Source organism: Pectobacterium quasiaquaticum (genome assembly GCF_014946775.2).
GTDB classification, from domain to species: domain Bacteria; phylum Pseudomonadota; class Gammaproteobacteria; order Enterobacterales; family Enterobacteriaceae; genus Pectobacterium; species Pectobacterium aquaticum.
The window spans coordinates 747,492-805,162 of record NZ_CP065177.1; the positions used below are offsets into that span (position 1 = coordinate 747,492).

General features: G+C 53.3%; 41 protein-coding genes and 2 pseudogenes (2 of these 43 cut by a window edge). 20 read left to right on the forward strand and 23 right to left on the reverse strand.

Features of this window, described 5'->3' with window-relative positions; translation table 11 throughout:
- The 7 genes from IG609_RS03485 to IG609_RS03515 all read left to right on the forward strand — a co-directional run.
- Positions 1-145, forward strand: the end of a protein-coding gene (locus IG609_RS03485) for a Tad domain-containing protein (RefSeq protein WP_193397359.1). It extends 1,487 nt beyond the left edge of the window; 145 of the gene's 1,632 nt are visible here — the last part of the coding sequence; its start codon lies off the left edge, out of view; its stop codon occupies positions 143-145.
- 58 nt (positions 146-203) lie between these two features.
- Positions 204-9,758: a beta-propeller fold lactonase family protein gene (locus tag IG609_RS03490; protein WP_193400691.1), complete on the forward strand. Its 9,555-nt coding sequence runs from the start codon at positions 204-206 to the stop codon at positions 9,756-9,758.
- Between the two features lie 118 nt (positions 9,759-9,876).
- Positions 9,877-11,679: a TolC family protein gene (locus IG609_RS03495; protein WP_193397358.1), complete on the forward strand. Its 1,803-nt coding sequence runs from the start codon at positions 9,877-9,879 to the stop codon at positions 11,677-11,679.
- Positions 11,679-12,434 (forward strand): efflux RND transporter periplasmic adaptor subunit, encoded by a 756-nt coding sequence (locus IG609_RS03500; protein ID WP_193397357.1) that lies wholly within the window; start codon positions 11,679-11,681, stop codon positions 12,432-12,434. Before IG609_RS03495 ends, IG609_RS03500 begins: the two co-directional genes overlap by 1 nt.
- On the forward strand, positions 12,431-13,789 hold the full coding sequence (locus IG609_RS03505; protein ID WP_193397356.1) for an efflux RND transporter periplasmic adaptor subunit: 1,359 nt from the start codon (positions 12,431-12,433) through the stop codon (positions 13,787-13,789). Before IG609_RS03500 ends, IG609_RS03505 begins: the two co-directional genes overlap by 4 nt.
- A 2-nt stretch (positions 13,790-13,791) precedes the next feature.
- Entirely contained in the window at positions 13,792-15,921 is a 2,130-nt protein-coding gene (locus tag IG609_RS03510; protein WP_193397355.1) for an HlyD family efflux transporter periplasmic adaptor subunit, read from the forward strand.
- Positions 15,922-16,367: 446 nt separating this feature from the next.
- On the forward strand, positions 16,368-18,098 hold the full coding sequence (locus tag IG609_RS03515) for a polysaccharide lyase family protein (protein ID WP_193397354.1): 1,731 nt from the start codon (positions 16,368-16,370) through the stop codon (positions 18,096-18,098).
- 217 nt (positions 18,099-18,315) lie between these two features.
- Here IG609_RS03515 and IG609_RS20500 read toward each other — a convergent pair.
- From IG609_RS20500 to acs, 4 genes and pseudogenes are all read right to left on the reverse strand, one after another.
- A pseudogene (locus IG609_RS20500) lies at positions 18,316-18,687 on the reverse strand (RpnC/YadD family protein); the annotation flags it as partial.
- Positions 18,688-19,180: 493 nt separating this feature from the next.
- Positions 19,181-20,839 (reverse strand): cation/acetate symporter ActP, encoded by a 1,659-nt coding sequence (gene actP / locus IG609_RS03525; protein ID WP_193397352.1) that lies wholly within the window; start codon positions 20,837-20,839, stop codon positions 19,181-19,183.
- On the reverse strand, positions 20,836-21,147 hold the full coding sequence (locus IG609_RS03530) for a DUF485 domain-containing protein (RefSeq protein WP_095993717.1): 312 nt from the start codon (positions 21,145-21,147) through the stop codon (positions 20,836-20,838). The genes actP and IG609_RS03530 overlap by 4 nt, the downstream gene beginning before the upstream one ends.
- A gap of 125 nt (positions 21,148-21,272) precedes the next feature.
- Positions 21,273-23,234: an acetate--CoA ligase gene (gene acs, locus IG609_RS03535; protein ID WP_193397351.1), complete on the reverse strand. Its 1,962-nt coding sequence runs from the start codon at positions 23,232-23,234 to the stop codon at positions 21,273-21,275.
- 896 nt (positions 23,235-24,130) lie between these two features.
- Here acs and IG609_RS03540 point away from each other — a divergent pair.
- The 3 genes from IG609_RS03540 to IG609_RS03550 all read left to right on the forward strand — a co-directional run bounded on the left by IG609_RS03540 (position 24,131) and on the right by IG609_RS03550 (position 26,767).
- Entirely contained in the window at positions 24,131-24,523 is a 393-nt protein-coding gene (locus tag IG609_RS03540; RefSeq protein ID WP_040031067.1) for a hypothetical protein, read from the forward strand.
- 862 nt (positions 24,524-25,385) lie between these two features.
- A complete protein-coding gene (locus tag IG609_RS03545; RefSeq protein WP_226373415.1) occupies positions 25,386-25,586 on the forward strand; it encodes a FecR family protein in 201 nt (66 codons plus the stop codon).
- Between the two features lie 170 nt (positions 25,587-25,756).
- Positions 25,757-26,767 carry an AI-2E family transporter gene (locus tag IG609_RS03550; protein WP_193397350.1) on the forward strand — a complete coding sequence of 337 codons (1,011 nt, stop codon included), beginning with the start codon at positions 25,757-25,759 and terminating at the stop codon, positions 26,765-26,767.
- 94 nt (positions 26,768-26,861) lie between these two features.
- Here the strand turns inward: IG609_RS03550 and IG609_RS03555 are convergent, their stop codons facing one another.
- A complete protein-coding gene (locus tag IG609_RS03555; RefSeq protein WP_193397349.1) occupies positions 26,862-28,388 on the reverse strand; it encodes an MFS transporter in 1,527 nt (508 codons plus the stop codon).
- 382 nt (positions 28,389-28,770) lie between these two features.
- Here IG609_RS03555 and IG609_RS03560 point away from each other — a divergent pair, with 382 nt between their 5' ends.
- Complete coding sequence (locus tag IG609_RS03560; protein ID WP_193397348.1) at positions 28,771-29,145, forward strand: hypothetical protein; 375 nt, start codon at positions 28,771-28,773, stop codon at positions 29,143-29,145.
- Here the strand turns inward: IG609_RS03560 and IG609_RS03565 are convergent.
- Positions 29,138-30,625 carry a mannitol dehydrogenase family protein gene (locus tag IG609_RS03565; RefSeq protein ID WP_193397347.1) on the reverse strand — a complete coding sequence of 496 codons (1,488 nt, stop codon included), beginning with the start codon at positions 30,623-30,625 and terminating at the stop codon, positions 29,138-29,140. The genes IG609_RS03560 and IG609_RS03565 overlap by 8 nt on opposite strands.
- 322 nt (positions 30,626-30,947) lie before the next feature.
- On the opposite strand from IG609_RS03565, the gene IG609_RS03570 reads away from it, so the two are divergent.
- Positions 30,948-32,228, forward strand: coding sequence for an O-acetylhomoserine aminocarboxypropyltransferase/cysteine synthase family protein (locus IG609_RS03570; RefSeq protein WP_116186520.1), 1,281 nt, complete (start codon positions 30,948-30,950; stop codon positions 32,226-32,228).
- Between the two features lie 63 nt (positions 32,229-32,291).
- On the opposite strand, the gene IG609_RS03575 is transcribed toward IG609_RS03570, so the two are convergent.
- The 3 genes from IG609_RS03575 to cybB all read right to left on the reverse strand — a co-directional run bounded on the left by IG609_RS03575 (position 32,292) and on the right by cybB (position 34,848).
- Complete coding sequence (locus IG609_RS03575) at positions 32,292-33,308, reverse strand: L,D-transpeptidase family protein (RefSeq protein ID WP_193397346.1); 1,017 nt, start codon at positions 33,306-33,308, stop codon at positions 32,292-32,294.
- A 184-nt stretch (positions 33,309-33,492) separates the two neighbouring features.
- On the reverse strand, positions 33,493-34,290 hold the full coding sequence (locus IG609_RS03580; protein ID WP_193397345.1) for a deaminated glutathione amidase: 798 nt from the start codon (positions 34,288-34,290) through the stop codon (positions 33,493-33,495).
- Positions 34,291-34,311: 21 nt separating this feature from the next.
- Positions 34,312-34,848 (reverse strand): cytochrome b561, encoded by a 537-nt coding sequence (gene cybB, locus IG609_RS03585; protein ID WP_193397344.1) that lies wholly within the window; start codon positions 34,846-34,848, stop codon positions 34,312-34,314.
- 480 nt (positions 34,849-35,328) lie between these two features.
- Between cybB and IG609_RS03590 the strand changes: the two genes are divergently transcribed.
- A complete protein-coding gene (locus tag IG609_RS03590) occupies positions 35,329-35,754 on the forward strand; it encodes a hypothetical protein (RefSeq protein WP_193397343.1) in 426 nt (141 codons plus the stop codon).
- 94 nt (positions 35,755-35,848) lie between these two features.
- Here the strand turns inward: IG609_RS03590 and IG609_RS03595 are convergent, their stop codons facing one another.
- Both IG609_RS03595 and IG609_RS03600 read right to left on the reverse strand, forming a co-directional pair.
- Positions 35,849-37,417, reverse strand: a complete 1,569-nt coding sequence (locus tag IG609_RS03595) for a glycoside hydrolase family 43 protein (protein WP_193397342.1) — start codon at positions 37,415-37,417, stop codon at positions 35,849-35,851.
- A 53-nt stretch (positions 37,418-37,470) separates the two neighbouring features.
- Complete coding sequence (locus tag IG609_RS03600; protein WP_193397341.1) at positions 37,471-38,907, reverse strand: glycoside-pentoside-hexuronide (GPH):cation symporter; 1,437 nt, start codon at positions 38,905-38,907, stop codon at positions 37,471-37,473.
- 266 nt (positions 38,908-39,173) lie between these two features.
- Between IG609_RS03600 and IG609_RS03605 the strand changes: the two are divergent.
- Positions 39,174-39,290: pseudogene (locus IG609_RS03605) on the forward strand (GNAT family N-acetyltransferase); the annotation flags it as partial.
- Between the two features lie 75 nt (positions 39,291-39,365).
- Here the strand turns inward: IG609_RS03605 and hemW are convergent.
- The 6 genes from hemW to IG609_RS03635 all read right to left on the reverse strand — a co-directional run bounded on the left by hemW (position 39,366) and on the right by IG609_RS03635 (position 43,636).
- Entirely contained in the window at positions 39,366-40,505 is a 1,140-nt protein-coding gene (hemW, locus tag IG609_RS03610; RefSeq protein WP_193397340.1) for a radical SAM family heme chaperone HemW, read from the reverse strand.
- Positions 40,498-41,091: an XTP/dITP diphosphatase gene (locus tag IG609_RS03615; RefSeq protein ID WP_193397339.1), complete on the reverse strand. Its 594-nt coding sequence runs from the start codon at positions 41,089-41,091 to the stop codon at positions 40,498-40,500. The genes hemW and IG609_RS03615 overlap by 8 nt, the downstream gene beginning before the upstream one ends.
- Before the next feature lie 17 nt (positions 41,092-41,108).
- On the reverse strand, positions 41,109-41,399 hold the full coding sequence (gene yggU / locus IG609_RS03620; RefSeq protein ID WP_010279110.1) for a DUF167 family protein YggU: 291 nt from the start codon (positions 41,397-41,399) through the stop codon (positions 41,109-41,111).
- On the reverse strand, positions 41,396-41,950 hold the full coding sequence (locus tag IG609_RS03625; protein WP_010295003.1) for a YggT family protein: 555 nt from the start codon (positions 41,948-41,950) through the stop codon (positions 41,396-41,398). The genes yggU and IG609_RS03625 overlap by 4 nt, the downstream gene beginning before the upstream one ends.
- 49 nt (positions 41,951-41,999) lie before the next feature.
- Entirely contained in the window at positions 42,000-42,821 is an 822-nt protein-coding gene (gene proC, locus IG609_RS03630; RefSeq protein WP_193397469.1) for a pyrroline-5-carboxylate reductase, read from the reverse strand.
- A gap of 101 nt (positions 42,822-42,922) precedes the next feature.
- Entirely contained in the window at positions 42,923-43,636 is a 714-nt protein-coding gene (locus tag IG609_RS03635; RefSeq protein WP_193397338.1) for a YggS family pyridoxal phosphate-dependent enzyme, read from the reverse strand.
- Positions 43,637-43,656: 20 nt separating this feature from the next.
- On the opposite strand from IG609_RS03635, the gene IG609_RS03640 reads away from it, so the two are divergent.
- Positions 43,657-44,697, forward strand: a complete 1,041-nt coding sequence (locus tag IG609_RS03640) for a type IV pilus twitching motility protein PilT (RefSeq protein ID WP_193397337.1) — start codon at positions 43,657-43,659, stop codon at positions 44,695-44,697.
- A 1-nt stretch (position 44,698) separates the two neighbouring features.
- Here IG609_RS03640 and IG609_RS03645 read toward each other — a convergent pair whose 3' ends face one another.
- On the reverse strand, positions 44,699-46,270 hold the full coding sequence (locus tag IG609_RS03645) for a methyl-accepting chemotaxis protein (protein WP_193397336.1): 1,572 nt from the start codon (positions 46,268-46,270) through the stop codon (positions 44,699-44,701).
- A gap of 327 nt (positions 46,271-46,597) precedes the next feature.
- On the opposite strand from IG609_RS03645, the gene nsrR reads away from it, so the two are divergent.
- From nsrR to rlmB, 3 genes are all read left to right on the forward strand, one after another.
- A complete protein-coding gene (gene nsrR / locus IG609_RS03650; RefSeq protein ID WP_010279087.1) occupies positions 46,598-47,023 on the forward strand; it encodes a nitric oxide-sensing transcriptional repressor NsrR in 426 nt (141 codons plus the stop codon).
- 41 nt (positions 47,024-47,064) lie between these two features.
- Positions 47,065-49,521 (forward strand): ribonuclease R, encoded by a 2,457-nt coding sequence (rnr, locus tag IG609_RS03655; protein WP_193397335.1) that lies wholly within the window; start codon positions 47,065-47,067, stop codon positions 49,519-49,521.
- 102 nt (positions 49,522-49,623) lie between these two features.
- On the forward strand, positions 49,624-50,355 hold the full coding sequence (rlmB, locus tag IG609_RS03660) for a 23S rRNA (guanosine(2251)-2'-O)-methyltransferase RlmB (RefSeq protein WP_193397334.1): 732 nt from the start codon (positions 49,624-49,626) through the stop codon (positions 50,353-50,355).
- A gap of 76 nt (positions 50,356-50,431) precedes the next feature.
- On the opposite strand, the gene IG609_RS03665 is transcribed toward rlmB, so the two are convergent.
- On the reverse strand, positions 50,432-51,964 hold the full coding sequence (locus IG609_RS03665) for a methyl-accepting chemotaxis protein (protein ID WP_193397333.1): 1,533 nt from the start codon (positions 51,962-51,964) through the stop codon (positions 50,432-50,434).
- 315 nt (positions 51,965-52,279) lie between these two features.
- Here IG609_RS03665 and IG609_RS03670 point away from each other — a divergent pair, with 315 nt between their 5' ends.
- Positions 52,280-52,678 carry a DUF350 domain-containing protein gene (locus tag IG609_RS03670; protein WP_193397332.1) on the forward strand — a complete coding sequence of 133 codons (399 nt, stop codon included), beginning with the start codon at positions 52,280-52,282 and terminating at the stop codon, positions 52,676-52,678.
- Between the two features lie 102 nt (positions 52,679-52,780).
- On the opposite strand, the gene bsmA is transcribed toward IG609_RS03670, so the two are convergent.
- The 4 genes from bsmA to IG609_RS03690 all read right to left on the reverse strand — a co-directional run bounded on the left by bsmA (position 52,781) and on the right by IG609_RS03690 (position 57,115).
- On the reverse strand, positions 52,781-53,089 hold the full coding sequence (gene bsmA, locus IG609_RS03675) for a biofilm peroxide resistance protein BsmA (protein WP_193397331.1): 309 nt from the start codon (positions 53,087-53,089) through the stop codon (positions 52,781-52,783).
- 116 nt (positions 53,090-53,205) lie between these two features.
- Positions 53,206-53,829 carry a peptide chain release factor H gene (gene prfH / locus IG609_RS03680; protein WP_193397330.1) on the reverse strand — a complete coding sequence of 208 codons (624 nt, stop codon included), beginning with the start codon at positions 53,827-53,829 and terminating at the stop codon, positions 53,206-53,208.
- On the reverse strand, positions 53,826-54,947 hold the full coding sequence (locus IG609_RS03685) for an RNA ligase RtcB family protein (protein WP_193397329.1): 1,122 nt from the start codon (positions 54,945-54,947) through the stop codon (positions 53,826-53,828). Before IG609_RS03685 ends, prfH begins: the two co-directional genes overlap by 4 nt.
- Positions 54,948-55,174: 227 nt before the next feature.
- Positions 55,175-57,115, reverse strand: a complete 1,941-nt coding sequence (locus IG609_RS03690) for a methyl-accepting chemotaxis protein (RefSeq protein WP_193397328.1) — start codon at positions 57,113-57,115, stop codon at positions 55,175-55,177.
- A 292-nt stretch (positions 57,116-57,407) separates the two neighbouring features.
- Here IG609_RS03690 and yjfP point away from each other — a divergent pair, with 292 nt between their 5' ends.
- Positions 57,408-57,671, forward strand: partial view of an esterase gene (gene yjfP, locus IG609_RS03695; RefSeq protein ID WP_193397327.1) — the start only. 489 nt of this gene lie beyond the right edge of the window; only the first 264 of its 753 coding nucleotides appear in the window; its start codon is at positions 57,408-57,410; its stop codon lies off the right edge, out of view.

Here is a 57,671-nt window from a genome sequence, read left to right on the forward strand (position 1 = left end):
CTGCACCGAGGGTGAAAAACGAATGAGCTTTATCGATGGTGCAGGGTTCGGTGCTGAGGGCGTTGAGGATCAATTGATCCGACGTCTGGATCGTATTGCCGGCCAGATCGAAACCGAGGGCGGCTATGTTCGGCTGGTTGAATGACCGCTGAAGGTAGCCAGGAATGACGCGATTTGCCCCTTTCATTACAGGACATGACACGATGACTTTTTCCCGCTCAAAATCTGGTTCAGGCTTAACGCGCACGCCGCGTCAGGCGTGGGTATTGGAACCGCGCATGATGTTTGATGCCGCTGCTGTGGTCACGGCAGTGGATGTGGCGGCGACCGTCGCGGCAACGGACACGGCACCTGGCGTTGATGCCACACCGGTTAAGGCGACAGTCACCATCACCGATTCCAGCGACAGCTTCCAACCGGTCGATCTGTTCAGCGATGTTCACGTGTCAGCAGATAAAGACGGACAAACACTGAAAGATTTGGTGATTACCGTCAACCGTACGGGCGCGAATCAGGCATTAGTCATTGACGGTAAAAGCATCGCGCTGGAATCGGGAAGCGGAACGACACGGGCTGACAGTGATGGCTTCTCATACCGCGTGGCCGTGAGCGGCGACACCACGACGGTAACCGTGAATATCGACGGTTTTACCGACAATCTCGCGGATACCAGGGCATTGATTGACAGTATTGCCTACCAGCCGCTGGATAACACCGTGGCCGGCGGCGATGTCGTGGTGACGCTGAAAAGCCTGAGTGATGAAGGCGGTGATGATACCGATACTGCCGAGCTGAATATTCATTCCACCGTTACTATCGACAGTTCCGTCAACGTTGCGCCGGAATTGTTCGGGGGAACGTTACAGGAAGCGGAATCCTTTGCCGCCGGATCTCTGTCAGGCTCTACAACGATCGCTTACTCCGCGGATGGTAACTATGTTTATGCGGCAGGGTCGGCTAACACCCTTTCTGTCTTCTCGGTCGATACGTTGGGGCGATTGACACCACAGCAGAGTGTGGTGGTTGAGAATTTGGGAGCCGTCAATCATCTGGTCGTCAGCGGCGATGGCAAGTCGGTTTATACCCTTTCTGGCAACGGCAATCTGATGCAATGGAGTGTTAATAGTGATGGTGTGTTGACGCATACGGCAACGGTCTCGGTTGGCTCAGGTTCAACAGGGGGGCTGGCGATATCAGGTGACGGCGCTCAGGTCTACGTGGATGCCAGCAACGATGTTAGCCGGATCGTGTACGTCTATAGTCGCAGCGATGAAGGTGCGCTGACACGTGTGCAAACCCTGGATTCACTGCGTAACAGTGTGATCGCGACGTCTGGCGACTATGTTTACATCGCTCACGCGGGGGGGACATTCCTCGATTCACACGAACTGAAAATCTACCAGCGCAGCGATACTGGCGTATTAACGCTCCTCGACAGCGTTCAGCTCAGCCACACGGGGTTTACGTTCATTGAGTATGCCGTTGCTGCGTCGAAAGATGGACAATTCGTGTATCTGGGCGATCCAACGGCAAACACGATATCCATCTATAAGCTTGACGGTAATGGCAAGCCGTCGCTCATCAACACGATATCTAGCGGTAGCGTAGGCAGTATGGCGCTGGATACCGATAAAGCCCTGCTTTATGCGGTGACGACCGATGGCACGATCAACACCTATGCGGTTGCGACAAATGGCAACCTGACGCTGACGGGACGTGTTAGCGGCAGTACTAACGGCAGTGATATTGCCCTGTCTGCAGACGGCAATTCCATCGTGGTTTCCGGTAACGGCCTAAACCGTTATACGTCAATTCAGACGCAAATTCGTGGAACGGAAACCACGATCGCATCCGGACTGACCTTCTCTGACGCCAATTTCGACAGACTGGCCGATGGCAACGGTGATTACGGCTCGGCGCAACTGGTGTTGTCCCGAGACGGTGGTGCATCAAGCGAGGACGTATTCAGTTTCCGTGAAGGGAATAACCTGCGGCTGGATAATGGACAGATTCTTCAGGGCGATCATGCCATTGCTACCTTCAGCCAGACTGGTGGTGTGTTGACCGTTGCCTTTCTGCCCGGCGTGAGCCGGAGCGATGCCAATGCCGTTCTGCGTCAAATCACCTATCAGAATACGGGAACGGTGGCTAACGGCACCGTGGTGAGGCTGACGCTACATGCCAATGACGGAAAAGCAGACAGCCAGCGCGTGAGTCTGGATGTGTTGATCACTGCCAATACCGCGCCTCTACTGACGGCGACGGTCGCACCGCTTCCGGTCTATGACACCTCTGCTACGACGGTTAACGTGTTCACACAGTCACAGCTTGCGACCGGTGAAGCCGGACAAACCATTCTTGATATGACGCTGGATATCGGCGGGTTGGCGCAGGCAGCGAACGAATTCCTGATTGTCGATGGTACGCGTGTGGATTTGACCCAGGCAGGAAGTGGCGAGACGAGTAGCGGTTACACCTATACCTACACGCTAAATAACGGCAACGGTACGCTGACGGTGCACAGTAGCACGGGCATGAACGCGGGAGCGGTGCAGGCGCTGGTAAACGGCATCGCCTATGTTAACGATACGCCGCAGGCAACCGTGGGCACCCGTACCGTGACGCTGGCCAGTCTGCGTGACAATGGCGGGACGCAAGGCGAAGGACGCGATACGGGCCACCCTGACATTACGGCGACCATTCAGTTGGCAATTAACAACGCGCCCGTCATTCAGTCGGATAGTGACGTTGATCCTGCATTGTATTACGCGGATGGGCTGCTTACTGGCTATAACAGCTCCGTCAGCGGCATTGTGCTGTCTGACGACGGTCGCTCACTGCTGGTCATCGGGACAACGTCGACCAACTACAATGGTGATGCGCGGGTAAGCCTCTACCAGCGCGACCCGGATACAGGGAAACTGACATTGTCTCAGAATCTCGCATCGGGTCAGGATGATGGCGATGCAAGCAACGGCCTGGAAATCAGTGGGCTGGTGGGGCGTGCCGCAATTTTTTCCGCTGATGGTTCAACGGTGTATCTCAGCGCTGACTCGGCCGTGCTGGTCTTCACTAAGGATGCCACGAACAATACGCTGAGCCTGAGTGAACGTATTGAGGGACCGTCCGGCAACGTATTGAAAATGGCTCGCTCGGACGATGGCAAGAGCCTGTATGTCTTAACGGTCAGTGGGCTGCACCATTATGCGATTGGCGATGCTGGTGCTCTGAGCGAAGCCAACGTCTTCACGCAGGTTGATGGCACCACGCCGATTGGGATGGCGGTGAATGCTAGTGGCACGGTGTATGTGCTGGGTAATGCGGGTCGAATCACGATTTACACCACGGATGAAAATGGTGGACTGAACTACGCCGGCCAGTTAGTGCGTGATGGCGTTGCGCTGACTTATACCGATAGCGCGGGTGTTCAGAAAGCCGCAGGTACACTGGAGAGCAGCAACGAGCTTAACCACGCCAACTCCTCATTTACCGTCACCGATGAGGGCTATCTCTACATTGTGACCAGCAATGTGGGCAACCGCCTGACGGTACTGCATTACGATGTTACTGAAAACACGGTCAGCCGGGTTGAGGCCCTGACGTTTATCAATAACAGTCCGTGGGGGGTGACGGCCTCTTCGGACGGCAAAACGCTTTACGTCGGTAACAATCTCGGTGCAGTTGCCGTGTATGCGATTGGTGCCGATGGCACGCTAGCGCAAACGGGTACGCTGACGGTAGGGCGACCGATTACCACGCTGACATTCTCCGAAGATGGCAAATCGCTGTATACCGGCGCACGCTTTTTTAATACCGGTGTGATGATGTCCAGCGCGCTGGCTCATGCGCCTTATAGCCAGACGGCGGATGCCCGGTTTGCCACGAGCGTCACGTTGTCAGACCAGGATCTGGACGCCGCTGATGATTACAAGGGCGCGACGATTACCGTTGGTCGTAACGGCGATGCATCGGCAAATGACCACTTTGCTTTCCAGAACGGCGGCGATCTGACGTTATCTGGCAGCGAGATTCAGTATCAGGGCGCGACAATCGCCACTTTTAGTGTGAATGACGGCACGGCGAAGATTGTCTTTACCGGCAGTGTTACTAAAGCGGTCGCCAATCAGGTTCTGCATCAGGTGACTTACCGCAACGGCGGCGACACGGTAGGCGCAGCCATTCCGATGAAGGTCAACTTTAGCGATGGCGCTAAGGAGACCAGCCTGCTGTTGACACTGGTGCCGAACAAGCCGCCAGTGGTGGAGAATAACGCGTACGTTCCACCGTCGGCGACAGCGGGACAATCGTATACCGCAGAACTACCAGCAAACCTGTTCCGCGATCCTGAAAATGGTGCTTTGACGCTGCAGGTCAACGGTCTTCCTGCGGGATTAACCTTCGATCCCGAAACACGCACCATTTCCGGTACGCCAGCGCTCAATGGCTCTGGAACCTTTACGATCAGCGTGACGGCGAGTGATGAGTCGGGCGCACAGGTGGAGCAGACGCTCACGCTAACCATTGCGCCCAACCCTGAACAAGTCCCCACGATTGGCGGTGAGTCTTCCACGCTGAAAAACGATCAATCTCTGCAAGACTTGTATAATGAGGTCATCGAAAGGAATCTGATGGCGGGGGTAAAAGACACCGCGCTGTCTGCTGACGGTAAAACCCTCTACGTCGTGAGTTCACCGGATGGTGGCTCAGCGGTACTGAGCGTCTTTGTGCGCAATGCAGAAGGGAAGTTCACTCTATCAAAAGTATTCCCTCATTACCGAGAGGTATTTAATAACGATACGCTACAGAACGACAGGTTTATCGACAATCCCTCATTAGCAGGGGCGTCCGAGGTGACCCTGTCCTCTGATGGGCAGTACCTGTATGTGGTGGGCAGTGAAGGCAACACGGTCACTCTCTTCCGTGTGGGCAGCGACGGTGAACTGACGCAAACGGGTGTTCTGGATCAGGCTGCATTGGGCGGACGTTCGCTGGATGTGCGTTCCCACATCGTTTCTCAAGGCGATTATCTCTACCTCACTGCTGCCCAATCTGACAGTGATAATGACAGCCGGAGCGTGCTGGTGTTTAAGCGCGAAGCGGACGGCAAACTGACATCGGTTTCTCAGGCTAATAATCTGATTGGGGCGAGCCGTCTGGTGGTTGATCCGACTGGGCGCTACCTGTTTGTTTCCGGGTCAGGTAGCACAGTCGGCGTCACCGCTTTCAGCATTGATGCGCAAGGTACGCTGGCTCAGGTCGGTCAGATTAGCGGAGCGAGCGAGTATTACATTAACGGACTAGCGCTGTCGCCCGATGGCAAAACGCTGTATGCAATTCATGCCGATGTGGGGAATTACACGCTCAATACGATAGCGGTGAGCGCCAATGGGGTGCTCACGCTGGTATCGACAACGCCAATCACCGATGACGGTGGCGATACCGGCGAAGCGCTGGCGACCGATCTGGTGGTGTCCGCTGATGGTTCGGCGCTATTCGTGATCGGGAAGAACATCACCCTCTTCTCCCGCGCTGAAGATGGTAGCCTGGCGCTGAAACAGACCATTAAGAGTGGTGATAGCGCGCTTGGCACCGGTTTCTTTGGGCTGCAAAACGTGGAATTGAGCGCAGATGGTAAGCAACTCTATCTGGTCGGTGGCGATCAGGTCCTCATACTGAATATTGGTACGGCTGAGGCTGTTTACACCGAAGGCAATGATCCCGTTGTGTTGCTGCCGTCAGGCCGCCTGTCCGACCCGCAGTTTGATGCCTTGAATGAAGCGAAGGGCGACTATAATGGTGCCGTCATCACGGTGGGTCGAGAGAATGGCGGGCGGCCGGAAGATGTCTTTGGCTTGAAGGCGGATAACGGTTTAACGCGTGATGGTGACACTATCCTAAAAGATGGCGCGGTAATCGCGACCTTTACCCAGGTAGATGGCGCATTAACCGTGACATTCACGGCAGCAACAACTAAATCCGATGCGCAGAATGTTCTGCGTCAGATTACCTACCAGAATACCAGTCAGGATCCTGAATTGGCGGGTTCGTCACCAATTTTCACTTTCAGCATTCGTGACAATGACAATAACGTCGCTGACCTTGATATCACCGTCAATCTCGTCGGAGTGAACGATCCATCAACGTTGACGACGACGGTGCTGAATCCACAGATTCCGGGCAACGGCGAGTTCGTTAAGCTGTTTAACGATACGCATATCGACACCATTGAGAGCGGGCAAACTATCTGGCAGGTGGTGCTGACGTTTGATGTGTCAGGGCCTAATGAGACGATCAGCGTCGATGGCAGTACGATCGTGCTCGAAAAATCTAACGGTACACCGCGCACCGCCAGTGGGTTGCAATATTCTGTTGGGGTGAAAGACGGTAAAGCAACGGTTCTCCTGTACGTCGGGAAAGACGGTAGTGGCACTGCCGCGATCATTGACAGCATCGGCTACAACTATCTGGGTAGCGACGCTAGCGGGGAACGCCACGTTACCTTGATGATCAAGGAGAATAACTATAGCGGCAGCGCACCGGAAACCACGTTAGAGCAGGCAATTACCTTAACGCTGGTGCCTGCGGCAGAAACCAATACTGCGCCAGTCATTACGGTTCCGGGCATCACGCCGACGTATACCGAGCGTGCCGATCCTATCGTGCTGGCACCGGATGCGACGGTGTCCGATGCGCAGATGGATAAGCTTAACGATGGCAAGGGTAACTACGACGGCGCGACGCTCAAGATTACGCTGGGTGACGGCAAAACGGCGCTGGATAAGCTTGGTGTTAACGCGGGTAACGGCCTGACGCTATCCGGCGATACGCTGCAAAAAGACGGCGTTACCATCGGTCAGGTCAGCAATAAAGACGGTGTGTTGACGATCCGCTTTAACGCGAATGCCGGCACCATCCCCACCACGGAAGATGTGCAGAACACGCTACGTCAGGTTACCTACGCCAGCGACAGCCATACGCCTGCCGCGCAAGTGGCAGTGACCGTTACGTTGTCCGATCGCTATCTGGAGTCTCAGATTACGGCCTTATCGGTGGCGGTTACCGCGATCAACGACACGCCTGTCGTGGCGAACGATCCGGTGCTCTCCGCCGATGAACTGCGTCTGGTGAATACCTATACCGCGATTAGCGGTCTGAGTACGGTAACGGCGGCTGCTCGCACAACGGACGGGCTGGCGCTGTATGTCAGCGATGATAAAGGGGCGATTGCCTTATTCCAGCGTGATGCGAACAGCGGCGAATTAACCTATGTGCGGACCTTTGCCGCCGCTGAAGGCGTGACAGGAATAAGTCAGCTACAGGTTTCCGCCGAGGGCAATAGCGTGTATGCACTGCGTGCCGACGGTAACGCGATTGTCTGGTTTAGCCGCGATGCCGAGGGCAATCTGGAGCATAAAGAAACCATCATTGATAACTACGATATACATAAAAGCAACCTCTACGGCATCAAAGGCATCACCCTGTCTGATGATGGTAAGACGCTGTATGTCATCAACAACTACAACCTTCTCTGGTTTACCCGCGATACGGCCACAGGCAAGCTCGATTATGCTGGGCTTATCGAAGGAAATATGACCAGCCCGCCTTATCTGTGGGCCCCGACCAGTATTCTCAGCCGCGGCAACTTGCTCTTTGTCACCACCGATCCAAGCAATGGCGCGACGGTGATTGTTTATCAGCGCGACGATAGCGGCAAACTGACGCCGTTGGGACATGTCCGCGGCTTTACCGACGCTGCAGGCAATACCGTACAACTCTCAGGGCTGGAGCAGATAACGGTCAGTGCCGATGGTCGTAGCATCTTTGTTGCTAACGCAGAGCATATCGATGCCTTCACGCTGGATACCGCTACGGGCACCTTCACACATATTGCTCGCGTCGCGGCAGAAGGCACGGTGAGTGATATTGCCCTTTCTGCGGATGCGCGGGTGCTGTACGTCACGCAAAGCGACGGTGCGCTCACTCGCTATGTGTTGAACGACCAGACGCTGACAAAACTCGATACGCTGAAAAACGCGGGTACGAGCTTCGCTCATCTGCTGCCGGTTGACGGTGGTCTGATTGCGCTTGGCAACGGTGTGTCGGTGCTGGATGAAGTCTCTCGTCTACCGGTTTATCGCGTCGATGGCCCGGCAATTATCGTTGCACCGTCTATCGTCCTCAGCGATGCGGAACTGGATGCATTGAACGGCGGTGCGGGAAATTATCAGGATGCTTCAATCACGCTACAGCGTGGTGAAACGGCATCAGCCGGCGATCGCTTCGATTTTACTGCGGGCAACGGTTTCACCTTAGCGAATGGCGTCATTAGCAACGATGGACAAGCGGTAGCCACCTTCACGCAGGCAGACGGCAAGCTCACCGTGACCTTCACGGCTGCCCTTTCCCGTGCGGATGCGACAGCGATGGCTCGCCAAATTAGCTGGGCGACGAGCGCCCCGCTGACGGGGAATGCGACATCGCTGACGCTGGTGCTCAATGACGGCGTAGCTGATTCTGCTGCGCAGGTGCTCGGCGTTACGCTGTCGAGAGAGGTGGACTTGCCGCCGGTGGCTCATGCTGAGCAGTTCACGCCGCCAACGGCACAGGCTGGCACCAACTGGTCTTATACCTTATCGGGTACGTTATTTACCGATCCTGAAAATAATGCGCTGACGTTTACTGTTAATGATGCGCAACTGCCAGACGGCGTGCGTTTTGATAGTGCAACACGGACGTTCAGCGGCACGCCGTCAGCCGCCGGTGTGTTCAACCTGACAATTACCGCCACGGACAGCGCGGGTAACGCGACGCCGTTGAATGTGGCGCTGACGGTCAATGCCGCTTCAACGCCGGTTGATCCGGGAACGCCGGTTGACCCTGGCACACCAACAGAGCCAGTCAATCCCGACAACACCACCACAGCGGCACCGGTGATTCTGGTGCAGCAGGGTGTGAGCCTGCCTGTTGATTCGAGCGAAAGAGATCGCGACCAGCCGCTGGGGGCGATTGTCGCCGATTTGTCTCGCCCGGAAGCGCAGCCGCTACCGAACAACATCGTTACCGAACCTGTGCGTCAGCGCGATGCCGACACGGCACGTCAGTCGGATGCCCCTTGGGTGCTCGATCCGGTGATGTCATCGCTGATGCCAACACTGGATCAGGTCAACTTCTCTTCGCGCGCTGAAGCGTCTACACGTGATAACGCCGCGCTGCGTCCGGCTGATTCCAACCTGTTCCTTAGCGTGCGCGGTCAGACAACGGCGCTGGAGTCGGCTTTCAGCAGCGTGCAGGGGGCGTTACAGCCGGATGCCTCCGGCGCGCTCGTCTTTAGCCTGCCACAGCGCATGTTCAGCGTGCGTGAAGGCAATGCCACGCTGACGCTGCAATTGGCGAACGGGCGTCCGCTGCCTGCGTGGGTGCAGTTCGATGCCCGCAACGGCGTGGTGCGCATTACCGATGCCAGCGCGGTGCAGGTTAATCAGATCCAACTGGCGCTGAAAGCGCAGGCCGCAGACGGCACCAGCCGGATCGTACCGATTACGCTGCAAACCGGGCAGGGCGATGGCGCAGAGATGGCAACTGACCGTGGTGCGATGCAACTGCCTGTCCACTCTGATGCACTTCCCGCAGAAAACCGCGATGCAGAGCGGTTAGTGCCTGCGGGAAAAACCGCCTTTACCGAACAGCTGCGTCAGCATCAGTCTGAACAGGATGCGCTGCTGGCGGCACTCAGTGAACTGAGCAGCCTGCGTACATAGCACACGTAGGCTGAATATTAAGACGAGATTTTATTTACTTAACCACTAACCCTGACGCTGGCAGGCGGGAGTTTGCCAGATGAAGGGAACAGACAAATAGAAGATGGGGAGAACCCGGGTGAATCAGCACATAGCGCATTTCTGGGATAGCCAGCAACACGACAGTCAGCAGCACGTTCAACACGAGGCTACACCACGCACCGCGGGTTCCCGGGCGTTACGGATCGCGGTAGCCCTTGCCTGTCTGGGGCTGGCTGGCTGTGCCGTCAAACCTGAGCCGGTTACGATCGAACAGCAGGTTGCACAGGCGCTGAGCGACAGAACACAGATGTTCGCTAATCAGGAACCGGTGCGCGGCACGATCACGCTGGATGAAGCGATTGCTCGTGCGCTGAAATATAACCTGCAACAGCGGGTCGCGTTGCTGGAACAGGCGATGGAAGATGACCTGTTGGGCGTACAGAATCTGGACATGCTGTTACCGAAACTGACCGCGCGCGCTGGGTTACAAACCCGCGATAATGTGGCGGGCTCTAGCAGCCAGTCGGTGACCACGGGTCGGCAGTCGCTGGAAGCGTCCACCAGTCAGGATCAGACCCAGCGTACCGCCGATCTGACGATGAGCTGGAACGTGCTGGATTTCGGTATCAGCTATTTCAACGCCAAAGTACAGGCGAACAAATCGCTGGCGGCGGAAGAGCGCCGTCGTCGCGTGGTCGCGGATATTACCCGTCAGGTGCGGACGGCCTATTGGGAAGCCGCAACGGCACAGCGCTTGCAGCCGGAAGTGACCACTGCGCTGACGCAGGCGCGTCAGGCGCTGGAATATGCGCGTCAGACCGAACAGCAGCGTCTGCTGGCACCGGTTGAGGCGCTGCGTTTCCAGAAAAACATGCTGGAGATGGTGCGCCAGTTAGAGATTGTCGACAGCGATCTGGTGGTGGCGAAATCCCGTCTGGCCGCGCTGATGAACCTGCCGCCGTCGAGCAAATACGATGTCGTCGTGCCGAGCGAAAGCAGTCTGGTCGCACCGAAGATGGCCTACTCGCTCGACGACCTGGAAAACTTCTCGATGGTTAAGCGTCCGGAAGTGCGCGAAGAGAGCTATCTGGCACGCAATAGCGTACTGGAAACCCGTAAATCACTACTGCGTCTGCTGCCGGGTGTGTCGTTGTTTGCCGGTATCAACGGCGACAGCAACAGCTATCTGGTCAATCACCAGTGGGCGAACGCGGGCGTTCAGGTCAGCGGCAACCTGCTGAACGTGCTGTCATGGTCGTCGGTGAAACGTGCCGGACAGGCGAATGAAGATCTGGCGGAAGTTCGTCGTCAGGCGCTGCGCATGGCGGTGCTGACACAGGTGAACGTCGCCTGGCAGGAATATCAGCAGAGTACGCAGATGTTTGGTCGCTATCAGGAACTGGCGCGAATTCAGCGCGGTATCCTCAACCAGACCACTCTCAGCGTACAGCACCGTGCCGAAACGCAGATGGAACAGGTGCGCGTCAGCACGGAAACGATTTTGACCACCCGCGCGCGTGACCGTAGCTTTGCTGATGTGCAGAACGCGCTGGGCGCGATGTATCAGGCTGCCGGGCTGGATATGCTGCCGGATAACGTTAGCGATGTCAGTCTGACGGCGCTGAGCAGCTCGATTGCCCGCACCACGGGTAACCTTGAAAAAGGTGGCGTTGCGGTGCCGCGTCTGTCTCTGGCAACACCGGCTACGCCTGCCACCATGACGGCGTCGGCTAAAACCGCATCTACACCATCCGCTGCACCAGTCTCGAAGCCAATTGCCTCGTCGACGACGGCATCGTCTGCTGCGACATCATCGGCTAGCGCGGGTAAGCCTTATCGCGTGGTGAACACGGATATGTGGGATAACCTGCAATCCTTACAGGCGGGAGGTTCGCGTTAATGGCTTTTGGCATGATGCGTCCGCTATTGCTGGTCAGTGCGTTAGGTCTGCCCCTGTTGGGACAGGCTGCGACAACGGGAGACATTCGCGTACAGCTTAGCGCGCAGCGCTATACCGTGTTATCCAGCGAAATTGCCGGGAAGGTGACGGATATTGCGGTGAAAGAGGGCGAACACTTCAAGCAGGGCGATACGCTGGTGACGTTTGACTGCACCGTGCTGCGCGAGAAGCTGAATTATTCAAACGCCGCAGAGAATGCCGCGCGTAAGAAGCTGGCGATTGCCGATCGGCTGGATAAGCTCAATTCGATCAGTCTGTCGGATGTCGATCAGGCGCGATCGTCGGTGTCGATGGCGCAGGCCGAAAGCGGTGTTAATCGCGCCATGCTGCAACGCTGTGTGATTAAAGCGCCATTCTCCGGTCGCGTCACGGAAACCAAGGTGAAGCGTTGGGAATCCGTGCCGGAAGGCAAAGAGCTGTTAGCGATTTATGATGACAGCGCGTTCGAACTGGAAATGATCGTGCCGTCGCGTTGGCTGGTGTGGTTAAGGCAGGGCAGTGCCTTTCAGGTCGTGCTGGATGAAACCGGCCTGAGCTATCCGGCAGAAATCAGCCGACTCTCGTCGGCGATCGATCCGGTTAGTCAGTCGGTAAAAGTCTTTGGTCGCATTACCCAGTCTACCGCTGGATTGCTGCCGGGCATGAGCGGCGTGGCGCAAATCGTACCGCCTGATGTCGGTAGCGTGTCGCCATGACCGATCGAAACACCACGACAGCAGCGCAAACCGAACAGGATACCCGGCTGGCGCTGCTGGCCGAGCTGTTGCAACTGCAAAGCCGTGCCAGAGCGCGTGAAACGCTGGATGAGCTGGCGTTTTTCATCGTCAACGAGACGCATAATTTAGTGAAGTATCGGCAGGCGCTGCTGTGGGACTGCGATAAACAGCGCTTGCAGGCGGCTTCCGGGCTGGCCTCGCTCGATCACAACGCGCCGTTTTGTACCGAATTTAGCCACCTGTGCCGCCAGTGGCAGGAAGAAGGGCGTCAAACGCAGGTGCTGCAATGCCGCGAGCTGCCTGCCGATGACCAAATTTTGTGGCAGGAACATCTGCCGGAATTTTTACTTTGGCTGCCGCTGCGTTTACCGCAGGGCGATACGCCGCTGGTGCTGGTACTAGCGCGGGATAGCGCGTGGCTGCCTGCCGAGATCGTGCTGCTGGAGAAATTGGCAGATGCCTATGCGCACGCCTGGTCGAGTCTGTGCAAGGTGCGCCGCCGCCCGTCGAAAACGCCGCCTGCCAGACGCCGTTTGATCGTTGCTGCGATCGTAGCGCTGGTGCTGATCTTGTTGGTTCCCGTTCGCCAGTCGGTGCTGGCGCCGGCAGAGATCGTCGCGCATCGTCCGGTGATGGTGCGTGCGCCCGTGGCGGGCGTGGTGGATGACATTCTGGTTCGCCCTAATCAGACTGTCAGCGCTAATCAGCCGCTGGTGCGACTGGATGTGCGCGAACTGGAAAACCGCCTGGAATCGGCCCGACAGGCTTTTGCTACCGCCGATGCTCAGTATCGTCAGGCACAGCAGCAGGCGCTGTTCGATGCTAACAGCAAAGCCAGCCTGGCCGTGCTGCAAAGCCGCCGCGAGCAGGCGCAGAGCGAGATGGATTTTCTGCAACGTCAGCAGGAGCGCATGCAGCTCGCTTCCCCGCGTGACGGCGTGGCGATTTTTGACGATAGCAGCGACTGGATTGGGCGCTCGGTGGCTGTGGGAGAACGCATCATGATGATCGCCGATCCGCATGATGTTGAGCTGGAGATCCAACTGCCTGCGGCGGATGCGATTGCGCTGGAAAATGGTGCGGACGTGCGCCTGTTCCTCAATGTTGCACCGAATTCGGCACAGGACGCGCGGCTTGAACAAATTGGCTATCGCGCCGCACCGACGCCGGATAATGTGATGGCCTATCGGCTACGGGCGCGCTTTACGCAGGATGACCCGCAGCTGCGCGTGGGCCTGAAGGGGACCGCTAAGCTGTACGGGAAACGCACGGTGCTGTTTGTTTACCTGCTGCGTAAACCGCTGGCATCCCTGCGCGTCTGGCTGGGCGTCTAACGATGGCCGGAGGCGCGACGTCAGCCGCTGGGCTTAGCCCGCTGCGCGATGAACTGATCCTGCACGCTGGGCCGGCTAACCGTGACGGATCGCCCAGTTGGACGCTGGAAGATCCGCTACGTGGCCTCTACTTTCGTATCGGCTGGGCGGAAATGGCGATGTTATCGCGCTGGTCGATGGGGAACGCCGCGCAAATTGTTGCCGAGGTTAACCAGACTTCTACGCTGATGCTTGATGACAGCGATGTGCAGTACTTCAATCGCTTCTTGCAGGCTAACAGCCTGACGCGCGTTTCCGGCGATGAGGCGCTGGCGCAGTTTTCTCGTCAGGTGGAACAGTCACGCGTTTCGATTTGGCGCAAGCTACTGAAGAACTACCTGTTTTTTCGCATCCCCTTATGGCACCCCGATCGCTTTCTGGGCGCAACGCTGCCGTGGGTCGAACCGTTTTTCAGCCGGACTTTCCTCAAACTGACGCTGCTGGTGGCCGTGCTGGGGCTCTTCCTCGCCGGACGCCAGTGGGAAACGTTCAAGCATACGTTTCTGCATTTCTTCACGCTGGAAGGCGCAGCGCTGGCGGGGTTGACGCTGTTTTTTACCAAGATTCTGCATGAGTTCGGCCACGCTTACACCTGCAAGCGCTTTGGTGCGCGTGTTGCCACGATGGGCGTCGCGTTTCTGGTGATGATGCCGGTGCTGTACACCGATACGTCCGGTTCGTGGAAGCTCACCCGCCATCGGGAGCGGATGGCGATTGGCGCGGCGGGCATGATGACCGAGCTGGTGCTGGCGGCGTGGGCGACGCTGGCATGGAGCTTCTTGCCGGACGGCATGCTGCGCAGCGCCGCGTTTATGCTGGCGACGACAACCTGGATCATGACGCTGGCGATTAACCTCAGCCCGCTGATGCGCTTCGACGGCTATTTCCTGCTGTCCGATGGATTGCAGATGCCGAATCTGCAAAATCGGGGCTTCGCGATCGGCCGCTGGCAGATGAGGGAATGGCTGTTCGGCTTAGGGGATGCGCCACCGGAGCACTTTCCACGCTGGCTGCAACGCACGCTGGTGGGCTATGCCTTCGCGGTGTGGATATACCGTTTCTTCCTGTTTACCGGTATCGCGATTCTGGTTTACCACATGACGTTCAAACTGCTGGGGATGCTGCTTTTCGCGATTGAAATCGGCTACTTCGTGGTGATGCCCGTGGTAAATGAAGTGCGCGAATGGAGTAAACGCCGTAAGGATTACCGTATGAACCGTAATATGACGACAACGCTGACCGTGAGCGCTGTGGTGCTGCTCTTGCTGATGATTCCCTGGCAGCGCGGCGTGTACGCTCCAGCGCTGCTGCGGGCGGAACAGCAAAGCAGCCTGTATATGCCTGTGCCCGCGATGATTCAGCGCATTGACGTGAAGGTCGGCCAGCCCGTGCAAGCAGGACAAACGCTGTTTACGCTGTCGTCTGACGCGCTGACGCATGAACGGCAACAGCTAGAACGACAAATCGCCACGCTGAACTGGCAAAGCACCTTTCAGGTATTCAACAAGGAAGCGGCTGGCGATCACCAGCGGGTAAAGCAGGAGCACGAAGCCGCGCTGCAAAAGTTACAGGTCTTACAGCGTCAGTCTGAGCAACTGACGGTGCGTGCGCCGATAGACGGCGTGGTGGCAGACATGACAACGCCGCTGGAAACCGGCGAGTGGCTGGGGCAGGGCGAATGGCTTGCTGTTGTCACCAAGCCAACCGGCGGGCTGGTAGAAGCATTTGTATCGGAAAAAGACTGGCAGCGGCTTCGCACGGGTGCAAAGGGGATGTTTTATTTACAGGATGTGAGCCGTTCGTCGCTGCCGCTCACCATTGTGGAGATTGCCAGCACGGCAACCCGCGATCTGAACGCCGCACCGGAACTGGCATCGATTTATGGCGGCGATATTGCCACGCTGAGCGATTCACAGCGCAAGCTGCATCCTGAGCAGGCCGTTTATCGCGTGCTGCTCAGTCTGCCCGACGATTATCGTGCTCAGCCGCAGGTGCTGCGCGGCACGGTGGTGATGGACGGTGAGGCGCAAAGCCTGTTGATTCGCGGCTGGAAAGTGGTGTCCGCCGTACTGATTCGCGAGCTGTCATTCTGATCAGTTTTGATTTCTGCGATGTCGATCCTGACTTTCTTCCCGCTATTGCCAGATTCTTGTTTGTGCTGGCAGTAGCGTGAAGGAGGGCGCTTATCCCCTAGACTATGTTGTTCCCATCACGGCTATACCCGTCATACTTCAAGTTGCATGTGCGTTGGCTGCGTTCAGTCACCCGAATCACTTACCTGAGTAAGCTCATCGGGATGCCTTCGCTTGCCGCCTTCCTGAAACTCGAATTATTTAGGGTATATATTTCAAATAGCTGGCATTTTTTTGATATCTCAGGTGACACCCAATGTTGGATATTAGGGGAAACACGGTGATGAGGTTCCCGCAGGGATACCTCGCACCGTGGTAGCCCCGTGTATCTCGATATTGAAGCGGCAGTGGCCTGAACGGATGCGATAAAAATTCTGTCTAACCAATTGAACACAAGAGGGCTGACTGTGAAGCGATCTGTCTTGTTGTTGGTGGGGGCCATGCTGGCACCCTATAGCTATAGCGCGCAGGATAATGCGGTGTCGTTATCCGTTTCTGGTTTGAATACCGTGTTGGATAACGGCTTGCTGAAGATTGCATTCGGGGAGGATGGCAGCGCGGTGAGTATGGTGACGGGAGGCAAAAATATCGTCACCAATCTGTCCGGCGCGGCGCGTGACCCAAGCAAAACGCGTAGCGCTTACCTCGATTACTATATTAACGATGCTCATGCTAAAGGCGTCAAAGATTTTGTCCCCGAGCGGGTAGAGGTGCTGCGCAACGATCGTGAGATGGCGCATGTCGCCTATATCGACGATCGCGACGGGCTGTTACGGCTTGAATATCACCTGATTATGCGTCGCGGTGTTAGCGGGCTTTATAGCTATGTCGTTGCTGAAAATAGCGGAACTCAGGACGTTAAAGTCAGTGAACTACGTAACGTCTATCGCTTCGATCCCGCCCAGTTAGATCATCTCTACAATGGCGATCGTCAGGGTAAACCGCTGCTCTACAGCCAGCTTGAAGCGTCGCCGAAGGTGCAGGATGAAACCTGGCGATTGCCAGATGGCAGCATTTATTCCAAATATGATTTTGCCGGTTACATGCGTGCTGCGCCTTTCTGGGGCGTTTTCGGTAACGGCGTGGGCGCGTGGCTGATTCACGGTAATCGGGAGTATTTCTCCGGCGATGCGCTCAAGCAGGAGTTGTTGGTGCATCAGGATGCGATCATCCTGAACTACATGACGGGTTCACATTTCGGCACGCCGGATATGGTCGCTCCACCGAGCTGGAAAAAATTCTACGGTCCGTGGCTGCTGTATATCAATCAGGGCGATACCGGACACATGCTGGCGGATGCTCAGCGTCAGGCGCTGACGGAAGCCGTCAGTTGGCCGTACCAATGGGTTGACGATTCCCGCTATGCGCGCGAGCGCACGCAGGTAAGTGGACGCGTTGCCAGTCAGCATCCGGTGACCGTCGTGCTTTCGTCATCGCTGGATGAACCGTTTGATGTGCAAACTCGCGGCTATTCGTACCAGGCAATCACCGATGCTCAGGGGAATTTTGCGATTCCCCATGTCCGTCCGGGCAATTACCATCTGGCGGTATACGCCAATAGCGGTACACAGCCGGGAATATTGGCAGAACAAACGCTGTCCGTTTCCGGTGATAAGCAAGTGCTGCCTGTGATTGCCCTGCCTAAAGCCGAGCCGGTTGTGTGGGCTATTGGACAGGCCAATCGGCAGGCGAGCGAATTCCGCTTTGGCAATGAGGCACGCAACACCCGCTGGCAGCATGAGGTTCCGGCAAACCTGACGTTCGATATTGGCCGCAGCGACTATCAGCGTGACTGGTATTACGCACAGACCAAATCGGGAAAATGGGATATCCGTTTTGCCCTGCAACCGGAGAAGAAAGCCTATTTTCTGAACATTGCGTTGGCGGCCGCGAGCAACAGTGGCATGAGTGAGCCGACCATGCCACAGCTGGCGGTAGCGGTGAACGGTACCACGTTGGAAACGCTGACTTACGCAAATGACAAAACCATTTATCGCGGTGCGCTACAGAGTGGTCGTTATCACATTGCCCGCATCCCTGTGTCATCTCGCTTTTTGAAAAACGGCAACAACACGATCACGCTACAATTAAAAGGCGGCAGCGTGATGTATGACGTGGTGACCTTAAGCGAGGAATAAACCCCGTTTTAACAAGGTGAAGCGCTGGGTTCCGCAGAACCGTGGGCAGGGATAGCCCACGATAAAAAAGCGCAGGAGCGATTTTCAACAACGCGCAGCGTTGGCCCGAAGGGGCGTGGGCAGGGATAGCCCACGATAAAAAAGCGCAGGAGCGATTTTCAACAACGCGCAGCGTTGGCCCGAAGGGGCGTGGGCAGGGATAGCCCACGATAAAAAACTATTTCTGCTCGCTGCGGAGCAGTTGCGTCATCTCTTCATCGGACAGTTGGGTAACGCGCTGAACTAGCTCCTGCTCCATCTTGTTTTGCAACAACTGACGGGCGATGTTCAATGCGCTAGATTTCATCCCTTCTTTAATCCCCTGCTCAAATCCCCTTTGGTGTAATTGTTGTGCAATGGTCATTGTGTCCTCCTTATGCGTTGACAGGGGCTCAGCCACTGAATCAATGAACCTGTCTATGTCAGACGTGTTGCCCACTGTCGCGACGTACAGTAATAACGCGTGCCGCAGTGGCAAAGACAGATTCCAGTGTTCAAATAATAGCCCGATGTCGTGCGCTAATTCCAGCATATCCCGTGTTCGAATATGAAAGAAGTTAACGCTTCTTTAGTGGGTTTCAGACCTCTTACAAGCCTCTATATTTGGGATATGACTAGATTTTTCCTTCACCGTGGCAGCCTATTATTGGTTGTATTTTATGTCGCCTAAGAGACGGTTTCGTGCGCCATACCGTGATCATTCATATGTTAAATCGTATATGCGCCCGACGCATGGCGCTCAATCGCCGCCGCCCTGCGAACCCTGGCTTCCGGCTAAATTATGCCGCTGCGCGGTTCCATCGGTGTTCATGACCGCTAATCGAGCCGTCAGTGACGCGTTCCCTACGCGACACTGACTTTCGCGACGTCCTGTCGCTCACTCGGCGTTCATGAATACCGCTGCATAATTTTGTATGCCGGATAACGGCATAATCCCTTATCAGTCGTGGAGTCTATGTATAAAAATCTTGGTAGGGGAGAGTGAACCAGAAACATCAAAGAGTTAAATCCTCCCCTGTGAAGGGGAGGATGAGAGAGGAAGATTAGTGGGAACTGCTTTTTGATGCGCCGACGCCCGTTTGTGAGCGGACAAACTGTGCATGGAAGCGTGCGCGTTCCTGCTGTCCGGCTTCGGAACGATCGGTGATGGAGAAGAACCAGATACCGATAAACGCGACCAGCATGGAGAACAGCGCTGGATAGTCGTAAGGGTAAATAGGCGTAGCGTGACCGAGGATCTTCACCCAGATAGTCGGCCCTAATATCATCAAAATAACCGCGGTCAATAGCCCCGCCCAGCCACCAATCATGGCACCACGCGTGGTCAGCTTCGACCAGTACATCGAGATGATAATAATCGGGAAGTTACAGCTCGCAGCGATGGAGAATGCTAAGCCGACCATGAAGGCGATGTTCTGTTTCTCAAACAGGATACCGAGCGAAATCGCCACTACACCCAGCACCAACACGGTGATTTTTGAGACTTTCAACTCCTCACGCTCTGTCGCTTTCCCTTTCTTGATCACGTTAGAGTAGAGATCGTGGGACACGGCAGAGGCACCCGCCAGCGTCAGACCCGCGACGACGGCCAAAATGGTGGCAAAGGCCACGGCGGAGATAAAGCCGAGGAAGAAGTTACCGCCGACCGCATCGGCCAGATGCACGGCCGCCATGTTATTTCCACCGATAAGCGCACCCGTTGCGTCCTTAAATGCAGGATTCGCGCTGACCAGCAGGATGGCACCAAAGCCGATGATGAAGGTCAGGAAGTAGAAATAGCCCATGAAGCCCGTGGCATAGAACACGCTTTTTCGTGCTTCTTTCGCATCGCTGACGGTGAAGAAACGCATAAGAATGTGTGGAAGACCGGCCGTACCGAACATCAGTCCTAACCCGAGAGACAACGCTGATATCGGATCAGAGACCAGCCCGCCGGGACTCATGATAGCCGCCCCTTTCGAGTGAACCGCTATCGCCTGTTTGAACAGGGTGTCAAAGCTGAAGCCCACGGATTTCATGACCATCACAGCCATGAAGGTGGCACCGAATAGCAGCAGCACGGCTTTAATAATCTGTACCCATGTGGTGGCGAGCATGCCGCCAAACATTACGTACATCACCATCAAAATCCCAACCAGCACCACCGCTATATGGTAATTGAGGCCGAAAAGCAGCTCGATGAGTTTCCCTGCTCCCACCATTTGTGCGATGAGGTACAAGGCCACCACCACCAGCGAACCGCAGGCGGACAGGCTACGGATCGGGCGCTGCTGCAAACGGTAGGATGCGACGTCAGCAAAGGTGTAACGCCCGAGGTTACGTAGCCGTTCTGCGATCAGAAACAGAATAATCGGCCAGCCGACCAAAAAGCCGAGTGAGTAAATCAGGCCGTCATAGCCAGAGGTATAGACCAGCGCAGAAATACCGAGAAAGGATGCAGCGGACATGTAGTCGCCTGCAATCGCCAACCCGTTCTGGAAGCCGGTGATGTTGCCGCCAGCCGTATAATAATCGCTACGTGAACGCGTTTTCTTCGACGCCCAGTAGGTGATATACAGCGTGCCGCCGACGAACAGCAGAAACATCACGATTGCCTGAATATTCAACGGCTGGCGCTTGACATCCCCCGTGAGGGCATCTGCCGCCCATGCAAGTACAGGCAGCGCCAAAAGCCCGAACAGCATCATAAAGCGTATTTTCATTGCTTTACCTCATCCAGTAACTGCTTGGTCAGACGATCAAATTCACCGTTAGCGCGATACACATAGACGCCAGTTAGAATGAAAGAAATCGCAATCAATCCCACACCAATCGGAATACCTCGGGTAATGCTGGAGCCTGGAGCGATTGGCGTTCCCAGCCAGCCAGGCGCAAAGGCGATCAGCAGAATAAAGCCGACATAAAGCACCAGCATGATGAGTGAAAGAAATGCGGCAAAACGCTGTCGCTTGTTGACCAGTTCTCTGAATAAGGGGTGACTTTCAATCCGTTGATAAATGGCATCATTCATCGTAAGTCTCCAGTAATCTATAGGGTTGGGTGCTACCGCGACGTCACTATCTGATTTATCGCCACCCACATTCCCGCAATCCACATCATGGCTTACAGGAATGAAGAGAGTGGTGGGTCAGAAGGTTATTGAGAGGCGGTACTCATCGCCTGCTTTTCTTCGAGCAGTTTTTCGACGACGCCAGGATCGGCCAGCGTTGAGGTATCCCCCAGATTGCTGGTGTCACCGGCAGCGATCTTACGCAAAATACGACGCATGATTTTGCCGGAGCGCGTTTTTGGTAAAGAGTCAGTCCAGTGTAGGATGTCCGGTGTAGCAATCGGACCGATTTCCTTACGCACCCAGTTGCGGACTTCCGTATACAGCTCGCTGGACGGCTCTTCGCCGTGGTTCAGCGTGATGTAGGCGTAAATAGCCTGCCCTTTCATATGGTGCGGAATGCCGACCACGGCTGCTTCGGCAATCTTGGGGTGTGCAACGAGCGCTGATTCGATTTCCGCTGTCCCTAGACGATGCCCAGAAACGTTCAGCACGTCATCAACGCGGCCCGTGATCCAGTAATAGCCATCGTCGTCACGGCGCGCGCCGTCACCGCTGAAGTACATGCCTTTAAAGGTGGAGAAATAGGTTTGCTCGAAGCGATCGTGATCGCCAAACAGGGTTCGTGCCTGACCCGGCCAGGAGTCCACGATGACCAGATTACCTTCAGCGGTGCCTTCTTGCGGGTTGCCGAGGTTATCGACGAGCGCAGGCTGTACACCGAAGAAAGGGCGCGTCGCGGAACCCGCTTTCGGCTCAATCGCGCCGGGCAGCGGGGTGATCATGAAGCCGCCCGTTTCCGTTTGCCACCAGGTATCGACGATGGGGCATTTACTATTGCCGATTTTGTTGAAATACCACTCCCAAGCTTCTGGGTTGATCGGCTCACCGACGGAACCCATGATCCTGAGGGATTCACGTGATGTTCCTTCGATCGCTTTATCACCCTCAGCCATCAGCGCACGGATCGCAGTAGGGGCGGTATAGAGGATGTTGACCTTATGCTTATCGACCACTTGCGCCATGCGGCTGGCGTCCGGCCAAGTTGGCACACCCTCGAACATCAGCGTAATCGCACCGCATGCCAGCGGGCCATAAAGCAGGTAGCTGTGCCCCGTGACCCATCCAACGTCCGCTGTACACCAGTAAATTTCGCCGGGATGGTAGTCGAAGACATACTTGAAGGTTAGCGCGGCATAAACCAGATAGCCGCCAGTGGTGTGCAACACGCCTTTGGGCTTACCGGTCGAGCCTGACGTATAAAGGATGAACAACGGATCTTCCGCCTTCATCTCTTCTGGCGGGCAATGGTCGTCTGCTTTTTCAACCAGATCGTGCCACCACAGGTCGCGTCCGTCCTGCCATTCATTGATCTTACCCGTACGACGGAAAACGATAACGCTGGAAATGGTGGTGACGTTCGGGTTTTTTAACGCTTCATCAATATTCTTCTTCAGCGGAATCACGCGTCCAGCGCGTACGCCTTCATCGGCAGTAATGACCAGTTTAGCGCTGGAATCGATGATACGCCCAGAAATCGCTTCGGGAGAGAAGCCCCCGAAGATCACCGAGTGAATTGCCCCGATTCTGGCGCAGGCCAGCATTGCCACGGCCGCTTCTGGCACCATCGGCATATAAATGGCGACGACATCACCTTTCTTAATGCCCTGCGACTTCAGTACATTGGCGAAGCGGCACACGGACTGATGCAGTTCACGGTAGGTGACTTTTTTACTTTCTGTTGCGTCATCGCCTTCCCAGATGATGGCGGTTTCATCGCCATGCTCGGCCAGATGGCGATCCAAGCAGTTTGCTGCCACATTGAGTGTACCGTCTTCAAACCAGCGGATACTGATGTGGCCAGGGTCGAATGACGTGTTCTTGATCGTGTTATAGGGTTTAATCCAATCGACGATTTTTCCTTGCTCGCCCCAAAAGGCGTCGGGGTCGTCAACGGACAACTGATACATATTTTTGTATTGCTGGGCATTTATCAGTGCATTTTCCGCAATTGAAGCGGGAATAGCGTGTTTATTATGTTGTGTCATAGCGCTTCTCCTTAAACATGTTAATTTTATGTCAAATAATCGTTAATTGTAGTTGGCTTGTTATCTTTGTTTCTTTTTTGCGCGATTGATCACGCAATGCTGGAAAAGCAGTGGGGCGTTACTTAAAAGATAGCCTTTTGGCTCAGAAAGCAGGCAGTTTTTTCGTGGTAGTCAAAATGCAGTAAGTGATGTACGTCACAATATGACGGCTAGCAGAATTATCAGAGCTGTTACCATGCCATTAACGATCAATTCATTGTTTTCAATAGATTATATCTATTGTTATCAAATTTTTGATCGCCCTTTACGATCAAAAGGCATAAAGATCCCGCTTATTCAGCCGATAGTAAAAATCCTGTTGAGAGTATATTCCTACGTAGACCAGCTAGTTAGCACGTTAAACTATGGTTGATGTGTTGAAATTTTGTTCCGGTTGTTAATTATATGTAGACTATTAATGAAATAGATTTATCTGATTATCAACGGGGGAGGTAAACATTGATAATCTACCCTGAGTTCTACAGCACAGATATGGAGCTGCTTAAAAGCATAAAGATGACGTGTGCTAGCCGCTGACAAAAAGAAAAATAAAGTGTTATTTTTTGTGTCTGATTCAGAAATACTCGGTTTCCAAAAATAAATAACATAGATATACCCAATGCAACTGACGTTGAGTAAAGCGGCAGGTGTTTTAGCTCCAGTAGCCTGAGAACGTGTAAATGGTTCCGGTTAGCGAAATTCCCTATTCTTATTGGGTGATTTTCTGGGGTGGGGAAGAACATTATTAGTCCGGAAACCTTTTATATTCCGGTAGGTTGATTGCTTATCAATAGTGCGTCGTGGCGTCATGGCGCGCTGTCAGATATCTTTTTACATAGCATGATGCAGAGGAAACAATGAGTCTGATATTTGGCCGGAATGAGATTTTAGGCATGCTTTCTCAACCTGTTCATAACGATCGCCGTGCGGTGGCGGTGATTGACGAAAAATGTAAGGTTGTTTGCGCGAATTCTGCTTTCAAAGCCCATTTTGGATTGCGTGCTGAAATGAATACGCCTGTCTCAATTGATGATGTACTCCCTATCAACGTGAAGTTTGCTTATCACGATTTTATGACGAATTCCAACATGTTGAGTACGCGTGTGGTTTCGGATTTGTTGTCTGATGGCTTTACCAAAAAGCAGTTAAGTACGCTGTCTTTTTCGAAGTTGAACGTTGAAAACCGCGTGCTTTCTCTGCTGATCCTAAATCAGGATGCGGTTGAGCCTTCGACGAATTTAGCGTCATAATCTCGAGTAATCGGAGATTATCTTGCTGGAATGCTAGAAACGCGTATTTCTCAGTGGAAAATCACGACAAAAGAAAAATTGTTGCAATTAATAACGTTTTTGTGGTTGATTTAACGCCGTTTTTTCAACAGCAAGTGATGGCGTCGCGCCAGTTTTTCGTGAATGAAGAATGAAAGGCATTATTTATTAACTACGACAATGTTAAAATTAAGAAAAATAGAGAGTTATATACTTTATTGCATATACTATGCTTGTTTAAAATAAACAGCGAAACGTTTCGATATCATTCAGCCTTTCTTCTTACCTATTCATTCTTTCTTTTTCCTGTCCACAAATTATTCCCTTAGACATCATAGTTTATTAACTGCTGGTAATAAGCTCTGGAAGTTTTCTTTATTTTTAGTGTGTTGAATCCGAAAAGATGACAAATGAATAAGTAGACTATCGTCTAATTATTGATGTGGTTGAACCTATACCGTGTTTATCGCGATATAGCACGTTTTGATAAAGATGACGTCAGTTTTTTATTAGTCCCTGTATCGGTTTACCAATAGCGGCGCCGTATTTTTCCTAATATTTCTGATTGATAACCGGTTACTTTAATTACTTTTCGATTTTTGGTTCCCCTTTTTACTCTCTCAATTGGCATAGCTTCTGAAAAAGTGTTTCTTATGCGATAGGGGATCAGTAATGCTTAAATTCCGTACCCACCTGTTAGCGCGTACTTTACGTGCTGGGGTATTTCTGCGGCGTCTGTCCAAATGCGTCAGGCATGGCAACGATGTTGACATCAGCATGATATCCACCAGCTTGCCTGGCAGCAGGTTATCTTTACCCGTGACAGGCGCAGGTTGCGGATAACATGCCGCTAGGGCAGTTCATCAATAAAGTTTCCTGCTATCAAAATGGTTATTTTCATGTTGATTCTGCGGTAGTGTCGCTACGGATTTCCGGCGTTTTTCCGCTACATGAAACCGATCGCTTGCTTGATGCCGTTGCACGGACGCTGCCAGTGAAGGTGACTCGGCGTGTTGCCTGGTGGGTGGATATCCGTCCGAGCTAAAACACTGCTGGTATTTTGCAGGTAAAACACCAAAAATATCCCTCGTTTGTTATCACTGGCAGAATAGACGTCAATCTGACGCATATATATCAATCTGTTGGTACCGAAAAAGGCGTAGCATACTCCACAAAGCGTATCCTCGGCGTTGCCTCTTCATACGGGATGTCATCATGCAGTTACTGAATCTGAAACAAGCTCGCCTGTTGAGCTTTTTCTTTATTATGGGTGGCCTGCTTATATTGCTGCCTTTACGCCTGCTGACCTGCTTTATTGCCGGTTTTTTGGTGTATGAAATTGTGAATTTACTGACGCCCTATTTTCAACGGGTCATCAGCGGTAAGCGAGCTCGCTGGATTGTGGTCGCGGTGATCAGCACATCGGTCGTCAGCCTGTTGAGCCTATTGTTTGGCAGTCTGGTCGGGCTGTTGATGCAGGAAATGAAGGATACAGCTGCCTTCAATGTGCGCATTGGCTACATCCTCAATGATATCCAGCAGCAGATCGTCCACTACTTACCGGGGTATCTGCCGGTTAGTATTGAAGAGCTCCAGCACGAGCTGTTGCAATGGGTTCAGGCGCATATTGTGATGTTGCAGAACATGGGAAAAAGTTTTCTACATGGCTTTGTGACGATGCTGATTGGTATGGTGCTGGGCGCGATTGTCTCGCTTTATAACGTCGATAAAGATACGGAAAAACCGTTACTCAAAGCGGAGTTACTGCGTCGGGTTTCGCTGTTGTCGGCCTCGTTCCGCAACATCGTTTTCGCTCAGGTGAAAATCTCTGCAGTTAACACGGTGCTGTCTGCCATTTTCATTCTTGGCGCTCTACCGCTGTGTGGTATCCATCTACCGTTTGCCAAAACGCTGGTGGTGCTTACCTTTGTTTTCGGTCTACTGCCTGTGATTGGTAACCTGATCTCCAATTCGATCGTTTTCCTGTCTGGCTTATCGCTTTCATTGCCGATTGCGCTGGTTGCGCTGGTGTATTTGATGCTGATTCACAAGCTTGAATACTTCCTGAATGCACAAATCGTTGGGACGAGGATCAAAGCGCACGCGTGGGAAATCCTGCTGGCGATGCTGGTGTTTGAGGCGGCGTTTGGCTTGTCCGGTGTGATTGCTGCCCCGATATACTACGCTTACCTGAAAAGTGAATTGAAAGAAGCATCGTTGATTTAATCCTGCCCGATCGGTTAATCAAAACACGACGCGCTAAATGAATCAGCCCAATACGAGATTGGGCTGATTGTTTTTACCTGATACCTGTCTTCAATTAATGTTGGGCAGTGGCAACCTGCGGTTTAGCCTCTTCTGACTGAACGCCTAACGGGTTGTTACCCCAGCACTTCTCATATTCCCAGCCCGTCAGCTCTTCTGCGACAGCGCGAGCATGAGCCGGTACGTCTGCAATCGCGCCGCCCGCTTTGATACGTGCAATCTCTTCCAGCAGAATGGCGTGGTTTTTACGATCCAGCTTCATCTGCGTCGTGTAGTAAATCGCAACCAGCGCAAGACCGATAACACCCAGCGAGAACACGCCAACAATCGCCTGTACGGCAGATTCCGGTTGTACTGACTGTCCGGAGACAAAGCCGAATTGGCTCAGCGTCCAGCCCATCGCGAAGACAATCACAGAGCGAACCATTTTACCGGCAAACGTCATAGCACCGGCGTAAATCCCTTCACGACGACGTCCAGTGAGGACTTCATCCACATCGGCCAGGAAGGTATAAACCGTCCACGGAATGTAGTAGATACCGCCCGTACTCAGGCCAAACACTGCCGTAATGGCGAACAGAACAAAGATGGTCATGTCTTCTGACCAGTTAGCGAAATAGAGCGCGGCATAGGCCATCACGCTGACAATCACTACCATCAGTGCCAGGCGGAATGGTCGTGCAAAGCCCATTTTGACGCAGATACCAATGAAGGCTGCGGTAGAAATGAGCTGCATAATTGAGCTAAAGCTATTGAGGTGCGATACCAACGCCGTGTTCTGCTTCAGACCAAAGACGATGAAGTAGGTAAACGCGGAAGCGAAAAGCCATTCAGCGCCAAAGCCAAACAGGTACATCCCCAGATGCTTGCGGAAAATACGCAGACGGAAGGTGGAAACCATATCCACACTCAGCTTTTTCATCGCTTGCCACAGGCTAGATGTACTTTCACGGACGATTTCGTTGACCGGGCGCTCCCAGGATGTCATGTACAGCGCGATCATCGCCCCACACATAATGGCGCCGTAGACTAGGCCGGTGTAGAAGAATGGCGTTGCGGAATCTTTACCGTAGATGGCAATAAACTGCCCAGGAATGAACGCTGCCAGGAAGTTGGCGATTTTACCGAAAATGGCTTTAGAACCTGTCAGCTTAGAGCGCAGTTTAAAGTCAGAGGTCATTTCGGTAGCCAGCGTTTCATACGGCACCATGATCGAGGTGTAAATCAGCTCGAACAGCACGTACGTCGCCAGATAGTACCAGAAGCCAAAGCCTTCAACCCAGAGCATGGGGTAGACCAGAACCAGCGGGACACCCAGCAAAATAAAGAAGCGGCGGCGGCCAAATCGGCGACCAACCCGAGTGTTGTAGAAGTTATCGCTGATGTACCCCATGATGGGGTTACTGACAGCATCAATGATACTGGCAACGGAGAAGATAGCAGCAGCCTGGACCAATGTTAATCCACAGAATGTGGTGTAAAAGTACATCAGCCATGCGCCGCTGATAGCAAGGGCACCACTGCCAAGCAGGTTCGCACTGCCGTAGCAGAACGTATGTTTAAAAGAGATTGGTTTATTCATGATCAGCCTAGTTACAAAGATGAAACAATATTTCAGTTCTATTGAACTATCATTTCTTTATCATTTGCTCTATTGAAAAGAAAGTAAACTGACGATCACGCTTTAGCGCGATTTTAATGACGATCTGTCAGGCAGATCATGAAATAAGATATTTTAATTTGCTTTTTATAATTTTTTGATATTGTCTTTATGTTCTTAACTTACAAAGTCTGTAGGTTTCTTACGGGAAGTGTTGCGCGTGCAGATTGGCGACGAGGCAATAGTGGGCGCAGCCCCACAAATCGATGGCATGGTATGAAATAACGCATTGACCGCAGAGAGGAAATGTCGTCATCATCCCGCCCAGTTTACTTTATCGTATTCCCTCATCAGGAGCCGTAACGTGAGTCATTTGCTGGTCTATGCCATTATTTATGTGATTTTTATTGCTGTGGTTGGGTTGTTTGCTTTTCAGGCCTGGTTGCCGCCTTCCGCACCGCGTGGGCTGAGAGATCGTGCGGGTATTTTGGTCGGGGTGTTGCGCTGCGCTACGCTGTTTCTCGTCGTTTCTGCAATGCAAATTTTGTTTCCCAATTCTCTGCTGGATAAGCTTGTCTGGCTGGTTGCCGCAGCGATGCTGTTGATCGCGGTTATTGGTGCGGGAATGAGTTGGTCATCGCTGCCGTGGCTGGATGAAACAAAGGGGAAAGGCCGCACTCTGTCGCTGGGCGTCCAAAGTACGGTATATCTTGCGCTGCTTGGATTTATCGTTATTTAAAGTCTTGTACCAGTGCGGCCACGGTGTTCTTCGCGCCGTGATCGCGTAGCTTCAGATAAGCCTGTGCGATAGCGTTAAATACATCGTGGTTTGCTGACAGATCCTCGCCGAAAATAGAACGAATATTGAGAAACGCACTGACCCGCTCGGGGCTATCTGACGTTTCCGCAACGATCTGTCTGAGCTTGTCAGCCAGCGGGTCGCGGATTTCGATAGGGTTGCCTGCATCGTCTTTTCCGCTGACATAACGCATCCAACCAGCGACACCTAATGCCAGACAGCGATAGTCCCCACCATTACGCAGATGCCAGCGTAGCGATTCTAGCATACGCTGAGGCAGCTTTTGTGAACCATCCATCGCGATTTGCCAGGTTCGATGCTTGAGTGCGGGGTTGGAAAAACGGGTAAGTAGCTGAACGGCATAGTCTTTCAGGTCGATATCCACCACACTGAGTGTCGGTGCTTGCTCCAGCAGCATGAGATGAGACACCGCACGGCGATAGTTCTCGTCATTCATACAGTCGCTGACGTGATCATAGCCAGCGAGATAGCCTAGATAAGCTAAAAACGAGTGACTGCCGTTCAGCATGCGCAGTTTCATTTCTTCAAACGGCAGTACGTCATGCACCATCTGCACGCCCGCTTTTTCCCACTCAGGGCGTCCGGCAGTGAAATGATCTTCGATCACCCATTGAATAAAGGGCTCGCAGGCTATCGCACAGGGATCGGCGACGCCAAGATGATCGGCAATTTCCTGCAACGCTTCTGGCGTCGCGGCAGGGACAATGCGATCCACCATCGTATTCGGGAAAGAAACCTTAGCCTCGATCCAATCGATCAGGCTCTGATCGTTGAGTCCCGCCGATTCCAGCACGGCGGCTTTGGCCGTTTTGCCATTTTCCGGCACGTTATCGCATGAGAGGATAGTGAACGGTGCGATCCCGCGTTCGTGGCGCAGGCGCAGCGCTTCCGCCAGCAATCCCGGCACTGAGGCAGGATGACGAGGATCGCTGAGATCCTGTTGAATTAGCTTATTGGCCCGATCCAGCTTGCCGCTCGTCCCATCCATGCAATAACCTTTCTCGGTAATCGTCAGGGAAACGATGGCAGTTTCTGGCGCGGCGAGTTTCTCAATAATGGCGCCAATGCCTTCTATTTTGGCATGTAACGATTCACACACGGCACCGACCACAATTGGCTGATTTTCCGTCGCTGCTTTTTCCAACACGGTAAACAGATGATCCTGCTGGCGCAGCGCATTGATCATGGTGCCGTCGCTGAACAGCACGACTTCACAAATTCCCCAGTCTCCTCCCACTATATTCAGCACGCGATCGGTGAGCAGTGCCTGATGAGCACGATGAAAAGCACCAAAACCGATATGTACGATGCGCGGCTTCAGCGCCTTACGATCGTAGTGGGGGAATTTGACGCTGGCTGGCAATTCGCAGGTGGCGATATTTTTTATTGTATCAGTCATTTATTGCGCTTTCGGGTGGGATGATCCATGACGTTAAAAGTAGCTGTGATTTGCAGGCGGTGCAATACGTGACGCGCAGATAGGTTACGGTGCGCACGTTTTTTTCTCTGCGCAAATTTTATCGTTTTTTTAGATTCGGTTCCGCGGTGGAGCACGATTTTGTGAGGGGGCTTCAGCGTAATAATGTAACGCTGAAATTTAGTCTTGTTTTTAATAACTTATCTCCATTTCTTCTACATCATCAAGTGCTTTTCCCGATCGCTGTCTGCTATTTTGTCTGGATATTTTCCTCACTCCAACGATCAACAAAAAGGCCCGTAAGATGAAACTTGAATCCCTTGCGCTACATCATGGTTATGAATCTGAAGCGACAACGAAGTCCGCCGCCGTGCCGATTTACCAGACGACTTCTTACACATTTGACGACACGCAGCACGGTGCCGATCTGTTTGATCTGAAGGTGGCGGGCAATATCTATAGCCGTATCATGAACCCGACGAATGCGGTGCTGGAACAGCGGCTGGCAGCTATTGAGGGCGGTATTGGCGCGCTGGTGCTTTCATCCGGTATGGCGGCGATTACTTATTCGCTTCAGGCGCTCACGCAGGTTGGGGACAATATCGTCAGCACTAGCCAACTGTATGGCGGCACCTACAATCTGTTTGCCCACACTCTGCCACGTCAGGGGGTCGACGTGCGGATGGCCTCTTTCGATGATTTTACGACGCTGGAATCGCTGATTGACGAACGCACTCGCGCCGTTTTTTGTGAATCGATCGGGAATCCGGCGGGAAATATCGTCGATATTGCCAAAATCGCGGAGATTGCACATCGCCACGGCGTTCCGGTGATTGTTGATAACACGGTTGCGACGCCCGTACTGTGCCGGCCTTTTGAGCACGGCGCAGATATCGTCGTCCATTCACTGACCAAATACATCGGCGGTCATGGCACCACGATCGGCGGTGCGATTATCGATTCCGGTAAGTTTGACTGGGTCGCGAATAAAGCGCGTTTCCCGTTACTGAATGAGCCCGATCCTTCTTACCACGGCGTGGTGTATACCGACGCTTTCGGCCCAGCTGCCTATATTGGGCGCTGCCGTGTGGTGCCGCTGCGCAATACGGGCGCGGCGCTTTCTCCGCATAGCACCTTCTTGCTGTTGCAAGGTCTGGAAACCCTCAGCCTGCGCATCGAACGCCATTGCAGCAATGCGGAAGCGCTGGCTGGCTACCTGAATCAGCACCCGTTGGTTACTTGGGTGAACTATGGTGCGTTGCCGGATAGCCCCTATAAAGCAAACTGCGACAAAATTACCTCGGGTAAGGCGTCTGGGATTATCAGCTTTGGCATTAAAGGCGGGAAAGCATCAGGCGGTCATTTTATTGATGCGCTGAAGATGATTTTACGACTGGTGAATATTGGCGATGCTAAATCGCTTGCGTGCCACCCGGCAAGTACCACACATCGGCAGTTGAATGCAGAAGAGCTGGCGAAAGCGGGAGTGAGTGAGGATCTGGTCAGAATTTCGGTCGGTATTGAGCACATTGACGACATCATCGCTGATGTGGCGCAGGCGCTGGAAGCCTCACAGAAAAAATAAACGATAGGGATGTTAGAGACACGCGTTGGAAATCTGAATCGGTTTCCAACGCGTCATAGACGATTACGAACGGTTAGCGTCGGCTGCGGTCGTCGTCTGTGCTTCTGGTGCAATCGGTGCCGCAACAGATTCAACCGGAATGGCTGGCGTGGCTTGTTCGATCAGACCATTGATTTTGGTCGGCATACCAGAACGTCTCTGGATTGCCTGATCGACTTCGCTGGTGTTCACGCTGGCGTCGGCCAGAACCTTGCTCACTTTTGGCGTCATACTGATCGGTGCCGGAGTATCAGAATGGAATTCTTCTACTGTGCGAGACAGCGGATTGTGAATTTCAACATAGCGTGAACCATCTGGCTCAACGGTGGCTTTCACTGGTTCATTGATGAACTGAACGCGAGTACCGACCGGAACGTTGTTGAACAGATACTTGATATCATCGGCGCGCAGACGGACGCAGCCGTGGCTTACGCGTAGACCAATACCGAAGTTGGCGTTGGTGCCGTGGATCGCGTACAGGTTACCGATGTACAGCGCATACAGCCCCATTGGGTTATCTGGGCCCGCTGGGAAAACTTTTTGCAGGGTTTCACCGCGTGCCGCATATTCTGCATGCATCTTCGCAGTAGGTGTCCAGGTTGGGCCCGCTTTCTTGCGCTGAACAGACGTTGTCCAGTTAATCGGCGTGTCTTTACCTAACTCACCAATGCCAATTGGCAGCACGACTACGGTCTTGGAGCCTTTCGGGTAGTAGTACAGACGCATTTCTGCGCTGTTGATGACAATACCTTCACGTGGTGCATCAGGCAGAATCAACTGATGAGGAATCACCATTTTGCTGCCGGGAATGGGCAGGTAAACGTCCGCATCTGGGTTGGCTTCCATCAGGTTGCTCAGACCCATTTGGAACTGTGCTGCAAAATGTTCCAACGGCTGTGTGCTGTCTTCCGGTACGGTGATGTCGATATTCTCGCCTATCAGCCGGCTGTTAGCCGCAGGCAGAGGATAAACAACGGCAAAAGCGGCTTGGCTGAATGCGGCTGCTGCAAGAACTAAAGTAAAGATCGCGCGAATACTCATTTTCATTTCTTTATTTGAGTGGTGAATGCACCCCCCGAATCAGGAGGCTGGTCTGCTAGGGTCGCCATGACGACCGGATGCGCATTATATGTGCAGAACGGCCTCAGAGGGAAACAACATGTGTAACTAATCACACTTTTTGGTGCTCTAATGAGAAAGAAAACCTCTTAGGGTGAACCGCGACTCAGTTTTCCTCTTCCAGCGTGGGTGTGCTAAAGCGGCGATTCTCGAGAACCGGGAGAATCTGACGGGCATACGCCAGTCTTTCAGGATCAATGTTGGCATAGATGAGTGCGGGTGTTTCCGGTGCCTGAGCGACAACAACGCCTAAAGGATCGACCACCATGCTGTTACCGATATTCTTGACGCCGCATTCGCCAACGGCGACGAGATAAGTGGTATTTTCCAGTGCCCTAGCGCGCACCAGCAACTCCCAATGCGCTTCTTTCAGCGGCCCCTTAATCCAGGCTGAGGGGAGAACGAGTACGTCAGCGCCGTCCAGCACCAGACGGCGTGCAAGCTCAGGGAAGCGGATGTCATAGCAAGTCATCAGCCCGACGTTCAACCCAGCTATAGTCAACAGCGGCGGAACTACTTCGCCTGCCAGTACGTTTTCCGATTCCTGTACGGAAAACGCATCGTACAGATGCAGCTTCCGGTATTGCGCGACGATCTCGCCGTTGCGCAGCGCCAGCAGCGTGTTCCAGACTTTCCCTTCGCCATTCGGGATATGCACACACAACATGGTTGTCAGGTCGCTGCCTTTGCTGGCTTCCAGCAGATGCGAGATAAACGGGCCATCAAGCGGCTGGGCAGCGGTGAGCACCATATTGGGATTGGTAATATCGCGAGCCAGCACGCCTTCGGGCAGCACCAGCAGGTCGGTACCGTTTTGCTGTGCTGACAACATAAACTCAGTAATGGTCGTGGCGTTTTGCTGCCACTCGCGGTCAACAGCGAATTGTCCCAGTGCGACTTTCATACTTGCTCCCTCGTTGCCCAGTTAATCGCGCTTGGCTGGCATCATGCGCAGCAGCGTGTTGTCTTTCATCACATAGTGGTGGAACAGGGCCGCGGCGGTATGCAGGGCAATGAGCCAGTAGCCTAGCGGTGCCAGCGTTTCATGCCAGCCAATCAGCGTTTCAGCGATATCGAAATTTGGTGTCGTGGCGGTTGGCATGCCGATCCCAAAAAGCATCCAGTCCCTACCGCTGTAATAGCGTGAGGCAATGCCCAGCATCGGTAGTGTGATAAATAGCAGGTAAATGATGGCGTGAGTGAGTGAACCCAGCGCACTTTGCCAGCGGGACGGCGGTGGCGTAATCGCGGGTGAGGTATGCCGATGGCGCAAGAACAGGCGAGCCAGCATGAGAACCAATATGGCTACGCCGCAGCTAAAGTGCGTCACCATCATCACGGTGCGCAGCAGCGAACCGCGTTCAGCAAATCCGCGTAGTTCGATGGTGGCATAAGTCACAACGAGCAACAGAAAAACTAGCCAGTGCAATGCAATTTGCGATGGTGCGAACTTTCCTTTCATGTTTTGTCCTCTGCGACGTTGAGCGCGGTTTGACACCGTAACGAGCGAATAATCTCATAAAGTATAAGGCAACTTGTCTCTTGTCAGCCCTTCTTTACCCTGCCTGACAAACTGGGTTATCGACGTTGGATTCTTCAGTACTCAGCTTTGTTTGGATAGGGGAAAACTCAAATAAAAAATTTCTGGGAGAAATTTTTAACGTTGTGCCAGCAACGGCACGTAAGAGGGGCGCTCAGGGATGGCATGCCATAAAAACCGGACGAAGCCGGTTTGGAGAGGAACGATTATTCCTGCGGGTTTTTCTCTGCCTTGCCTGCCATCATCGCGTGGATTTGTCGATTTCCGGCAATATAGCGGATTGATATCTTTTTGTACCGATGGAAGGAGATTGCCGCATGATTTTATTTGCTCATTACTGCCACGACAGGTAGCGTTTATACTAAAATAACATCTGTAATCAATGTATGAAGGAACCGGGCGATGGCAAATGATGAAATAAAAAATAAATTGGTTTCCGTACTGGCTTCACAACAGGCGAAGGGAAAAACGCCAGAACAGGCTGTCGAGCACATCCTTCAGGCATTGGGGGGGCGAGCTGGTGATGTGTCCCGTATTTCGATTTTGACGTCGACATTAATCGCCGATGTGCTTTATACCGTGTATCAGGAGACGATCGCACATCAGCAAATTGCGGTGATTTTACGCAAATTGGGTTACGCCGCTCGCGACATTGCCACTGCATTACACGCCATTTATCCCCCACTCACCGTCCATGAAATAGGCCAGCTTTTGCAGAGTCCGGAAATCTATCCGACGATCGATCGCACTGCGTTACTTGATGCGCTTACTTACGCAAAATTCTCCAAAGCGGAAAGCGAGCTGGTTGCTGATGCTCTCGGTGTTTAATACCATAACATTTTGATATCAGAGATATTTGATATCAGAACAGTACTGAAGCATAGGCAGCCAGACTCGTGATTTTCCTATAGCCGTTATCGGACTACTGATCGATAGCGGTGATTTTCACGTCTTTAACCTGAGCGTGACTCTCGCCATTTCCTGATGCTGTTGTCAGCGCGTACAACCCCACTTTAGCGCCGACCCACTTGCCAGGGCCTGCTGCGAAGCTATCGTTAAGCGTACAATATTCTCCGTCATCGCCCAGCCAGGCGAACTGGCAAATGGCATTCTGCCGCACGGTGACGCGTAGGATGAGACTCTGCTGTCTGGGCAACACCATCAGAGGTTCCTGATATTGATCCAACTGCTGTGCATCACTCATCCAGCCGAATCCGGTTACTAATTCAAGACCTTTCGCGCTTTTCTCAACGCCGAGGAAAGCGAAGCGCTCGCCATAAATAATCAGGCCGCAGCGATCGCCTATCTGCTCAAAAACCGGCGTCAGGTGTACGGTCACCTCGAATTCCTCTGCCGGAAATTTTTGCATCAGCAAATTAGGTACGTCATACCATGACGGTTCGCCCGCGCGAGTAGGCATGGGCTGGCAGAATAGCTGGAGCCCCGGCTGAGTGAGCGTTAGCCAGCGTGAGTCTGGGTTAGCTTGCCACTGCCATTGCCGCCCCAGCGTGGCCGATGAGAAATCGTCGGAGGTTGAGGGGGACTGTATGACAACAGGAGTATTAACACGAGGTTTAGACGCTTCCTGCACCGGTTGCCCCTGTCCCTGCGAATTATGCTGTTCGCCGATCAGCGGCCAGTCATCCTGCCAGCACATTGGCTGTAGATGGACGACGCGGCCATAAGCATGACGATCCTGAAAATGTACGAACCAGCTTTCACCGTTATCTAACTCGACCCACCCGCCCTGATGTGGCCCATTAACCGATGTTGTCCCCTGATGCAGGACGATTCTGCTTTGCCATGGCTCATTCAGTGAACGCGTGCGTAGTACTGTTTGCCAGCCGGTAGGAACGCCACCCGCTGGTGCAAAAATGTAATACCAGCCATGGCGCTTATACATCTTCGGCCCTTCGATGGTTGGCTGCGTCGCTCGACCATCGACAACAATTCTGCCTTCATCAAGTAAGGATCGGCCATCTTCTGCCATTCTGCACAGTTGCAGCAGGTGTTTCTTACCACTGCGGCTGAAGGCAAAAGCGTGTATTAGCCAGGCTGTGCCATCGTCATCCCAGAACGGGCAGGGGTCGATCCAGCCTTTAGCCTGCTTCAGGCAATGCGGCGCACTCCATTCGCCTCTGGGATCGTCAGTCTGTGACATAAAGATCCCTTCATCAGGCGTACTGAAGAACACCCAGAATTTTCCCGAATGATAGCGAATACTGGGTGCCCAGATGCCTTTGCCCGGCTGAAATTGTTCATATCCTGGCAGATCGAATCGGCTCAATACGTGGTTGATTAGCGCCCAGTTCACTAGATCCTGAGAATGCAGGATTGGTAACGCTGGCATGTGGTTAAAGCTGGACGACACCATGTAAAAGTCGTCGCCGACTCGCACGATGTCAGGATCGGAATAATCGGCGCATAAAATCGGATTTTTATAACGTCCGTTACCCAAATCTGGGTTCCAGGGAGAATGTTCTGTGCTCATGTTATTATCCTGATAATAAAGAACGGGCAACGTATTGCCCGCCGGTATCGCGATCAGGCTGCGCCTTTTGGCGTCAGACCTTGACCGACAGGAAGTTCACTTTCTGCTGTGCGGTCAGCCGTGCTGTGACGTTTCGCCAGATCGGCCTGAATGGTTGCCATCGTCTTATCGTCCAGTTTGTAAAAACGTACCAGCCAATAAAGTACTAGGTAGGAAAGTGAGGGGCCGATGCTCAGCAGGCCGATAATACCAGCGGTGGCAAGTGGCGTTTGTGTCGGTGAACCCGCGACATAGCCGAACCAGCCGAGTGAAAAGCCGACGATAGCTCCCGCAATTGCCATACCCAGCTTCAGCGCAAACAGGTTGCCAGAGAATGACAGGCCGGTAATCCGGCGGCCTGTTTTCCACTCACCGTAATCGGCGGCATTTGCCATCATGTTCCATTTGAAAGGTTGGTACATCTGGTGGAAAAAACCGATCAAAAAATAGAGCGGGAAAACAACAGCCAGCCACTGTGGCGGCACCATAAACAGGATGGTGCCGACAAACACCAGCAGCAGGTTGATGTTTTTAAAAAGACTTATGCTGCTGAATCTCTTGCCAAAGTAACCCGCCATCATTGCACCAATAATGGTGCCGACAACGCTGGTAGTAATAAACGCGGATTTCATTGCCGTTCCGGCGGCACTGTCTTGCTCCGGCCCCACCATCAGGTAGGTTGCATAATAAAGCGTCGCCGCACCGCGCATGACGCCAGCCATGCTGGAAAAGAAAGTAATGATGGCTACGATGCGCCACTGATCGTTGCTTAGCAGATTTCTGACATCGTCCCAGACGTTCTGATTTTTATCTACCGCAGGATTGATGCGTTCGTTTGTAGTGAAAAAACAGAAAAACAGCATCACGACAGCTAGGCTGCCCATGATCATCATCGTGCCCTGATAGCCCAATTGCTTGTTCGTGCCGCCAATCCAGTCAACCAGCCACAGCGTGCCGACCGACACCAATAACCCGGCCATTGAGGAGATGGTAAAACGGTAGGACTGCGCGGAAATTCTGTCCTTTTCATCACTGGTGATCACTCCGCCGAGTGAGCAGTAGGGAATGTTGATAAAGGTATAGAACAGCATCAGCAACGTGTAAGTGATGTAGGCATAAACCAGTTTTCCGGTGCCATTAAGCTCTGGTGTGGTGTAGGCCAACACGGCAATCACGGCGTAGGGAACGGCAAACCAGACCAGCCACGGGCGAAAATGTCCCCAGCGGGTTTTGGTCCGGTCTGCAATCAGGCCAATCAGTGGGTCGACGATGGCATCCAGCACGCGAGTAACCAGAAACATCACCCCCACTGCGGCTGCGGAGATGCCATAGATATCCGTATAAAAGTAGGTAAGAAACATGGTTACGGAAGAATAGACGATGCCACAGGCGGCATCGCCCATGCCAAAGCCGATTTTCTCCGCAACGCTCAGCTTATTATTGTTGGTCATTGGAAACTCCAGATGATGATTGAGGAACTTCTTGCCAGGCTCGCGGCTATTGTTATCCCCTTGTTGGGGATTAACTATTGCGGATTTTATTAAGAAGGTTACGTTTCTTGGTATGTGTTAGACAGGTCACAAAAAAATGATAATAAAAGTGGCGTGAATCAGAAACTATGTGGAGTTATTTCCATTTTATATCAATTAATTAACGTGGTCTTTTTTCTTTTTTATTTGTATGACAAGTTATCTTTCGGGACTATTTATGGAATGGCAAGCCTGTTGGCTATGCGATTTTCTTCATGAGCTACCCAACCTGGCTGGGGAAATATGGCATCTATCTGGAAGGTCTCTACATCGCACAGGCGTATCGTCAAGCCGGAGCGGCAAAGCGCTGCTGAAAAGGAGAGGTCGGGTGGGAAATGGTGGGCAGGCTTATAAAAGAAAACGTGCCCACTGAATTATCATTATTCTTCCGCCAGAAACAGTTCCAGCAGGGAATTCAGAAACAGTTTGCCGTGTTCGGTGATTTGCCAGTGTGTGGCGGTTTCCGTCAGGTAACCTTGTGCCAGCGCTTGATCCAACTGCGGGCGGATGCTGTGCTCTTCCAGACCGGTGTACGCCGTGAAATCTGTGCGCGGAGCGGCTTCCAGCAGGCGAAAGCGGTTCATGAAAAACTCAAAAGGCCGATCGTCGTTAGCAACATCGTGTTGTTTATCCAGATACGTGCCCTGCATATAGCCACGAGGATGGCGGACTTTTACCGTGCGCAGAATGCGGCCGTCGCTGAAAGTCAGCTTGCCGTGTGCCCCACAGCCAATCCCCAAATAGTCGCCGAAGCGCCAGTAATTCAGGTTGTGCTGACACTGGTAGCTCGGCTTGGCGTAGGCGGACGTTTCATATTGCTGGTAACCCGCTGCACTCAGTAGCGCGTGGCCCTGCTCGTAGATGTCCCACAGCGCGTCGTCGTCCGGCAGTGTCGGCGGGCGCGAACTAAACAGCGTATTGGGCTCGATAGTCAACTGATACCACGATAAATGCGGTGGATTGAGCGCGATGGCCTGACGCAGGTCGTCCAGCGCTTCGTCTAGCGATTGATCCGGTAAACCGTGCATCAGGTCCAGATTAAAGCTGCGCAATCCCAGACCGGTCGCTAGGTGCGCAGCGCGTCTGGCCTCGTCCGGGCCGTGAATACGCCCGAGGCGTGTCAGCTTTTGCGGATCGAAACTCTGAACGCCGATGGAGATACGGTTAATGCCCGCGCGCTGATAGCCGCTGAAACGGTCGGCTTCAACCGTACCGGGATTGGCTTCCATCGTAATTTCGGCATCCGGCGTTAACGGAATTCTCGCCCGCACGCCGTCGAGCAGCGCCTGCATCGCTTCCGCGCTCAGCAGGCTGGGCGTGCCGCCGCCGATAAAGATCGAGTGCAGTTCACGACCGCTCGCTAGCGGCAAATCGGCATCCAGATCTGCCAGCAGGTGATCGACATATTCCTGATGCGGCACGTCGCCTTTCAGCGCGTGAGAGTTGAAGTCGCAATACGGGCATTTCTGTACGCACCACGGAATATGGATGTACAGGCTGAGCGGGGGAAGCTTAAGCATTGCGTAGCGCATCCAGCAACAGGCGCAGCGCCTGACCGCGGTGAGACTGCGCGTTCTTATCTTCACGCGTCAGTTCCGCTGCTGTTTTACCCAGCTCCGGCACGAAGAAGATCGGATCATAGCCGAAGCCGCCGCTGCCCGCCGCTTCATGCGTCAGCACACCCTGCCAGTTACCGTGGCAGACAATCGGCGTCGGGTCTTCCGTGTGGCGCATATACACCAACACGCAGTGGAAGCTGGCGCGGCGCTGTTCGTCCGGTACGTCTTTTAGTGTCAGCAGTAGCTTATCCAGATTTTGCTGGTCGCTGGCATCCACGCCCGCGTAGCGTGCCGAGTAAATACCCGGTGCGCCGCCCAGTGCATCTACAGCCAGACCGGAATCATCGGCAATCGCTGGCAGTCCCGTGATGTGTGCTGCATGACGTGCTTTCAGGATGGCGTTTTCGATGAAGGTCAGGCCGGTTTCTTCGGCAGAATCCACGCCCAGTTCGGTCTGCGCCACGATATCCAGACCGAAATCGGCCAGCAAGCTGGCGAGCTCGCGCACTTTACCGGGGTTTCCGGTAGCCAAAACCACTTTTTGCATCGTCTTGTCCTGCGTATTTATTCAATGAAGTCCGCGACGTCAGCCGGGATGTGTTGCGGATGGGTAATTCTAATCTGTTTATGCCGTCCGAGTTCGCCTTTTTCAATCACGACCAGACTCTTGGCGACTCGAAACTGTTTGGCGAGAAATTTGGTTAGATGGGCGTTGGCCTGCCCGTCAACCGGTGGTGCGGTGATGGCGACTTTCAGTTCGTCGCCATGCAAACCCACGATCTGATCCCGGCTTGCTTTCGGCTGAATATACAGCCGAATCACCAGCGCATCGCCGTGGCGGGTAATGGCACTCACAGCAGGAACCACAGCCCCGGAAACAGGTCCATGCCCAGATAGTTGAGCATATACAGAATCAGAATCACCGCCATCGCGGAGAAATCGATACCGCCCATAACTGGAATAATGCGGCGGAGTGGCGCCATCAACGGTTCGGTCAACTGATGCAGTAAATACTCGATGGGGCTACGTCCCTGACTGACCCAGCTCATAATCGAACGGATGATGATGACCCAGAAAACCAGATAGCCCGCGGATTTAATCAGCGAAATCAGCCCGACCAGCAGGTTCATTGGGCTAAGGGAAATCGCGCCAACCTGAATCAACAGCAGTAACGGGTATTTGATTGTCGTGAGAATGAAGGCCAGCAGCAGCGAGGCGCTGTCAATCGGCCCTAACGACGGCAGAATGCGGCGCAGTGGCCCGACAATCGGCTGGGTGATTTTGACGACAAACTGCGACAGCGGGTTATAGAAATCGCTGCGTGACCACTGCATCCAGATGCGTAGCAGCAGGACCATTACATAGAGGTCGACCAGCGTTTTGACCAAAAAAGTCAGGGTGAGCATAAGTACGTCTTTTCCTTAATAAGATAAAGAATCGGGGAACCCGCTGTGGTTAAAAAAGCGTTTCCATTTCCTGTGCGCGAGCAATTGCCGCCTGCATGGCTTCAGCCACGGTTTGCGTCAACTGCTGTTCGTTAAATACCCGCAAGGCTTCTGCCGTGGTACCGCCCTTGGACGTCACATTTTCCCGCAGGGTCGATAGCGGCGTATCGGGATTGGCTTCAACCAATGCGGCAGCGCCCGACGCGGCCTGTTGCACCAACAGGCGAGCCGTGGCCTGATCGAATCCCTGACGGATGGCTTCCTGCTGCATCGCTTCCATAAATAGGAAGAAATAGGCCGGTGCGCTGCCCGCGGCGGCGATCACGCCGTTAATACCTTGCTCACTATCCACCCAGCAAATTTTACCGACGCTCTGCATCAACTGTGCGGTGAAGTCTTTATCAGCCTGACTGACGGAGGCGGGGGCATACATCCCGCTCATGCCTTTGCCGACCAGAGACGGCGTGTTTGGCATAATCCGCACGATATTCAGTGGCTCCCCCAGCAGCGCCTGAAAACGGGCAATGTTGATGCCTGCGGCAATCGACAGCACCAGCTTACCGCTGAAGTTGACTTGTTCACGCAGCGGTTCGCAAACCGTTGCCATCATCTGCGGTTTGACGGCCAGCACAATAACGTCTGCTTCCTGAGCGCAGCGGACATTGTCCGCGCTGCTGATCACGCCATAGTGTGCAGCCAGCGCATCGCGATTCTTACCCGAAGGCGCGCAGACGCTGATGTGTTGAGCGGGATAACCGCCGTTGACCAATCCGGCGATAATGGCCTGCGCCATGTTTCCGGCACCAATAAACGCTATTTTACGTTGTTGCATTTGCATTATCGCTAATCACCTGTTCCGTTTGTATTCTGTCAAAGATGACGTGCCGTTCAGGGCGTGCCCTGCTGTTGATTCGTTTTTGACTGACTGTTTATTTATAGGCTTTTTGCCGAATAGTCACGTGCGCCAAAGATTGCCGTACCAATGCGCACCATCGTGCTGCCGGCGGTAATCGCCGCACGCATGTCGTCCGTCATCCCCATAGAAAGTGTATCAATATGCAGATGATTTGCAGACAACGTTTGCAACAGCACGGCCATTTGCTTGAAAACAGCAAGCTGCTGCTCATAATCGGTTTCTGGTGCCGGAATCGCCATCAAGCCACGCAGGCGCAGATTAGGCAGCGTGGCGACGCTGGCGGCGAGTTCCGCGAGTTCATCCACCATAATGCCTGATTTGCTCGGTTCGCTGCTGATATTAATCTGCAACAGAACGTTTAACGGCGGCAAGGAAGTCGGGCGCTGTTCGCTCAGACGCTGCGCGATGCGCAGGCGATCCACGGTGTGAAACCAGTCAAAATTCTCGGCCACCAGTCGACTTTTATTTGACTGTAGCGGGCCGATAAAGTGCCACTCCAACGGCGTGTCCGGTTGGTTTTTCTGGAAATAATGGATCTTCTCCACGCCTTCCTGGACATAGTTCTCGCCAAACGCCCGTTGCCCTGCCGCAATAGCTTCTTCGATCGCGCTCACAGGTTTGGTTTTACTGACTGCAAGTAACGTAATTTCTTCTGGTGCCCGTGCGCAATGCGCCGCGGCGGTGGCGATTTGCTGCCGGATGTCCTGTAGATTCTGCTGGATTGTCGTCATGGTTATTCAGGAGGTTATCTATGGAGTTGGATGAGTGGATGGCGCGTAGTGTAAAACATAATGCCTCGGATCTGCACCTTTGTAGCGGTCACCCGCCGATGCTGCGTGTGGACGGGCGGCTACAGCCTGAAAATACCTTACCACGTTTAACCTCGGATCAGGTGGCACAATGGTGCGATGCCTGGCTCGAACCGGCTCAGCGCGAGCAACTTCGGCAGGCTGGTCAGGTGGACGGCGCGTTAATGCTGCCTGATGGGCAACGCTTGCGGGTGAACGTGTTTCGCCAGCGGGAAGGGCTGTCTGCGGCGCTGCGTGTTATCCCGTCCGTTCAGCCTTCATTGGAAGCGCTACACGCGCCACCCGTTTTCTCGACGCTGCTGGAGAAGCCGAACGGGCTGATCCTGATTACCGGTGCGACGGGGAGCGGTAAATCTACGACGCTGGCGGCCATGCTTGGGGCGTTAAACGACAGCCGCGATCGCCATGTGATTACGCTGGAGGATCCGATCGAGTTTATCCATGCCAGCCGACGTTGCCTGATTCAACAGCGGGAGATCGGTACGCACAGCGCATCGTTTGCGCAGGCGCTACGTGCTGCATTGCGGGAGGATCCTGATGTCATTCTGCTAGGAGAATTGCGCGATACAGAGACGATTCGGCTGGCTCTGACGGCGGCGGAAACCGGCCATCTGGTGTTGTCGACGCTGCATACCCGTAGTGCATCGCAGGCGGTCGATCGTCTGATTGACGTCTTTCCCGGTGAAGAGAAAGCCTATGTTCGTAGCCAGTTAGCTACCTGTTTGCAGGCCGTGGTGACGCAAAGGCTGCTGCCCGCTGCGCAAGGTGGCCGAATTGCGCTTTATGAAGTGCTGACGGCGAGTGCGGCAGCCAGCAACTTGATTCGGGAAGGGAAAACGCACCAGCTTCCCGGCCTGATTCAGACAGGAGCCGCTGCGGGAATGCAAACGTTCGAGCAAAGCTACCAGCAGCGCTGTCGGGATGGGCTTATTTCACACCGTTTTAGCGCTGGGCCGACCACAGGCGGTGCAATCCATCCGTAGATTAGGAAAGCCGAGGCTCTACCTGAAACAGTGCCATGGAACGCATCAACTGCTGAGACTGCTGCTCCAGCGACTGCGTCGTCGCCGATGAGGCTTTGACGAGCTGTGCGTTGTGTTGAGCGACTTTGTCGATCTGTGTGAAAGCGACGTTAACCTGCTCAATACCGCGATGCTGTTCTTGCGTGGCGGTGGAAATGTCTCGCATCAGCTGTGTAATACGGATGATTTCGTCGGTCACTTCGTCCATGGTTTCACCGGCTTTAGTGGCTAATTCAAGCCCTTCGGACACGCGCGTTTGGGAATCTAAAATCAAGGCGCGGATTTCTTTCGCCGCCTGTGCGCTATGCTGCGCCAGATTACGCACTTCTCCGGCGACGACGGCAAAGCCTCTGCCTTGTTCGCCTGCGCGAGCGGACTCAACGGAGGCGTTCAGCGCCAGAATGTTGGTCTGGAATGCGATGCCGTCAATGACGCTGAGAATGTCATTGATGCGCTTGGCGCTGGTGGCGATCTCCTGCATTTTTTCAATGACGTAGCAGACAGACTTGTTGCTGCGGCTGCTGGTGTTCGAGACATTATTGGCCAACTGATGCGCGAGTTCCGCGTGATCGGCATTGAGTTTTACCGTCGCGCTCAATTGCTCCATGCTCGCTGCCGTCTGTTCCAGTGCGGCAACGGATTCCTCGGTGCGTTGGGAAAGCTGAGCGTTTTCTTCAAACAGTTCGCGGCTACCGAGATCGATTTGCGTGCTGGCATCGCGTACCTGACTGACCGACTCCAGCAGCGCGCTCTGCATGCGGCCGATGGCATCATTGAGCCGACCCAACTCGTTGTCTCCGCCTTGAATCAGGCGGCGGGTCAAGTTACCGCCAGCAACCAGCTCCAACTGCTCAATGGCATAATCCAGCGGTTTGAGCAGCATATGCCGCAGTGCGATCCAAGCTAATGCCACCAGCGTGATAGACAATAGGCTGGCAATAGCAATGAGCAGCAGCATGATGCGTTCATTGCGCTCGGACTGTGCCAGACCCTGTTCGGAAAGCTGTTGGGCATACTGACGGAAATTCTGGATCGACAAATCAAAGGCTTCGCTCAGTGGGCCGAGCTGTTTTTCCAGAACGTCATAATATTCGTCGGTATACTGTTTTTGCAGTGCGCTCAGCATCGGAGTCATGCCCTGCTGAAAATAGGCCTGATAGGTTTTCAACACGTCCTGTGCCAGCGTCTGCTGCTTCGGATCGGCATTGGCCGATTTGATCACACGGTCAATGTCTTCCTGCGATTGGCGAAGATGCTTCTCTACGACTCCGGTTTCCTTGGTACCGTCGTCCAGCAGACCGATTTCGATTTTCCTGACGGCGAGCGTTGCCGAGGCTCGCGCGCTGAGCGTCTGGTTATAGCCGCTCATCAGGTTGCCCAGCTCAATGCCCTGAATTTGGTTTTGTGCTGTCAGCGTTTCCCTGTCTTTCTTAATCGCGACTACGCCCATGCTGCTGACGATAAGCAGCAGCAGGGTGGTTAATAGCAATAACGTTAATAAGCCGGTACGAATAGAAATATTTTTCAACCTCATGGTGTCCTTTTCCTTACGCCGCCTTCGTCGGTGATAAACCAGTCATCACTGAGTGTAGTATGTGTCATTAAAGAGGATACGTTATCTGTGTTGCGGTGAGATAAAATTAAAAAGCTATGGCAGACGTGAAAAGGATTGGGCAAGAAGGGCGTAGCCAAGAGGCCTCCCGCAACACAGGCTTCTCTCACACTGGTTTATCTCAACGCAAAGGGTATAAATAATTAGCCGTAGCGTTTACGCCTAGTTTATTATCTGTTAATAGCGTTGGTTTTTCAGGGGCGTATTCAATACGCCAGTCAATGATACCCAGAGGTATCCGAGGTTTATGTGCAGTTAACAAGTTTTACGGATTATGGTTTGCGGGCGCTGATTTACATGGCATCGCTGCCGGGCGGGAAAATGACCAGCATTTCGGAAGTCACGGAAGTGTATGGCGTGTCCCGTAATCATATGGTCAAAATTATCAATCAACTTAGTCGTGCTGGGTTGGTGATGGCCGTGCGCGGCAAGAATGGCGGTATCCGTCTTGGAAAACCGGCAGAAACCATCCGAATTGGCGATGTCGTGCGCGAATTGGAGCCACTTACGCTGGTTAACTGTAGCCACGAATTTTGCCACATTACGCCGGCCTGTCGCTTAAAGCAGGTGCTTCAACAGGCGGTACAAAATTTTCTGCATGAGCTGGATCAATACACGCTGGCTGATATGGTCAAAGAAAACCCACCGCTTTATAAATTATTGTTGGTTGAATGAGTTTTGTTCAGCCTCCTGCTGATGACAACGGAGGAACCGCAATGTCACAAGATCCATTCCAGGAACGAGAAGCAGAAAAATACGAATCTCCCATCCCCAGTCGTGAATATATTTTGGCTCACATCGCCAAACGCGATACCCCGATTAGCCGAGAAGAATTAGCCACCGACCTGCAATTAACCGGAGAAGAAGCGCTCGAAGCGCTGCGCCGCCGCCTGCGTGCGATGGAGCGTGATGGCCAGCTTATCTTTACCCGCCGCCAGTGCTACGCGTTGCCTGAAAAGCTCGATCTGCTGCGCGGTACGGTTATTGGTCACCGTGATGGTTTTGGCTTCCTGCGGGTGGAAGGCCGTAAAGACGATCTTTATCTGTCGGCTGAAGAGATGAAACGGACGATTCACGGCGATGTTGCGTTGGCACAGCCGCTGGGTGCGGATCGTAAAGGGCGTCGTGAAGGGCGCATTGTACGCGTGCTGGAACCGCGTACCGGACAAATTGTCGGTCGCTATTTTGTCGATGCGGGTGTTGGATTCGTCGTACCAGATGACAGCCGCCTGAGCTTCGATATTTTGATCCCGAAAGAAGAAATTAACGGCGCCCGTATGGGTTTCGTTGTGGTGGTTGAGCTGACGCAACGCGCCACACGCCGCACCAAAGCGGTGGGTAAGATCGTCGAGATCCTCGGTGACAACATGGGCACCGGGCTGGCGGTGGATATCGCCCTGCGTACCCATGATATTCCGCACACCTGGCCGCCGAAAGTGGAAGAGCAGGTAAAGGATCTCTCCGAAGAGGTGCCGGAAGCCGCGAAAAAAGGCCGTGTGGATCTGCGTAAGCTGCCGCTGGTGACGATTGATGGCGAAGATGCTCGCGATTTCGACGATGCGGTGCACTGTGAACCGAAACGTGGCGGTGGCTGGCGCTTATGGGTTGCGATTGCGGACGTGAGCTATTACGTTCGGCCGAATACGCCACTTGACCATGAAGCACGGGCGCGTGGCACGTCGGTGTACTTCCCGTCGCAGGTGGTGCCGATGCTGCCGGAAGTGCTGTCGAACGGGCTATGTTCGCTTAACCCGCAGGTCGATCGCCTGTGTATGGTCTGTGAAATGACCGTTTCGGCGCAGGGTAAGCTGTCGTCCTATAAGTTCTATGAAGCAGTGATGAGCTCACATGCGCGCCTGACCTACACCAAAGTGTGGAATATTCTGCAAGGCGACGCTGAACTGCGCGAGCACTACAAACCGCTGGTGGGTGGGTTGGAAGAGCTGCACCGCATGTACAAAGCCCTTGAACATGCGCGTGAAGTGCGTGGCGGTATCGCGTTTGAAACGGAAGAAGCGAAGTTCATTTTCAATGCTGAACGCCGTATCGACCGAGTGGAAGCGGTGGTGCGTAACGATGCTCACAAATTGATCGAAGAATGCATGATTCTGGCGAATATCTCCGCCGCGAAATTTGTGGAGAAAAACGAAGAGCCTGCGCTGTTCCGCGTGCACGATCAGCCGAGTGAAGACCATGTCTTAGCCCTGCGTAGCGTGTTGGGCGAGCTGGGGCTGACGCTGAAAGGCGGAATGAAGCCACAGCCGAAAGATTATGCGGAATTGATGAATGAGTTGGCTGACCGTCCCGATCGGGAAATGCTGCAAACTATGCTGCTGCGTTCAATGAAGCAGGCGATTTATGACCCAGAGAACCGAGGCCACTTCGGTCTGGCATTAACGTCTTACGGCCATTTCACGTCACCGATTCGTCGTTATCCAGACCTGTCGCTGCACCGCGCGATTAAGTATCTGCTGAGCGATCGTCATGAGCGCTGGACGTCAACGGGCGGCTGGCATAGCGACATTAATGAGATGCTACAGTTGGGTATGCATTGCTCGATGACGGAGCGCCGTGCGGATGAAGCGACGCGTGACGTTGCGGACTGGCTGAAATGCGATTTTATGCAGGATCACGTGGGTGAGGTCTTTACGGGGATTATCGCCAGTGTGACCGGTTTTGGCTTCTTTGTGCGCCTGAAAGATCTGTTTATCGACGGGCTGGTGCACGTTTCCACGCTGGATAATGACTACTACCGCTACGATAATATTGGCCAGCGGCTGATCGGCGAATCGCGCGGGCAGGTTTATCGTCTGGGTGATGAAGTCGAAATTCGTGTTGAAGCCGTTCATATGGATGAGCGCAACATTGATTTCGCGTTGATCTCCAGCACGCGCAAGGTGCGTGGCGAAGGGAAAACGGCTCGCGATCGTGTGAAGAAACCTGAATCACGTGAGGCTAAGCCAGCTCGGCGTCGTCGCAGCGCGAGCAAAGCGCCGGCAAACTTTGAGCCGGATGCCGCATTCCGTAAAGAAGGCGATAGCAACACGAAGTCGGATAAGTCAAAAGCCAAGCCGAAAAAGAACCGCGATAAAGCGAAAAAGAACGCGGAAAAAACGCGTAAAATCGCCGCCGCGACCAAAGCGAAACGCGCGAAGAAAAAATCTACTGAGTAAGGTTAGTGAGCCCGCGCCCTCCACTGAGAAGGGGGGCGCGGGGAAAACCTCTATCTCTACATTAACGGGCACCGCCTGTTATGATTAATTTGAAGAGTATCAATGAGCGAAATTATTTACGGTATCCACGCGGTTAAGGCACTGCTTGAGCGCGATCCACAGCGTTTTCTGGAAGTTTTTGTTCTGAAAGGGCGCGACGATCGTCGCCTTCAGCCTGTGATTGCGGATCTGGAAGCGCAAGGCATCGTCATTCAAGTGGCGAATCGCCAATGGCTGGATAAGCAGGCTGAAGACGCGGTGCATCAAGGGATCGTAGCGAAAGTCAAAGAAGGGCGGAAATATCAGGAAAACGATCTGCCCGCGATGTTAGATAATCTGGAAACGCCTTTCCTGCTGATATTGGATGGCGTGACCGATCCACACAACCTGGGCGCTTGCCTGCGTAATGCGGATGGGGCTGGCGTGCACGCGGTGATTGTGCCACGCGATCGTTCCGCGCAGCTTAATGCGACGGTGAAGAAGGTGGCCTGTGGTGCGGCGGAAACCGTACCGGTTATCAGCGTGACCAATCTGGCCCGTACGATGCGCCTGTTGCAGGAACGTAATATCTGGATCGTCGGTACAGCGGGGGAAGCGGATCATACGCTGTACCAAAGCAAACTGACCGGGCCGCTGGCGCTGGTAATGGGCGCTGAAGGGGAAGGGATGCGTCGTCTGACTCGTGAACACTGCGATGAACTGATCAGTATTCCGATGGCGGGCAGCGTGTCTTCACTGAACGTGTCGGTTGCTACTGGCGTGTGTCTGTTTGAAGCTGTTCGCCAACGGGCATAATTGCCGTCGCTATCAATAATGACGAGGTGCCAGCAGGCACCTCGTTGATTTTTTTGGTTGGTGTTCTAAATAGTGATTATGCAGCAGATGTCAGTCTGCGAACGTCTTGCTGCGAAGGCTGTAAAAGCCGGAAAACAGACACCGCGTCAGACAGCACGATCGCCTGCTGCTCCAGCGACTGAGCGGCAGACGAAGATTGCTCCACCAGCACGGTGTTTTGCTGCGTGTTCTGATCCATTTCTATAATGGCCTGACCAACCTGAGAAATGCCGCGATGCTGTTCGTCAGAGGCGGTAGTAATGTCTTTCATGATGTCGTGGACCTGCGTCACCGACTGGACAATTCCTTCCATCGTTTTCCCCGCGCCGTTAACGAGTGCCGCACCGTTATTAATCTGCGAAACCGACTCGGCAATGAGCGTGTCGATCTCTTTGGCGGCCTGTGCGCTGCGCTGTGCCAGATTGCGCACTTCGCTGGCGACAACGGCGAAACCACGTCCTTGTTCACCGGCTCGTGCCGCCTCTACCGCAGCATTAAGCGCCAGGATATTGGTTTGAAACGCGATGCTGTTGATCATTGAGGTAATTTCAGCGATGCGGTGGGAGCTTTGCGCGATATCGTGCATGGTGTTGACGGCTTTAGAAACCTGTTCTCCCCCTTGATTCGCGGTGTCTGAAGCATCCATAACCAGTCGATTAGCCTGATGGGCGTTATCGGCATTCTGTTTCACCGTTGACGTCAGTTGTTCCATACTGGCGGCGGTTTCCTCAAGCGCAGCAGCTTGTTGCGTCGTGCGAGAAGAGAGATCGGTGTTACCGGCAGAAATTTCCCCTGCGGCATAAGAAATCTGATTTGCGCTGAGGCGAATTTTATCAATCATGCTGTGCAGATTGCTGTTCATCTGCCCCATGGCTGAAATCAACTGGCCTAATTCATCATGACGATCGTTGTGAAGCTGCACGGTGAGATCGCCTTCCGCAATCGCACGGGTGGCGTGTAACGCCTGATGCAGTGGGCGAACGATCTGCCGTGAGATAACAATTGCTGTGGTCAGGCCGAGTATGATGGCAATCAGCGTAATCACGCCCAGTTGTATGTCGCTGCTAATGACGTTACGACCTGCGCGGCTCTCTTCGGTGAAGTAAAGTTTGTTGATGTTTTCTTGCAACACCGCCATCTGCTCGTTCAATTCACTGAGCCGCTGTTGGCTCACCTCCGGGCTCATAACCTGCTGGCGTTGTGAAATATAAGCGCTGAGTGACGCATTGATATCCTGAATGGCACTTTTGTCTTCCGCTGGCCAGTGGCCCGTGTCGATAGCTTTCAGCAACGCGGACAACTCTTCCTTAATGTTACCGATCGCACTGTCGTGCTGTTCCAGATACTGTGCTTTACGCTCCAGCGCATAACCAAAGTTGCCTTCCCGCGCGACTACCGTCTTGTCATACATGGCACCAAGACGGCTGATGCGTTTTAACGATTGGTCGCTATTGTGCAATCCGTAAAAGCCGACCATGGAGAGGATGACTCCCATGACGAGCAATAAACCAAACCCTACTAATAACTTACGCGTTACGGACAGGTTTTGAAATGACATCCAGCGCAGCATAAACCTCTTCCTTTCGTTCATTAATTATTTACCGTCATCGCAGGTCAATAACGGATTAGCTGTTGTTGTGTGTTTGCATAAAAAGCAGGTGATGAGTGTGAAACGGGCTCCTATCTAACTGATAAAATATACCTTATCTGTTATCGGCATTTCAGGCGCAATGCTTATCCATTTTCTTAAAAATCGTGCGGGTATGATAGCTAGGTAGGTAAAGTGTGCCGCTGGGGATTTCTGCGTTTTTTATCACGTAAAGTCATGTATAAACGCTCTGCTATGCAAGAATCATCTATATCATCATATAAAAGGAATATCGCTATGCCTATTGTTACGTCGCTACTCGCTTTCGCCTCCTATTTCTTAATCGGATTTGCCCTGGTGCTGACCTTTCTGTTTATCTACACCCGTATCACGCCGCATGATGAATGGGCACTGATTAAAGAGAACAACGGTACGGCGGCCATTGGGTTTGGTGGGGCGTTAATTGGCTATGTGATCCCGCTTTCCAGTGCGGCGATTAATTCGTTGAGCCTGGTGGATTACATCACCTGGGGAGCGGTCGCGCTGGTGGTGCAATTACTGATTTATTTCGCGGTGCGTCTGTATATGCCGCGCCTCAGCCAACACATCCAGAATAACGATATTGCTTCCGGCACCTTTCTTTGTGCCGCCTCGCTCAGCGGCGGGATTCTGAATGCGGCGTGTATGTCGTATTAATTTGCCATTGCATGACAATACCGGGAATCCGCCCGGTATTGTTTGGTGGATATCCTTGCCCAGCACCTTTGTTTACCGTGTTTTGACAACCTGTCCACAGATTCAGCGATATATCACGGCGCGCGCAAACCACATGCCGGGGAGCGTGGCAGCCTCGGATTTCATTACAATCACATAATAATGTGCACCAGAGGCATCGGCTTTTTGTTGAAGGGCACGATCCACATCATCTGCGTTTCCGCGCATGCTCACCGAAATCGTCCCCATTTTTTCCAGCGTGCTGGCTTGCGCATAGCGAATTTCAAGCGCTTTCTCCGCAGGCGGCGGTGGCGCGACAGGCTGACCTTGTATGATCTGGCAGCCGGACAGCATCAGTATTAGGGGTAAGAAAAGTATCCGCACGATGTTCATCGTTTCAGCCTGACAGGAGTAGATAGCGGAAGTGTAGCGCTATCGTCGGGCCGATGGCATTCTCTTTAACAAGAGAAAACTAACAGCGGGCAATCGGTGCCCGCTGTTAGCTGAGGTTAGCGCGAGGTGACCAGCGTAAAATCTTCGCCTTTGAAGATTTTTACCGGATTGCCGCGTTCTATCTGATGGTGGAACAGACGCCGCTGTGCCCGTAGTTCAGCATGCTGCTGCTGTTGTAACGCTTCCAGACGATAGGCGATGAGATAACAGGCCAGACGCTTGTTGGCGTGCTGGCTGCGTTCACTCTGTACCTTCACCGTGATACCGCTGGCGACATGGGTGGCTCGGACGGCAGACTCGGTTTTATTCACATGCTGCCCACCGGGACCAGATGATTTGGTGGCTTCAAAGCGAATCTCGTTATCGGCAAACGCCTGTTCCTGATGAAAGCGTGCGACGCCGATAAACCAGTTTTTGCGTCCGCCACCTTTGCGCCAGGGGCTATTGCACATCCACTGAAGTGTACCGCACCAACTGGCGGCCAGCGATTCTGCCTGTTCACCGTTTAACAGAACCAGTGCGGAACGTAGTGTGCCAGCGCGTTTCCCCGCTTCGGTTTCGACAATTTCACTGTCGACGCCTTGCCGTGCGGCATCTCGCGTCATAGCCTGCAAAGCCTTTGCGGTTGCCAGCATACATTCGTCCGGCCCCTGCGCGGCGGAAAACTGAAGCAATATCATTTATCCTCCCCGCGCGTTTTGTAGGTGAGTACCGGCTTCAAGCGAGCAATCAGCGTGATTAACCCCGCTTGCTGCATCGCACCGATAACGCTATCTATGGGTTTGTAGGCTTCCGGCGCTTCCTGAAAAATCAGCTGCCTGTCCTGACAAATCACGCGGCTACCGAAGCGGGTTCGCGCGAGTTGCTGAACGCTATAGCGTGAAGACAGCCGATCTTTACACTCCGTGCGCATCCACTTCCTGCCAGCGCCATGTGCCAGTGAATACAGGCTATCGGCGTGAGGAATGGGTTGCACGATGTAGCTGTAGTCGCCGCGCGAGCCGGGAATGATGACTGGTCCGCAATCGGCGGGTGTCGCGCCTTTGCGATGCAGCCAGCCAGAAATACCCTCAATCGTTGCTGATGTCACCAGATTGTGGTTCACGTCCAGTGCGGCATCGCCTTCCGTATGCCAACGTTCCAGCATTCGCTGTGCGATCAGTCGCCGATTGTGGGTGGCAAACGTCAGCGCGAACTGGTGCTGTTCCAGATAGGCCTCCGCGGCAGGCGTATTGGCTTCAAGCCCATGATGACCGAATTCCCGCACGTGAGCTTCCAGTATGGTTTGCCCTAATCCGCGCGAGCCGCTGTGGACGAGCAACAGCAGCTGTTTAGGATCAATGTGCAAAGCGTGTAGTTCATCGGGTTGATAGATCTCATCAAGCTGCTGTAGTTCCGCAAAATGATTACCGCCGCCGATGGTGCCCAGCGAATAGCGAAAATCCGCCAGCGAAGGGGGAATCTCGATATCGTCTTCCAGTGGCCCATCGATATTACCAAGCCGTTTCTCCAGCTTATCCAGAGAGATTTTGTTGGCGTTCAGGCTCGTGCGCCATAGCGCCATGCCGCAGCCGATGTCGTTTCCGACCAGCGCCGGATAGAAACGCTGCTGTGAAAAAAAGGCGGCACCGATAGGGTAACCTCGGCCCGGATGCAAATCTGGCATGCCGGCCACGCGAACCATATCGGGAAGTTGTGATGTAATGTGAAGTTGTTGGATTGCTTTATCTTCAATCCAGGTGTTTTCCGTCGCGATCACACTGACGCGCGCCGAAATAGAGCGAATAGCATTGCCCATAGATCATCCTGCTGATCAATTTAAAAATAGGGTAAGGCAGGCTACAGCTGGGGGGATAACGCAAAGCGGAAAAGAATGCGGAATTAGTCCCGAGATGTCCTGCAAAGAATCAGAGTTGGTGTTGTCATGATGTCGTCTCCTTTGTCAGTGTGGGGGATGGGTGAAAAAACGTCTGCATAATACGCAAGCGGCGGCCATTGTGCAATACGATGGCCGCTGTGTGAATGTTAAATACGGAAGACGCTGACCAGCTCGCTGAGATGGTGACCTTTCTGGCGCAGGCTCTGCGCGGTATCTTCCGAATTGTTGACCAGAATGGCATTTTCCTGTGTTGTCTGACCAATCTGTACAATCGCGATGTTTACCTGGCTGATACCCGCAGACTGCTCGCGTGAGGCGATATCGATATCGTTCACGATGGTGCTGACCTGCAAGATGCGGTCACGCAAGTCATCCATTACCGCCTGCGTTTTTTCTGAGAAATGATAACCCGCTTCGATTTTCTCCAGTGATTCATCAATCAGGGTTTCAATCTCTTTCACCGCAGTAGAACTGCGCTGTGCCAGCGCCCGCACTTCGGCAGCAACCACGGCGAAGCCTCTACCGTGCTCACCCGCACGAGCGGCTTCTACCGCAGCGTTCAATGCCAGAATATTGGTCTGGAAAGCGATAGATTCGATGACTGTCGTGATATCAGCAATCCGCTGGGATGAGTTCTTGATATCACTCATTGTAGAAACGGAGTCGATAACGGTCTGGCTGCCGTTGCGTGCTGCTGCGGCGCTCTGCGCTGCCAGATCTTTGGCGGCGGAGACGTTATCGGCATTCTGCTTCACGCTGGCGGAGAGTTGCTCCATGCTGGCAGACGTCTCTTCGACGCTACTGGCCTGACGGGCAATCTGCTCGCTGATATTTTCGCTATCGGCAGCCAGCGCATCGGTGCTAGAACCGATTTCTTCGGACGAATTTCTCACCTGCGACACGATGGTCGTTAGCCCTTGTCCGATGCCGTTAATGGCATCGATCAAGCGGCCAACTTCATCGTAACGGTTGCTTGAAAGCGTTGCCGTCAGGTTACCGGCAGAAAACTGTTCCGCTACTTTGACGATTTCAACCAGCGGCTGGCTCAGCCATTTGCGCGTCAGTACGACAAAGAATCCAGCGAAGAGCAGAACCAGAATAATGCCGCCGCCCAAAAACAGATTACGGGTGTGATTAATGTCTGCCATCAGGCTTTCTTTGCTCACCGTGCCTGCAACAATCCAGTTCCATTGCGGAATACTGCGGTACACCATGATTCGGTTTTTTTCTTCGCCCGTCATCGTGTTGTTGACGTATTCGATCGTACCATTACCAGTTGCCAGCACGTTTTCTAACGCACCGTCTGACCAGTCAGGGCGCTGGTTGGCATTGCTTGGGTGGTAAAGATAGTTACCTGCATCCTTTCCTTTTTTCGTGCTAAGGACAAAGAAATGGCCGGTTTCACCCATTTTCTTGTTCAGAATCGTTTGCTGCATCTCGGTAAATTGCTTCGTGATGTCGACGCCGGCGAACAGAATGCCGATCACCTTGTTTTCACTATCGCGTATTGGTTGATACTGGGTGATGTATTGTTTGCCGAACAGCGTGGCTAACCCACTGTAAGTGTCACCTTTCATCACGTGCGCATAGGCTGGGCTTTCACGATCGAGTTTGGTGCCCATCGCGCGCGATCCATCTTCTTTTTTTAGTGAAGTGGTAACGCGCGTAAAATCCTCTCCATCACGGGCAAAAACGGTTGAAACGGCATTGGTACGGCTCAGAAAATCGTCCGGCACTTCGGTGTTGAGGTTCAATACCGTATCGCCAGCCTTAAGCGTTGGGTGAGAGGTGTTGCCGAAAGGCGTGCGGTTAACTGTATCCAGTGAAAACCGCGTCGGCAGAAAGCTCGCCAACAACTGCGTATAGTTGCTGACCTCAGCTTGCAGGCCGGTATCGTACATGTTGATCATGTCGGTGACGCCATTCACCTGGCTCTGCATGTTATTGAGGGTCAACGATTTCAGTTGAACGCCTGCGGAGCGGGTTAGGGTGAGGGTAAAGACTATGAACAATATCGCCACGCTTAGAGAGGCGATAATTGATAGTTTGATACCCAAACCCCAGTGCTTAAAGGAAAGTCCCAACATATGTGTGTCTCTTATAATAAAAAAGGTTATTTTTTAGTCTTACTTCACATGCGTTAACGGCAGTAAATGAAAAAAATTAATCACGGAGTGCAAGTGTTAACTTCAGTTATTGATCTAGATTAATGCTATTTTTTATTCACATAAATGCGCTAGTTAGACCAGCACGTGACGAATGACGACACGGAGGTAAAACATTGCTGTGAGTGTGGTTATCGTAAAAGGTAGTAAATTTTCCGCTAAATACAATTTCGCTACATAAAAATAGGCTGACGGAACGGAACACGAGGGAAATATGGTCGAAATGTCACTGGATAAACTCGGTAGCGGTATTGAAGTGATTCACGCGGTGCCGACGGGAAAAAGAGAACAGCCCCTGCCGACGATTTTTTTCTTTCATGGTTACACGTCATCAAAAGAGGTGTATTCGTACTTTGGCTATGCGTTGGCTCAGGCTGGGTTTCGGGTGATTTTGGCCGATGCGGCCATGCACGGTGTGCGCTATAACGGCGATGAAGCGCATCGATTGCGCCATTTCTGGGATATTCTGCAATCGAAT

Coding starts and splice junctions, on each gene's coding strand:
- IG609_RS03490 (WP_193400691.1), top strand. CDS start 204: ATGACTTTTTCCCGCTCAAAATCTGGTTCAGGCTTAACGCGCACGCCG.
- IG609_RS03500 (WP_193397357.1), top strand. CDS start 11,679: ATGGCTTTTGGCATGATGCGTCCGCTATTGCTGGTCAGTGCGTTAGGT.
- IG609_RS03505 (WP_193397356.1), top strand. CDS start 12,431: ATGACCGATCGAAACACCACGACAGCAGCGCAAACCGAACAGGATACC.
- IG609_RS03510 (WP_193397355.1), top strand. CDS start 13,792: ATGGCCGGAGGCGCGACGTCAGCCGCTGGGCTTAGCCCGCTGCGCGAT.
- actP (WP_193397352.1), bottom strand. CDS start 20,839: ATGAAAATACGCTTTATGATGCTGTTCGGGCTTTTGGCGCTGCCTGTA.
- IG609_RS03530 (WP_095993717.1), bottom strand. CDS start 21,147: ATGAATGATGCCATTTATCAACGGATTGAAAGTCACCCCTTATTCAGA.
- acs (WP_193397351.1), bottom strand. CDS start 23,234: ATGACACAACATAATAAACACGCTATTCCCGCTTCAATTGCGGAAAAT.
- IG609_RS03540 (WP_040031067.1), top strand. CDS start 24,131: ATGAGTCTGATATTTGGCCGGAATGAGATTTTAGGCATGCTTTCTCAA.
- IG609_RS03545 (WP_226373415.1), top strand. CDS start 25,386: ATGCCGCTAGGGCAGTTCATCAATAAAGTTTCCTGCTATCAAAATGGT.
- IG609_RS03550 (WP_193397350.1), top strand. CDS start 25,757: ATGCAGTTACTGAATCTGAAACAAGCTCGCCTGTTGAGCTTTTTCTTT.
- IG609_RS03555 (WP_193397349.1), bottom strand. CDS start 28,388: ATGAATAAACCAATCTCTTTTAAACATACGTTCTGCTACGGCAGTGCG.
- IG609_RS03565 (WP_193397347.1), bottom strand. CDS start 30,625: ATGACTGATACAATAAAAAATATCGCCACCTGCGAATTGCCAGCCAGC.
- IG609_RS03570 (WP_116186520.1), top strand. CDS start 30,948: ATGAAACTTGAATCCCTTGCGCTACATCATGGTTATGAATCTGAAGCG.
- IG609_RS03575 (WP_193397346.1), bottom strand. CDS start 33,308: ATGAGTATTCGCGCGATCTTTACTTTAGTTCTTGCAGCAGCCGCATTC.
- IG609_RS03580 (WP_193397345.1), bottom strand. CDS start 34,290: ATGAAAGTCGCACTGGGACAATTCGCTGTTGACCGCGAGTGGCAGCAA.
- cybB (WP_193397344.1), bottom strand. CDS start 34,848: ATGAAAGGAAAGTTCGCACCATCGCAAATTGCATTGCACTGGCTAGTT.
- IG609_RS03590 (WP_193397343.1), top strand. CDS start 35,329: ATGGCAAATGATGAAATAAAAAATAAATTGGTTTCCGTACTGGCTTCA.
- IG609_RS03595 (WP_193397342.1), bottom strand. CDS start 37,417: ATGAGCACAGAACATTCTCCCTGGAACCCAGATTTGGGTAACGGACGT.
- IG609_RS03600 (WP_193397341.1), bottom strand. CDS start 38,907: ATGACCAACAATAATAAGCTGAGCGTTGCGGAGAAAATCGGCTTTGGC.
- hemW (WP_193397340.1), bottom strand. CDS start 40,505: ATGCTTAAGCTTCCCCCGCTCAGCCTGTACATCCATATTCCGTGGTGC.
- IG609_RS03615 (WP_193397339.1), bottom strand. CDS start 41,091: ATGCAAAAAGTGGTTTTGGCTACCGGAAACCCCGGTAAAGTGCGCGAG.
- IG609_RS03625 (WP_010295003.1), bottom strand. CDS start 41,950: ATGCTCACCCTGACTTTTTTGGTCAAAACGCTGGTCGACCTCTATGTA.
- proC (WP_193397469.1), bottom strand. CDS start 42,821: ATGCAACAACGTAAAATAGCGTTTATTGGTGCCGGAAACATGGCGCAG.
- IG609_RS03635 (WP_193397338.1), bottom strand. CDS start 43,636: ATGACGACAATCCAGCAGAATCTACAGGACATCCGGCAGCAAATCGCC.
- IG609_RS03640 (WP_193397337.1), top strand. CDS start 43,657: ATGGAGTTGGATGAGTGGATGGCGCGTAGTGTAAAACATAATGCCTCG.
- IG609_RS03645 (WP_193397336.1), bottom strand. CDS start 46,270: ATGAGGTTGAAAAATATTTCTATTCGTACCGGCTTATTAACGTTATTG.
- rnr (WP_193397335.1), top strand. CDS start 47,065: ATGTCACAAGATCCATTCCAGGAACGAGAAGCAGAAAAATACGAATCT.
- rlmB (WP_193397334.1), top strand. CDS start 49,624: ATGAGCGAAATTATTTACGGTATCCACGCGGTTAAGGCACTGCTTGAG.
- IG609_RS03665 (WP_193397333.1), bottom strand. CDS start 51,964: ATGCTGCGCTGGATGTCATTTCAAAACCTGTCCGTAACGCGTAAGTTA.
- IG609_RS03670 (WP_193397332.1), top strand. CDS start 52,280: ATGCCTATTGTTACGTCGCTACTCGCTTTCGCCTCCTATTTCTTAATC.
- bsmA (WP_193397331.1), bottom strand. CDS start 53,089: ATGAACATCGTGCGGATACTTTTCTTACCCCTAATACTGATGCTGTCC.
- prfH (WP_193397330.1), bottom strand. CDS start 53,829: ATGATATTGCTTCAGTTTTCCGCCGCGCAGGGGCCGGACGAATGTATG.
- IG609_RS03685 (WP_193397329.1), bottom strand. CDS start 54,947: ATGGGCAATGCTATTCGCTCTATTTCGGCGCGCGTCAGTGTGATCGCG.
- IG609_RS03690 (WP_193397328.1), bottom strand. CDS start 57,115: ATGTTGGGACTTTCCTTTAAGCACTGGGGTTTGGGTATCAAACTATCA.